The organism is Streptomyces sp. NPDC048825, assembly GCF_043198355.1.
GTDB lineage: Bacteria > Actinomycetota > Actinomycetes > Streptomycetales > Streptomycetaceae > Streptomyces > Streptomyces xiangluensis.
On sequence record NZ_JBICUR010000008.1, the window covers coordinates 1 to 57,671 of the forward strand.

At 69.4% G+C, this 57,671-nt stretch carries 47 protein-coding genes and 1 pseudogene (1 of these 48 running past the window's edge); 31 read left to right on the forward strand and 17 right to left on the reverse strand.

The window, feature by feature from the left end:
• Nucleotides 1-436: 436 nt before the first annotated feature.
• Nucleotides 437-1,300, forward strand: a complete 864-nt coding sequence (locus ACGFNK_RS20315) for a class I SAM-dependent methyltransferase (protein WP_393417709.1) — start codon at nucleotides 437-439, stop codon at nucleotides 1,298-1,300.
• 11 nt (nucleotides 1,301-1,311) lie between these two features.
• Here the strand turns inward: ACGFNK_RS20315 and ACGFNK_RS20320 are convergent, their stop codons facing one another.
• Nucleotides 1,312-2,670 carry a glycosyltransferase family 39 protein gene (locus tag ACGFNK_RS20320; RefSeq protein ID WP_393417710.1) on the reverse strand — a complete coding sequence of 453 codons (1,359 nt, stop codon included), beginning with the start codon at nucleotides 2,668-2,670 and terminating at the stop codon, nucleotides 1,312-1,314.
• A gap of 312 nt (nucleotides 2,671-2,982) precedes the next feature.
• Between ACGFNK_RS20320 and ACGFNK_RS20325 the strand changes: the two genes are divergently transcribed.
• The gene (locus tag ACGFNK_RS20325; protein ID WP_393417712.1) at nucleotides 2,983-6,435 is read left to right on the forward strand and encodes a hypothetical protein; all 3,453 of its coding nucleotides are present in this window, start codon (nucleotides 2,983-2,985) and stop codon (nucleotides 6,433-6,435) included.
• Between the two features lie 37 nt (nucleotides 6,436-6,472).
• Here the strand turns inward: ACGFNK_RS20325 and ACGFNK_RS20330 are convergent, their stop codons facing one another.
• From ACGFNK_RS20330 to ACGFNK_RS20340, 3 genes are all read right to left on the reverse strand, one after another.
• Nucleotides 6,473-7,252 (reverse strand): glycoside hydrolase family 75 protein, encoded by a 780-nt coding sequence (locus tag ACGFNK_RS20330; RefSeq protein WP_393417714.1) that lies wholly within the window; start codon nucleotides 7,250-7,252, stop codon nucleotides 6,473-6,475.
• A 104-nt stretch (nucleotides 7,253-7,356) separates the two neighbouring features.
• Nucleotides 7,357-8,457, reverse strand: a complete 1,101-nt coding sequence (locus ACGFNK_RS20335; protein WP_393417716.1) for an endonuclease NucS domain-containing protein — start codon at nucleotides 8,455-8,457, stop codon at nucleotides 7,357-7,359.
• A gap of 147 nt (nucleotides 8,458-8,604) precedes the next feature.
• Entirely contained in the window at nucleotides 8,605-9,396 is a 792-nt protein-coding gene (locus tag ACGFNK_RS20340) for an aldo/keto reductase (protein ID WP_393418242.1), read from the reverse strand.
• Between the two features lie 274 nt (nucleotides 9,397-9,670).
• Here ACGFNK_RS20340 and ACGFNK_RS20345 point away from each other — a divergent pair, with 274 nt between their 5' ends.
• Nucleotides 9,671-10,474, forward strand: coding sequence for a Tat pathway signal sequence domain protein (locus ACGFNK_RS20345; protein ID WP_393417718.1), 804 nt, complete (start codon nucleotides 9,671-9,673; stop codon nucleotides 10,472-10,474).
• Between the two features lie 38 nt (nucleotides 10,475-10,512).
• Here ACGFNK_RS20345 and ACGFNK_RS20350 read toward each other — a convergent pair whose 3' ends face one another.
• Both ACGFNK_RS20350 and ACGFNK_RS20355 read right to left on the reverse strand, forming a co-directional pair.
• Nucleotides 10,513-12,339 carry an AMP-dependent synthetase/ligase gene (locus ACGFNK_RS20350; RefSeq protein WP_393417720.1) on the reverse strand — a complete coding sequence of 609 codons (1,827 nt, stop codon included), beginning with the start codon at nucleotides 12,337-12,339 and terminating at the stop codon, nucleotides 10,513-10,515.
• A gap of 389 nt (nucleotides 12,340-12,728) precedes the next feature.
• Nucleotides 12,729-13,595 (reverse strand): LysR substrate-binding domain-containing protein, encoded by an 867-nt coding sequence (locus ACGFNK_RS20355; RefSeq protein ID WP_393417722.1) that lies wholly within the window; start codon nucleotides 13,593-13,595, stop codon nucleotides 12,729-12,731.
• 140 nt (nucleotides 13,596-13,735) lie between these two features.
• On the opposite strand from ACGFNK_RS20355, the gene ACGFNK_RS20360 reads away from it, so the two are divergent.
• Nucleotides 13,736-14,773 (forward strand): bile acid:sodium symporter family protein, encoded by a 1,038-nt coding sequence (locus ACGFNK_RS20360; protein WP_393417724.1) that lies wholly within the window; start codon nucleotides 13,736-13,738, stop codon nucleotides 14,771-14,773.
• Here ACGFNK_RS20360 and ACGFNK_RS20365 read toward each other — a convergent pair.
• From ACGFNK_RS20365 to ACGFNK_RS20395, 7 genes are all read right to left on the reverse strand, one after another.
• Nucleotides 14,712-15,944, reverse strand: a complete 1,233-nt coding sequence (locus ACGFNK_RS20365) for a DUF4185 domain-containing protein (protein ID WP_393417726.1) — start codon at nucleotides 15,942-15,944, stop codon at nucleotides 14,712-14,714. The genes ACGFNK_RS20360 and ACGFNK_RS20365 overlap by 62 nt on opposite strands.
• An 11-nt stretch (nucleotides 15,945-15,955) precedes the next feature.
• Entirely contained in the window at nucleotides 15,956-17,857 is a 1,902-nt protein-coding gene (locus ACGFNK_RS20370; RefSeq protein WP_393417728.1) for an exo-alpha-sialidase, read from the reverse strand.
• A gap of 457 nt (nucleotides 17,858-18,314) precedes the next feature.
• Nucleotides 18,315-19,169 (reverse strand): formate dehydrogenase accessory sulfurtransferase FdhD, encoded by an 855-nt coding sequence (gene fdhD, locus ACGFNK_RS20375; RefSeq protein ID WP_393417730.1) that lies wholly within the window; start codon nucleotides 19,167-19,169, stop codon nucleotides 18,315-18,317.
• A 7-nt stretch (nucleotides 19,170-19,176) separates the two neighbouring features.
• Nucleotides 19,177-20,037: a 2Fe-2S iron-sulfur cluster-binding protein gene (locus tag ACGFNK_RS20380; protein WP_386341421.1), complete on the reverse strand. Its 861-nt coding sequence runs from the start codon at nucleotides 20,035-20,037 to the stop codon at nucleotides 19,177-19,179.
• A gap of 31 nt (nucleotides 20,038-20,068) precedes the next feature.
• Entirely contained in the window at nucleotides 20,069-22,036 is a 1,968-nt protein-coding gene (locus ACGFNK_RS20385; protein WP_393417732.1) for an NAD(P)H-dependent oxidoreductase subunit E, read from the reverse strand.
• Between the two features lie 4 nt (nucleotides 22,037-22,040).
• On the reverse strand, nucleotides 22,041-23,984 hold the full coding sequence (locus tag ACGFNK_RS20390; protein ID WP_393417734.1) for a molybdopterin oxidoreductase family protein: 1,944 nt from the start codon (nucleotides 23,982-23,984) through the stop codon (nucleotides 22,041-22,043).
• Nucleotides 23,981-24,952 (reverse strand): 2-dehydropantoate 2-reductase, encoded by a 972-nt coding sequence (locus tag ACGFNK_RS20395; RefSeq protein ID WP_386341424.1) that lies wholly within the window; start codon nucleotides 24,950-24,952, stop codon nucleotides 23,981-23,983. The genes ACGFNK_RS20390 and ACGFNK_RS20395 overlap by 4 nt, the downstream gene beginning before the upstream one ends.
• A 340-nt stretch (nucleotides 24,953-25,292) precedes the next feature.
• On the opposite strand from ACGFNK_RS20395, the gene ACGFNK_RS20400 reads away from it, so the two are divergent.
• The 5 genes from ACGFNK_RS20400 to ACGFNK_RS20420 all read left to right on the forward strand — a co-directional run bounded on the left by ACGFNK_RS20400 (nucleotide 25,293) and on the right by ACGFNK_RS20420 (nucleotide 29,202).
• Nucleotides 25,293-25,928, forward strand: coding sequence for a hypothetical protein (locus ACGFNK_RS20400; RefSeq protein WP_393417736.1), 636 nt, complete (start codon nucleotides 25,293-25,295; stop codon nucleotides 25,926-25,928).
• A gap of 65 nt (nucleotides 25,929-25,993) precedes the next feature.
• On the forward strand, nucleotides 25,994-26,389 hold the full coding sequence (locus tag ACGFNK_RS20405; protein WP_393417738.1) for a hypothetical protein: 396 nt from the start codon (nucleotides 25,994-25,996) through the stop codon (nucleotides 26,387-26,389).
• Between the two features lie 91 nt (nucleotides 26,390-26,480).
• Nucleotides 26,481-26,669 (forward strand): hypothetical protein, encoded by a 189-nt coding sequence (locus tag ACGFNK_RS20410; protein WP_393417740.1) that lies wholly within the window; start codon nucleotides 26,481-26,483, stop codon nucleotides 26,667-26,669.
• Between the two features lie 449 nt (nucleotides 26,670-27,118).
• Nucleotides 27,119-28,831 carry a cytochrome c oxidase subunit I gene (gene ctaD / locus ACGFNK_RS20415; protein ID WP_393417742.1) on the forward strand — a complete coding sequence of 571 codons (1,713 nt, stop codon included), beginning with the start codon at nucleotides 27,119-27,121 and terminating at the stop codon, nucleotides 28,829-28,831.
• The gene (locus tag ACGFNK_RS20420; protein WP_393417744.1) at nucleotides 28,828-29,202 is read left to right on the forward strand and encodes a hypothetical protein; all 375 of its coding nucleotides are present in this window, start codon (nucleotides 28,828-28,830) and stop codon (nucleotides 29,200-29,202) included. Before ctaD ends, ACGFNK_RS20420 begins: the two co-directional genes overlap by 4 nt.
• Before the next feature lie 198 nt (nucleotides 29,203-29,400).
• On the opposite strand, the gene ACGFNK_RS20425 is transcribed toward ACGFNK_RS20420, so the two are convergent.
• Both ACGFNK_RS20425 and ACGFNK_RS20430 read right to left on the reverse strand, forming a co-directional pair.
• The gene (locus ACGFNK_RS20425) at nucleotides 29,401-29,856 is read right to left on the reverse strand and encodes an SPW repeat protein (protein ID WP_393417746.1); all 456 of its coding nucleotides are present in this window, start codon (nucleotides 29,854-29,856) and stop codon (nucleotides 29,401-29,403) included.
• A gap of 170 nt (nucleotides 29,857-30,026) precedes the next feature.
• The gene (locus tag ACGFNK_RS20430; RefSeq protein ID WP_393417748.1) at nucleotides 30,027-30,572 is read right to left on the reverse strand and encodes a DUF1360 domain-containing protein; all 546 of its coding nucleotides are present in this window, start codon (nucleotides 30,570-30,572) and stop codon (nucleotides 30,027-30,029) included.
• Nucleotides 30,573-30,728: 156 nt separating this feature from the next.
• On the opposite strand from ACGFNK_RS20430, the gene ACGFNK_RS20435 reads away from it, so the two are divergent.
• From ACGFNK_RS20435 to ACGFNK_RS20540, 22 genes and pseudogenes are all read left to right on the forward strand, one after another.
• Entirely contained in the window at nucleotides 30,729-31,307 is a 579-nt protein-coding gene (locus tag ACGFNK_RS20435) for a cytochrome c oxidase assembly protein (protein ID WP_393417750.1), read from the forward strand.
• 57 nt (nucleotides 31,308-31,364) lie between these two features.
• Nucleotides 31,365-31,937, forward strand: a complete 573-nt coding sequence (locus tag ACGFNK_RS20440) for a hypothetical protein (RefSeq protein ID WP_393417752.1) — start codon at nucleotides 31,365-31,367, stop codon at nucleotides 31,935-31,937.
• Between the two features lie 185 nt (nucleotides 31,938-32,122).
• Nucleotides 32,123-33,451 (forward strand): OFA family MFS transporter, encoded by a 1,329-nt coding sequence (locus tag ACGFNK_RS20445; RefSeq protein ID WP_393417754.1) that lies wholly within the window; start codon nucleotides 32,123-32,125, stop codon nucleotides 33,449-33,451.
• Nucleotides 33,423-33,578, forward strand: a complete 156-nt coding sequence (locus ACGFNK_RS20450; protein WP_393417756.1) for a hypothetical protein — start codon at nucleotides 33,423-33,425, stop codon at nucleotides 33,576-33,578. The genes ACGFNK_RS20445 and ACGFNK_RS20450 overlap by 29 nt, the downstream gene beginning before the upstream one ends.
• Nucleotides 33,579-33,713: 135 nt before the next feature.
• Complete coding sequence (locus ACGFNK_RS20455) at nucleotides 33,714-34,652, forward strand: beta-ketoacyl-ACP synthase III (RefSeq protein WP_393417758.1); 939 nt, start codon at nucleotides 33,714-33,716, stop codon at nucleotides 34,650-34,652.
• Nucleotides 34,653-34,796: 144 nt separating this feature from the next.
• Nucleotides 34,797-35,474 (forward strand): GntR family transcriptional regulator, encoded by a 678-nt coding sequence (locus ACGFNK_RS20460; RefSeq protein ID WP_388680462.1) that lies wholly within the window; start codon nucleotides 34,797-34,799, stop codon nucleotides 35,472-35,474.
• A 164-nt stretch (nucleotides 35,475-35,638) separates the two neighbouring features.
• Nucleotides 35,639-36,361 carry a VOC family protein gene (locus ACGFNK_RS20465; protein WP_393417760.1) on the forward strand — a complete coding sequence of 241 codons (723 nt, stop codon included), beginning with the start codon at nucleotides 35,639-35,641 and terminating at the stop codon, nucleotides 36,359-36,361.
• 199 nt (nucleotides 36,362-36,560) lie between these two features.
• Complete coding sequence (locus tag ACGFNK_RS20470) at nucleotides 36,561-37,742, forward strand: ROK family transcriptional regulator (RefSeq protein ID WP_189326998.1); 1,182 nt, start codon at nucleotides 36,561-36,563, stop codon at nucleotides 37,740-37,742.
• Between the two features lie 171 nt (nucleotides 37,743-37,913).
• Nucleotides 37,914-39,431, forward strand: coding sequence for a sugar ABC transporter ATP-binding protein (locus ACGFNK_RS20475; protein WP_393417762.1), 1,518 nt, complete (start codon nucleotides 37,914-37,916; stop codon nucleotides 39,429-39,431).
• Nucleotides 39,428-40,447, forward strand: coding sequence for an ABC transporter permease (locus ACGFNK_RS20480; RefSeq protein ID WP_393417764.1), 1,020 nt, complete (start codon nucleotides 39,428-39,430; stop codon nucleotides 40,445-40,447). The genes ACGFNK_RS20475 and ACGFNK_RS20480 overlap by 4 nt, the downstream gene beginning before the upstream one ends.
• 109 nt (nucleotides 40,448-40,556) lie before the next feature.
• Entirely contained in the window at nucleotides 40,557-41,594 is a 1,038-nt protein-coding gene (locus ACGFNK_RS20485) for a substrate-binding domain-containing protein (protein WP_393417766.1), read from the forward strand.
• A 163-nt stretch (nucleotides 41,595-41,757) separates the two neighbouring features.
• Complete coding sequence (locus ACGFNK_RS20490) at nucleotides 41,758-42,981, forward strand: Gfo/Idh/MocA family protein (protein WP_393417768.1); 1,224 nt, start codon at nucleotides 41,758-41,760, stop codon at nucleotides 42,979-42,981.
• A gap of 13 nt (nucleotides 42,982-42,994) precedes the next feature.
• On the forward strand, nucleotides 42,995-43,999 hold the full coding sequence (locus ACGFNK_RS20495; protein ID WP_393417770.1) for a sugar phosphate isomerase/epimerase family protein: 1,005 nt from the start codon (nucleotides 42,995-42,997) through the stop codon (nucleotides 43,997-43,999).
• An 83-nt stretch (nucleotides 44,000-44,082) separates the two neighbouring features.
• Nucleotides 44,083-46,593 carry a PQQ-dependent sugar dehydrogenase gene (locus ACGFNK_RS20500; RefSeq protein WP_393417772.1) on the forward strand — a complete coding sequence of 837 codons (2,511 nt, stop codon included), beginning with the start codon at nucleotides 44,083-44,085 and terminating at the stop codon, nucleotides 46,591-46,593.
• Between the two features lie 15 nt (nucleotides 46,594-46,608).
• Nucleotides 46,609-48,003: a ThuA domain-containing protein gene (locus ACGFNK_RS20505; RefSeq protein ID WP_393417774.1), complete on the forward strand. Its 1,395-nt coding sequence runs from the start codon at nucleotides 46,609-46,611 to the stop codon at nucleotides 48,001-48,003.
• 144 nt (nucleotides 48,004-48,147) lie between these two features.
• Nucleotides 48,148-49,383 carry an inositol-3-phosphate synthase gene (locus ACGFNK_RS20510; RefSeq protein WP_393417776.1) on the forward strand — a complete coding sequence of 412 codons (1,236 nt, stop codon included), beginning with the start codon at nucleotides 48,148-48,150 and terminating at the stop codon, nucleotides 49,381-49,383.
• Complete coding sequence (locus ACGFNK_RS20515) at nucleotides 49,380-50,441, forward strand: sugar phosphate isomerase/epimerase family protein (protein ID WP_393417778.1); 1,062 nt, start codon at nucleotides 49,380-49,382, stop codon at nucleotides 50,439-50,441. The genes ACGFNK_RS20510 and ACGFNK_RS20515 overlap by 4 nt, the downstream gene beginning before the upstream one ends.
• The gene (locus tag ACGFNK_RS20520; protein WP_393417780.1) at nucleotides 50,438-51,163 is read left to right on the forward strand and encodes an EboA domain-containing protein; all 726 of its coding nucleotides are present in this window, start codon (nucleotides 50,438-50,440) and stop codon (nucleotides 51,161-51,163) included. Before ACGFNK_RS20515 ends, ACGFNK_RS20520 begins: the two co-directional genes overlap by 4 nt.
• On the forward strand, nucleotides 51,163-52,038 hold the full coding sequence (locus tag ACGFNK_RS20525) for a TatD family hydrolase (RefSeq protein WP_393417782.1): 876 nt from the start codon (nucleotides 51,163-51,165) through the stop codon (nucleotides 52,036-52,038). Before ACGFNK_RS20520 ends, ACGFNK_RS20525 begins: the two co-directional genes overlap by 1 nt.
• A gap of 3 nt (nucleotides 52,039-52,041) precedes the next feature.
• The gene (eboE, locus tag ACGFNK_RS20530) at nucleotides 52,042-53,214 is read left to right on the forward strand and encodes a metabolite traffic protein EboE (RefSeq protein ID WP_393417784.1); all 1,173 of its coding nucleotides are present in this window, start codon (nucleotides 52,042-52,044) and stop codon (nucleotides 53,212-53,214) included.
• Between the two features lie 36 nt (nucleotides 53,215-53,250).
• Nucleotides 53,251-53,428, forward strand: a pseudogene (locus ACGFNK_RS20535) (alkaline phosphatase family protein); the annotation flags it as partial.
• A gap of 115 nt (nucleotides 53,429-53,543) precedes the next feature.
• Complete coding sequence (locus ACGFNK_RS20540; RefSeq protein ID WP_393417786.1) at nucleotides 53,544-54,596, forward strand: sugar phosphate isomerase/epimerase family protein; 1,053 nt, start codon at nucleotides 53,544-53,546, stop codon at nucleotides 54,594-54,596.
• 81 nt (nucleotides 54,597-54,677) lie between these two features.
• Here the strand turns inward: ACGFNK_RS20540 and ACGFNK_RS20545 are convergent, their stop codons facing one another.
• Both ACGFNK_RS20545 and ACGFNK_RS20550 read right to left on the reverse strand, forming a co-directional pair.
• A complete protein-coding gene (locus ACGFNK_RS20545; protein ID WP_393417788.1) occupies nucleotides 54,678-56,066 on the reverse strand; it encodes an OFA family MFS transporter in 1,389 nt (462 codons plus the stop codon).
• A gap of 112 nt (nucleotides 56,067-56,178) precedes the next feature.
• Nucleotides 56,179-57,671, reverse strand: the 3' portion of a protein-coding gene (locus tag ACGFNK_RS20550) for an acetate--CoA ligase family protein (protein WP_393417790.1). It continues 709 nt past the right edge of the window; 1,493 of the gene's 2,202 nt are visible here — the last part of the coding sequence; its start codon lies off the right edge, out of view; the stop codon is at nucleotides 56,179-56,181.

The following is a 57,671-nucleotide window of genomic DNA, read 5'->3' on the forward strand; positions in this document are numbered from 1 at the left end:
GGGCCGGTGCGTCAGCCCGTCGCAGGGTGGGCATACGGCCCTCCGTCTTCCACAGGGCGCAGGTGGCCTGAGACAGAACCTACGCGACGGGCATACGACGCACCGGCCCACGTCCCCTCCCGCCGGCGGGAAGCTGCGGGTAGTTGGGGGTGCGGGCTTTCCCGGGGCGCGGCGCTCCACCGGGGCCCGGCGCTCATCCGGGACGCGGGAAGGCGCAGGCCTTTGCTTTTCAGGGGCGCGGGGAACTGCGCGACCAGCCACGACGCACCCGCAGCCGCGACACGCCGTGTCAGCCCCCACCCCCCTGCGGGGGTCCGGGGCGCAGCCCCGGGGCCAGTTCATGTACAGGTTCGGCTTGCTGTTTCGGCAAGGTGAGTGGCCGTTTCGGGGATTCGCGTCGCACTCTGGACGCAAGCCGAATGAGAGGTCACGAATCATGGCGCATCAGCACGATCACACACAGATCGACTTCGCCGAATGGCTGCCCATGCTGGAGCAGGAGGCCGAGCTGTTCGCTCCGGTGTACCGGCAGGCGGCGGGCTGGTTGCGGGAGTGGAAGCCCGAGCCGGAGCTGATCGCGGACGTGGGCAGCGGGCCCGGTGTCATCTCCTGCCTCCTCGCGGACGCGTTCCCGCAGGCGCGGGTCGTCGCCGTGGACGGGGCTCCGCCCCTCCTGGAGGCCGCCCGCTCCCGCGCCGCCGAGCACGGCATCGCCGACCGGTTCAGCACCCTCGAGGCCGAACTGGCCGATGGAATCGGCGAGTTGGAGTACCCGGCCGACCTCCTCTGGTCCAGCAGGGCCCTGCATCACGTCGGCGACCAGCGCGCCGCCCTCACCGAATTCGCTCGCCATCTCGCGCCCGGCGGCGCCCTCGCCCTTCTGGAGGGCGGCCTGCCCTCGCGCTACCTCCCGCGCGACATCGGCATCGGCCGCCCCGGCCTGCAGTCCCGCATGGACGCGGTGCAGGAGGACTGGTTCAGCAAGATGCGGGCCGAACTGCCCGGCTCGGTGGAGGAGACGGAGGACTGGCCGGCCCTGCTGACCGCCGCCGGGCTCCGCCACACCGCGACCCGCACCTTCCTCCTCGACCTGCCCGCCCCCATCTCCGATGCGGCCCGCGCCTTCGTCACCACCGCCCTCTCCCACCGCCGGGAGGGCCTGGCAGAGGGTCTCGACGCCGACGACCTGGCCACCCTCGACCGGCTCCTCGACCCGGACGACAAGGCGAGCGTCCACCACCGCCCGGACGTGTTCCTCCTGACGGCCCTGACGGTGTACGTCGGGGTGAAGCCCACGTGACCCGTGCCCGGTCAGCAGGCGCCCGGCCGCGCGTACACGGTGACCCGGGCGCCCCGCACCTCGCGCGTGTGGCACTCCTCGAAGTACGCGGCCAGGACGTCCCGTTTCATCGATTCCTGCGCGATCGCGTCCACCGGCTGTCCGGCGGGGTCTCGCACGGTGACGATCCGCGTCATGTCCAGCATCCGCGCGCGGATGACCGATGCCGAGACTTCCGTGCCGTACAAGGTGCGTGAGGCGACTGGGCTCCGGTCCAGGGCGAGGTCCCGCAGCCCGCTGACGGCGTGCGGGAACGGCAGCGACCAGACACGGCGGCGCAACGGCATAAAGAGCACACCGTTGCCCGGCTCGCCCAGCTGCTCGATGGTCCGGGCGATGGAGGTGACGTCGTCGACGCGGCTGGCGGTGTCCCGCAGATGAAGGGTCGAGGGGATCAGCGCGAGGACGAGCGCCGCCGCCGCGACCCGTATCCACCGGGTGCGGCCGAGACGGTGCAGCGCGGCGCCGATCAGCAGGGCGAGGCCCGCGTTGCCGTACAGGACGTAGCGGTCGACGTACAGCGGCTGGAGCACAGAGAGCAGCATGAGCACCGCGGTGGGTGTGATGAGGAGGGCGAGGGCGAGGGTTCTGAGGTCCACGGTCCGGGGCCCGCCACGGTGGGGCAGGGCACGTGCGCAGACCAGGGCGACGGCGGCCGTGGCCACGAACGACACGTACGCGACGATGTCGTAGCCGATCCAGGCCACCTGCTGCGACTGGCGTGTGCTCAGCACGGCGACCGGGACGAGCATGACCACAGCGGGCAGCGTGGCCAGGCTCCACCGGCGCCGCGCTGCGAGCGGGACGGCGAGCGCGTGCGCGGCCAGTGCCAGCACGGCGAACTCGTGCAGCAGGCAGGCCATGAGGACCAGCGCGCCGTAGCCGCACCAGAGGCCCGCGCTGTCCCGCTCGGCCACCGCCCGCACCAGTAGATACGTGGCCCAGACGACCAGCGCACAGACCAGCGCGTACGAGCGGCCCTCCTGCGCGTGCTGCTGGACGGGCGGCAGCAGAGCGAAGACGAAGCCGGCCAGGAGGCCCGCGCCCGGGCCTGCGAGACGGCGGCCGAGGAGCATCACGCCCGCCGTGGCCGCCGCCGTCGCGAGGACCGACGGCAGCCGCATCACCAGCAGTGGGTCGGTGTCGTCGAAGACGGCGTACAGGGTGTGCATGAGGAGGTAGTACGCCCCGTGCACCGCGTCCGCCGTACCGAGGGTGCCCCACAGATCTGGCAGGCTCCGGTGTGCCATGTCGAACGTGACCGCCTCGTCCCGCCACAGCGAACCGCCCCTGCGGATCCCCCACAGCCCCAGGATCAGGGACAGGAGCACGGGCAGCAGGAGGAGCGGGCCGGGTCGCGGGGGAGCGGCGGCCGGGCGCGCGGTCGTGGTGAGGGGCGGGCGGAGGGTCTGTGCGGTGGCGATGACGGGCTCCCGGGCGTGGGGCGTCGTCGGCGGGGCGATGACGCAGAGGACTCGGAAGCCCCGAGTTCAGCCGCCCGGGGATTGATGCGCAGGCCTGATCCGGGCGCTTATCAATCGCGGGTCACGTTGATCGGTCCAGTTCTGACGCTTATCAACGGGCGCCGGCCGCTTGTTAGTTTGGGGAGTCGGCTGTGACCGGCGGGACGGGGGGAGACACCGATGGGGCGCCGAGAGAAACCGCTGGACCCGGCCGCGGGGCCCGTGCAGCGGTTCGCGTACGAACTGCGCAAACTCCGTGGCGAGGCGGGCGGGCCCACCTACCGGGACATGGCCAGAGGCGTCCCCTATTCGGCGCCCACACTCTCCGCCGCGGCGGCCGGCGAACGGCTGCCCTCGCTGCCCGTGGTCCTCGCCTTCGCCGCCGCATGCGGAGGCGACCCCGAGGAATGGGAGCGCCGCTGGGGCGAGGCGCTCGCCGAGGAGGCCGACAGTCGTGCGCCACAGGACGGGCAGGCACCGTATCCGGGTCTCGCCCGCTTCGAGACGGACGAGCGGTATCCGTTCCACGGCCGCGACGAGCTGATCGCCGAACTGCTCGAACTCATCGGCAGGCGAAGTGTCCTGGCCGTCGTCGGCGCCTCCGGCAGCGGCAAGTCCTCCTTGCTGCGAGCCGGGCTGATACCCGCCCTGCGGGAAGGCAAGGGCCCCGCTCTCGCTGCCATCCGCGTCCTCACCCCTGGCGACCGGCCCGCGCGTACCCACCGCACGCTCCTCGCGCCGCATGGTGGCGACGGCGAGCGGAGGGCCGGGGACACGCTGCTCGTGGTCGACCAGTTCGAGGAGGTGTTCTCGCTCTGCCATGATCCGGCCGAACGGTCCGCGTTCCTCGACCGCTTGCTCACCGCCCGCGACCCGGACAGCAGGCTCCGCGTGATTCTGGCAGTCCGCGCCGACTTCTACGGCCGCTGCGCCGAACACGGCCCCCTGGCCGAGGCCCTGTCCGACGCGAATCTCCTCGTCGGACCCATGCCCCCGGACCGTCTGCGCGAGGCGATCGTCCGGCCCGCCGCCACCGCCCGGCTCGTCGTCGAACGTGCCTTGACCGCCCGGATGGTGGCCGACGTGGCAGGGGAGCCGGGTGGGCTGCCGCTGATGGCGCACGCCTTGCGGGAGGTGTGGCGGCGCCGCGCCGGCAAGACGCTCACCGAGGCGGCGTACGACGCGATCGGCGGCGTACGCGGCGCCGTCGCGCACACCGCCGAGGAGGTCCACGGCTCCTTCACGCCGACCGAAGCCACCGCCGCCCGGGCGCTGTTGCTGCGCATGGTGTCACCGGGCGACGGCACCTCCGACACCCGCCGCCCGGTAGACCGCGCCGAACTCGCCGACGACCCCGCCACCGAGCACGTCCTCGAACGCCTCGTCCGCGCCCGCCTGTTGACGGTCGACGGCTCGGTTGTCGACCTCGCCCACGAGGCGCTGATCGACGGTTGGCCACGCCTGAAGGGCTGGATCGACGAGGACCGGGAGCGGCTGCGGCTGCACCGACGACTGACCGAATCCGCCCAGGCCTGGGCCGAACTCGTCCGAGATCCAGGCGCGTTGTACCGCGGCACCCGGCTCACGGCAGCCCGCGAGACCTTCACCGACCTCTCGTGCCTGAGCCCGCTGGAACGCGACTTCCTGACCGCGAGCATCGAGGCGTACGAGCGCGGGGTGCGAGCGAGGGCCCGTACCACTCGGCGGCTGCGCACCCTCACCGTGGCGCTGGCCGTGCTGCTGTGCCTCGCCGTCGTGGCCGGCCTGACCGCCTGGCGCCAGAGCGGCATGAACGCCCGGCAGCGCGACGAGGCCGAGGCCCGCCGGATCGCCGACGTGGCGGGGGAGTTGCGGACGACCGACCCGCGTACCGCGATGCGTCTGGCCGTGGCGGGTTGGCGGCTCGCGGATCTGCCGGAGACGCGGGCGGCAGTGCGGGCGACGGCGGGCCAGCGCGAACAAGCGGCGTACACCCCGCCCGAGGACCTGACGCCGAACGCTCCCTCGTGGCTCAGCGGGGACGGCCGCGTCCTCACCACGGTCTCGCGCGACCGGGTGGTTCAGTGGGACATACGCAAGGAGCGCAAGACCCGGTCGACGAAGGTGCCCGGGCTGTCGCGAGGTGTCGTGGACGTGACCGGGGACGCACGCTTGATCGCGTACCGGAACGAACAGGGCGTCGTGGTCAGGGATTTGAGAGGAGACAGCGCTCCACGTCGGCTCTCGACCGGGGACTCGGCCGATGCCGACGGAGGGTTCTCGCCCAGCGGCCGACTGTTCCTCGACAAGCGGCGCTCGGGCGAGGACCGCGCACGGATCCAGGTCTGGGACGTGCGGCGGCAGAAAGTCCTCTTCACGTACGGGCGGGTGGAGGACAGCGGTCCGGCGCCGGTGGTGAGTCCGGACGACCGGCTCGTCGCCTGGTGCATCCGTGAGGACTCCCGACTGGAGATCCACGACATCGCCACCGGCCGCCGCGTCAAGCCCAACTGGCCGAGCCGAATCGAGCAACGCCTTTGCGCGGCCGACGAGTTCAACTTCGCTCCCGACAGCAGGGCCGTGGCTTTCGGGAGTCAGGACGGCATCCACATCTGGGACTTCCATGAGGGACGCGAGCGCAAGCCGCTGCCGCTGGACGCCGAATGGGCGGCGAGTGTCCGCTCCGACCCGAGCGGCGAGTACGCCGCGACGTGGGACGGCGGGGCCTTCGCCGTCTGGCGCACCGACCGTCCGGACGAACCGCTCATCACCTTCCCCGTGTCCAACCGCACTGTGAGTGAATACCGGCTGGACACGGAGGACGCCGTGCTGCGCTACCGCGAGGGCGGCCAGACCAACAGCGTTCGTACGTTCTCACTCGACGGTCTCGTCAATGACGTGGCGTGGCGTCAGAGACCCATCATCCACGCGACGTTCGACCCGAACGGGAAGCTGACGTCCTCGGGGTCGCTGCAGGAGGCCCGGGTGGTGGCCGGGGACGGCACGGTCTTCACCGCCCTCTCCACGAAACGCGGTATCGAAGTCCGGCGCAGGGGAGACCGGCCGCGGAGCTGGACGGTGGGGACGCCACAGATGGGGGCGGCTGCCATCTCACCCACCGGACGCCGGATCCTCACCGTGGATGGTGAGTTGATCGATGTACCGACGGACCGGAGGAGCAAGGCGGTTCGGGGCGAGGACCTGGTGACCACGGCGGCCTTCAGCCCCGATGGACGCTACCTGGCCGTCGCGGCCGGCAACGGGCGAGTCTCCCTGTGGGACGCCCGCGGCCGGCACCGGATCGCCGTGCTCGTGGACACCGACGATGATCTGGAGCCGCCCGTGCTCGCCTTCTCGGCCGACGGCTCGCTGCTCGCGGCAGGAGATGAGGGCGGCTCCGTACGCGTATGGGAGACCGCCTCACCCCGACTGTCGCCCGCTTCCGTCCCAGTGGGGGACGGGCCGGTCCTCGCGGTCGGGTTCGCCCCGGAGAACCGGGAGTTGAGGGTGGCCACACCGCATCTGCCCTTGCGGGGGTATCCGTTGGAACCGGAGCGGGCCGCAGCGTCAGCGTGCACTCGGGCCGACGGTGGCGCGACCGAGGACGAGTGGCGTACGTACCTGCCCGGCGTGCCCTACCGGCGGACGTGCTGAGGAAGAAGCCGCCGGCATCTGTTGACCTTTGGAGTCATCAGTTGTCCCGCAGGAACCGTTTCGCCAGCGACTCGCCGAGGGAAACCGCCGCGCTGCGGCTCTCGATGGGGGAGACGCGGGAGTTCCTGAACAGGATGTAGGTGACTTTCGAGGCGGTGCCGCCGGTCGCCGGGTCCGGGTTGATGCCCAGGGCTTCGGCAGTGGCGTACGAGGCCTCGCCGATGATGTCCGTGGGGCCTGCGTCGCCGACTACGGCGTACTGGACCTGGTCGTTGTGGATGACGGCTACCACGCCGCCGCCCTTGATGCCGGAGTTCGCGTAGTCCCAGATGCCGCTGGGGCCGGGTACGACGACGTACGGCAGTGTCTGGGAGTTCAGCGGTCTGCCGTCGGACTGGGGGAAGGCCGTTGCGGGATGGAACCACGGGTCGGTGTCCCTGTTGCAACGTGCGGTGACCTGGCCGTCGCAGGCGATGTCCATGTCGGCCTTCCAGTACACCGCGCCCTTCTTGCCGCAGACGGGGACGGAGGGCGAGGTCCCCTCATCGGTGCTGTACCGGCCGTCCGAGATCCGCGAGCAGGACTCCACCTTGGCCAGCAGCTCGGCCGCACCGACCGTGCCCTCCCGGGTCTCGGTGACCGTGCTCTCCTGTGCCTCGATGGGGCTGGCGGACACGGCGACCGTGCCCTCCCGGGCCTCGGTGACCGTGCCCTCCTGCGCCTCGATGGGGCTGTCGGACACGTCGGCCGGGAGTGCCCCGGCGGCGAGGACTGCGGCTGGAGCGGCAACGGCGAGGGTCATAGTTCGCATACGCACTGTGGAGCCCTTCTGTCCGGGACGTCGGCCTTTGGACGACCCTGACTGACCCTGATCCCTGTGGCGTGGAGGCAGCGCCCGGTCTTAGGCCGCTCGGCGGAGCGCTACTTGTCGATGCCGAACCGGCGTGAGACCTCGTCGATGGTGAAGCGTGCGCGGAGTTTGCAGGCGGAGTTCTGGTTGGCGAACAGGCCCGGAACCCAGAACGCCTGTTCTTGGGGAACGGTCGCCTCCCAGTCGACCGGCACGATCCACTCGCGGGAGTCCCCGTCCCCGGTGGCCGCCGCGGGGCGCAGGTAACTCCCCCTCAAATCAAGCGACTTCATCTCCCGCTGGTCCCCGTCCGCGGCCAGGCGCGCCTCCTCGAAAGGCTGCGCCTCGCCGATGACGGTTCCGATGCCCACGTAACCCCTGGACGGGATGTGCGTGAAGATCCGGGCGCCCTGGGGGAGTCCGCGCAGGGTGCGGGAGTACCACTCGCCGCCGCCGGCGGAGATGAAGCCGTACTTCCTGGCGTCGTCCCAGTTGCGGCCGCCCGTGTCCTGGTGGCCGAACGCCACGTACCAGTCCTGCCCGTTCCACGGCTCTTGTTTCCCGCGGGAGGTCGCGACGCGTGCCGGTGTGGCGGTCGTGTCGTCGACCAGGGCGGTCCGGGCGAGGTAGGAGCGGCCGTCGTCCTCGAAGTAGCGGAAGAACAGCACGTTCAGCGGCACGCCGTAGCCCGTGGACAGATACGTGACGATCCGCTCCGTCGCCGGATCGACCTCACTCGCCACCACGGTGAGCGAGTGCGCGCTGTTGAGCTCCTCCGGCGGGCTGGCCCCGAACCGGGCGGCGAACGCCTGGTCGAAGGCCTCCTCGTCGTGGCGGCGGGCTGCGTACTCCGCGTGGATGTCGCGGACTTCGTCGTTCGTGAGCCCTTGGACCCATGACCCGTAGTCGAGGATCTGCGCCACCACGTCCCGGGGCGTACGGTCGCGCTTGAGCTCCAGCACGTGAAGATTGCCGTCCGCGTCGATCCCCAGCAGATCCAGGAACTTCCCGTACGGCGTCGGCACCTGCCTGCCGATCAGAAGCAACGGCGTACCGAGAATGGCCGGATCCGCCTCGATCAGCTCTTCGAGCCGCGACTCCAGCGCCATCCGCCGAGTCGTCACCCGCACAGGTGCCCCGTCCACGCGCCACAGCCCGACCTCGAGCGGCATCCAGACCTCCACGGCCGGCTCAATCGACCGGCTCCATCGATACGACGACCCCAGTCAAGCACGTGGGGTACGGCCGGGCGGAGGCAGCGAAGCCGCCGCCCAAGTGGTCAGCGGGCGGCGGCTTCCAGTGGGGCAAGGAGTGTGCGGTCAGGTCGCGTGGAGGGTTGCCGGGTCCGGGCCGATGCGGCGGTCCTCGTTGAGGGCGCTGATCGCGGCGATGTCCTCGGTGTCCAGGGAGAAGTCGAAGACCTCGATGTTCTCCTTGATCCGGGACGGAGTCACGGACTTGGGAATCACCACGTTGCCGAGCTGGATGTGCCAGCGCAGGACGATCTGCGCGGGCGTACGGCCGTGCTTCTGGGCGATGGCCACGATCGCCGGGACCTCCAGGAGGCCCTTGCCCTGGCCGAGCGGCGACCAGGCCTCGGTGGCGATGCCCTGCTCCGCGTGGTATTCACGCAAGGCGAGCTGCTGCAAGTGCGGGTGCAGCTCGATCTGGTTGACGCCCGGGATGACGGACGTCGCCTCGATCAGCCGGTCCAGGTGCTCCGGAAGGAAGTTGGAGACGCCGATCGTCTTGACGCGACCGTCGGCCAGCAGCTTCTCGAACGCCTTGTACGTGTCCACGTACGTGCCGTTGTCGGGCATCGGCCAGTGGATCAGATACAGATCCACGTAGTCGAGGCCGAGCTTGGCCAGGGACGTGTCGAAGGCGCGCAGCGTCGAGTCGTAGCCGTGGTCGGCGTTCCAGAGCTTGGTGGTGACGAAGAGGTCCTCGCGGGCGATGCCGGAGGCGCCCAGAGCCTTGCCCGTGCCCTCTTCGTTGCCGTAGGCGGCGGCGGTGTCGATGCTGCGGTACCCGGCCTCCAGAGCGGTGGTGACCGCCTGCTCCGCCTCGTCGTCCGGGATCTGCCAGACACCGAAACCCAGCTGCGGCATCTCGACGCCGTTGTTCAGGATGATCGGGGGGACCTTGCTCACGAGCTCTCGATCCTTCAGTCGTCGTTGGTAATCCCATCGTCAACGATCACAGGCCGTCATTCATTCCTGGCCGTCATCGCCGACGAAATCAGGGATTGGCCAGATGTCGATCGTCTCTTCGATCCTATCGGTACAGACCATTGACCGTGGCCTGTCATGACGCGACTCTGTTCCAGGTCACTGAACTTGGTGCATGTATATGACCTCCTGTCGAGGACGAGGTGAGAGACCAGTGAGCACCACACGAAGAAACCTGCTCGGGGCGGCGCTCGGCGGCGCGGCCTCCGCTGCCGTCGGTCTGCCCGCCACCGGCGCGCACGCCACCGGCCGGGACGCCGCCGCGTCCTGGCAGTTGAAGTGGTCCCCGTCGGCGAGCGACGACGGGCTCGGCGCCTTCGAGACCCTGGAGGACGACCGCGCCGACTCGCACCCCGCCGCCTCCCCGCACATCTACGCCACCGGCAACAACTGGCGCTTCAACATGCACACCGTCGACCGGGACACCTCGACCGACCGCCAGCGCCACGAGGTCACCGGCCTGCGGACGGGCAGCAACAGCTACCTCAGGTGGACCGAGGGGCAGACCTGGCGGCTCACGTACTCGATGTACATTCCGAGCTCACTCAAGGCGACCACCTCTTTCACGCACATCATGCAGATGAAGCAGCCCGGCAGCGGTAGTTCGCCGATCGTCGTGCAGTCGCTGCGCCGGGTGGACGGCGTGCAGACCATCGAACTGAAGCTCTTCACCGACGACATCCTCGTCGGCCGTACGAACCTCGAGCCGCTGCACAACAAATGGACCGACGTCGACTTCCAGATCAAGGTCGGCAACGGCTCGGCGGGCTCGGTCCGCTGGATCCTCAAGAGCGGCTCCACGACGGTCATCGACAAGTCGAGGACGGGCGTCGACACCTTCCTCGCCGACCGCGTGCGCCCCAAATGGGGCATCTACCGCTCCCTGGGCGACACTTCCGGCTCCCTCCAGGACTGCCATCTCCTGTTGACGAACCTGCGGGGCTACCAACTGGTGTAGAGCGAACTCGCAGGCCTCCCGGCGGCTCCCGCGGGGCGCTACGCCTGGTACAGCGCCTCGACCTCCGACACGTACGCCTTCTCGATCGCCTTCCGCTTCAGCTTCAGCGACGGCGTCAACAGCCCGTGCTCCTCGGTGAACTGGTGGGCGAGTATCCGGAACGTACGGATCGATTCGGCCTGCGACACCAGTGTGTTCGCCGCCACCACCGCCCGGCGCACCTCGGTCTCCAGATCCGGGTCGCGCACCAACTCGGCCGGGGTCAGCTTCGACTTGCCGCGCATCTGGAGCCAGTGCTCGACGGCCTCCCCGTCCAGCGTGACGAGCGCCGCGATGTACGGCCGGTCATTGCCGACGACGATGCACTGCGCGACCAGCGGATGGTCGCGCACCCGCTCCTCCAACTGCCCGGGCGAGACGCTCTTGCCGCCGGACGTCACCAGGATCTCCTTCTTGCGCCCGGTGATCGTGAGATAGCCGTCCTCGTCGAGTGAGCCCAGGTCACCGGTGGCCAGCCAGCCGTCGTGCAGGGTCGCGTCGGTGGCTTTGGGGTCGTTGAGGTAGCCCTGGAAGATGTTGGGGCCGTGCAGCCAGATCTCGCCGTCGTCCGCGATGTGCACGGTGGTGCCAGGAAACGGCTGCCCCACGGTGCCGTACCGGGTGCGCTCGGGCGGGTTGGCGGTCGCCGCGGCGGTGGACTCGGTGAGGCCGTACCCCTCGTAGATCTGGACGCCCGCGCCGGCGAAGAACAGCCCGAGCCGCCGGTCCATCGCCGAGCCGCCGGACATGGCGTGCTTCATCCGCCCGCCCATCGCCTCGCGGATCTTGGAGTAGACAAGCTTGTCGAAGAGCTGGTGCTGCACCCGCAGGGCCGCCGAGGGGCCGGGCCCGATGCCCCAGGCCTTCGCCTCCACAGCGTCCGCGTACCGCACGGCGACCTCGACGGCCTTCTCGAACGGGCCCGCCTTGCCCTCCCGCTCGGCCTTCCTGCGGGCCGAGTTGAAGACCTTCTCGAAGATGTACGGCACCGCCAGGAAGAACGTCGGCCGGAAGGCTGCCAGATCGGGCAGCAGGGCTGCCGCGTTGAGCTGCGGCTGGTGTCCGAACTTGACCTTCCCCCGGATCGCGGCGACCTGCACCATCCGCCCGAAGACATGCGCCAGCGGCAGGAACAGCAGGGTGGCCGCCTCATCGCCCTTCTTCGAGTGGAACAGCGGCTCCCAGCGCTCGATGGCCGTGTCCGCCTCGAACATGAAGTTGCCGTGCGTGATGACACAGCCCTTGGGGCGGCCGGTGGTTCCGGAGGTGTAGATGATCGTCGCGATCGACTCGGGCGTGACCGCGCGCCGGTGCCGGTGCACCACCTCGTCGTCGAGGTGCGCGCCCGCCTCGTACAGCTCGTGCACCGCGCCCACGTCCAGCTGCCAGAGCCGGCGCAGTGCCGGCAGCCGGTCGATGACCGTGGCGATCGTCATCGCGTGGTCCTCGTGCTCCACCATCGCGGCCGACACCTGCGAGTCGTGCAGCGTCCAGAAGACCTGCTCGGCCGAGCTCGTGGGGTAGATCGGCACGACCTGGGCGCCGATCGACCACAGGGCGTAGTCGAAGAGGGTCCACTCGTAGCGCGTACGGGACATGATCGCGACCCGGTCGCCGAACCGGATGCCCTGGGCAAGCAAACCCTTGGCAAGAGCCAGCACTTCGTCGCGGAACTCCGCCGACGTCACATCGCGCCACTCGCCGTGCTCGTCCTTGCGGCCGAGCGCGGGATAGAGCGGGTCCTCCAGGGCATAGTCGTAGACGGCATCGGCCAGGCCGCCCACCGGCGGCGCCGACGCCAACGGAGGGTTGGTGAACTCGCGCAATCCCCGCTCCTTGTGGCGCTCCGCACAGCGCCGTGAAAGCTACCCCACGTGGCGCTGCCGCGGGAGTAGCGGTGGCTTGTGCGGTCGTTGTGTTATACGTGCTGGTCAGGGCCTTATTTGCGACTTCAACGGGGTGGGTCGGGACATAATTCTTACGGGTGCGTAGGTTTCCGGCTCTTAATCTCCACGGAATCTGTACGAATGCGCTCCGCTTGGTGCGCTGTGGGGTGGGTGCCCCTTGGGGCGGTGGGTTCCCTGCGGGTTGTCTGTGGCTGGTCGCGCCCACGCGGCGGAGCCGCAGATTGACACAGCCCCGCGCCCCTGAAGGGGCGCTTGCCTGAGCGTCCCCTGTCCAGGGTGAACCCGCCTCAGGGCTTGCCGAACCCGCCTCAGTGGCCGGTGTGTGGGCTGACGCCGCCTTGGAGGATGCGAGTCGCCAGGGCGTCGGCTGAGCCCTGTGCCGGTGTGTGGCGGTGGGCTTGGGTCAGGACGAAGTCGACTCTGCCCAGTTCGGGGAGGTCTGCCCGGGATGGGACTCGGACCAGGCCCGGGGGGATCAGTCCTCGGGAATGGGCCATCACGCCGAGCCCCGCCCGTGCGGCCGCGATGAGGCCGTTGAGACTGCCGCTCGTGCAGGCGATGCGCCAGGGGCGGCCCTGGCGTTCCAGAGCTTCCAGGGCCAGGGCTCGGGTGATCCCCGGCGGCGGATAGACGATCAACGGCACCGGACGCCCGGCATCCAGCCGGAGGCGTTCCGCGCCGATCCAGACCAGGCGGTCGTGCCAGACGAGTTCGCCGTGGGGGTCCTCGGGGCGGCGTTTGGCCAGGACCAAGTCGAGCTTTCCGTCGGCTAGTTGCTCGTGCAACGTGCCTGAGAGCTCGACCGTCAGCTCCAGGTCGACCTCGGGGTGGTCGTGCCGGAAGCCCTCCAGGATCTCGGGGAGGCGGGTCAGTACGAAGTCCTCGGAGGCTCCGAAGCGCAGCCGGCCACGCAGCCGCGTCCCCGTGAAGAACGCCGCCGCCTGCTCGTGCGCCTCAAGGATGCGGCGCGCGAAACCGAGCATGGCCTCGCCGTCCTCCGTCAGCTCCACGGAGTGGGTGTCCCGCGAGAACAGCTGCCGCCCCGCCGTGCTCTCCAGCCGGCGCACATGCTGGCTGACCGTCGACTGACGCAGCCCGAGGCGCCGGGCGGCCTGGGTGAAGCTCAGCGTCTGGGCCACGGCCAGGAACGTACGCAGGTGTGAAGGGTCGTACACGCTCCTCAGGCTATCGCGATCCGTGATGACAGTCAGAGCCGTATGCCGGATTCCCGATCACGCTCGGAAGGAGGACCATGGAGAGGGCACGATCCTGCGTCCAGACCGACGAACAAGAACCGACTCAGCAACGGAGCACCGTGAAACGCCTGACGTGGCCGTCCTGGCTGCCGATCGACCCGTACATCCTGCTCCTGCTCGGGACGGTGGGCCTCGCGGCGCTGCTGCCCGCCCGGGGGACGGCGGCCGATGTCGCGTCCGGGGTGTCGACGGGCGCGATCGCTCTCCTCTTCTTCCTGTACGGGGCACGCCTGTCGACCCGCGAAGCCCTGGACGGGTTGCGCCACTGGCGGCTCCATGTCACCGTCCTGGCCTGCACGTTCGTGGTGTTCCCGCTGCTCGGTCTGGCGGCCCGCGGCCTTGAACCGGTGTTCCTGACGCACTCGCTCTACATCGGACTGCTCTTCCTGACGCTGGTGCCCTCGACGGTCCAGTCGTCGATCGCGTTCACGTCCATCGCGCGCGGCAACGTGCCCGCCGCGATCTGCGCGGGCTCCTTCTCCTCCCTCGCGGGCATCGTGATCACCCCGCTGCTCGCGGCGACGCTCCTCGGCAGCACCGGCGGCGGCTTCTCCGCGGACTCGATCCTCAAGATCGTGATGCAACTGCTCCTGCCGTTCGTGGCGGGGCAGGTGCTGCGACGCTGGATCGGGGACTTCATCGCACGCCACAAGCGGATCACCGGCCTGGTCGACCGCGGCTCGATCCTCCTGGTCGTCTACGCCGCGTTCAGTGAAGGCATGGTCCAGGGCATCTGGCACCAGGTCAGCCCGCTGAGGCTGGCCGGGCTGCTCGCGGTCGAGGCGGTGCTGCTCGCCGTGATGCTCACCCTCACCTGGTACGGCTCGAAGGCGCTGCGCTTCAGCCGCGAGGACCGGATCGCCATCCAGTTCGCCGGGTCGAAGAAGTCCCTCGCGGCCGGACTGCCCATGGCAAGCGTGCTGTTCGGTGCGCAGGCCTCGCTGGCCGTACTGCCGCTCATGCTCTTCCACCAGATGCAGCTCATGGTCTGCGCGGTGATCGCCAAGCGCCGCTCCCGCGACCCCGAGCCGGACCTCAGCCCGAGCCCAGCTTCAGGGTCACGAATCGCGGTCGGTACAGGGACACGTTCCGACTGAGATTCGACTGCGCCGTGGTCCCCGTCGCGTCCAGCCAGTTGACGTCGTAACTGAGCACGAGCCGCCCGCCGAGCGCCGGGTGCACCTGCGGGTTGTACGCCGCGACTTCCCCCTTCTGCTCGGGCAGCGGCGGGCTGAAGCCCTTGGTGGGCCCGCGCCAGGGGCCGGTGGGCGAGCACGCCCAGTACGAGGTGACGGTCGTCAGCCCCTCGGCGCCCGCCGCCATCGTGAACAGCACCCAGGTGCCGCCGTCCCGCACGACCGTGAACGCGCTGCCCACGCCCTTGCGCTGCCCGTCACCGAGCACGGGCCTCATCCGCGAGGAGATGGCGGACCACCGTCCGCCGTCCCAGTACTCCCACGCGTCCGGCTCCGCCAGCCGGTTGCGGGGCACCCGCGCCACGTACGCCTTCGAGGCCGGCCGGGAGGCGGCCTGCGCGTCGTCCCCGCCGAACACATACGTCCAGTCCTCGTCCCCGGTCACCGCCGTCGTGCCGAACAGCACCCGCCGCTCCGGATCCTGCACCTGCTGCTGGTCGAGGACCTTGACGATGCCCTCGACCCGCAGATCGGGCAGCGAGAGCGTGGCCACCTCCGTGGCGGTGGGGACGCCGTAGATCCAGGGGTACGTGCCGTTCGTACGGGTCCACAGCAGGACGCGTACGACCTTGTCCGAGGACCCGGGGGAGCGGGCCTCGACCTTGGCGGCGACCGGCCAGCGCCACTGACCGGGGGCCGGGTCCGGGAACAGCGGCGCGGGCAGGGTGCTCTGGAGGCGGCCGTCCGACATGACCACGGCCGAGTTGCGCACCAGGGGCGCGTTCTGGTCCCGCCAGGCGAACGACTCGCCCACCGGGTTCGGCGGGCCGTACACCTGGCCGAGATACGTGTCCGAGAACAGCCACAGCACCCGGCCGTCCGGCAGCCGCACGGAGTGGGTGCCGTCGCCGCCGGTCCAGTCGTCGGCACGGGAGGCGTCATCGCCGTACCGCGCGAACTCGCCGGTGAGGTCCGGCTCCGCCGCCCAGGACGAGGCCGTACGAGGCGTGCAGCCGCCCTCCCGGTCGTCTTCCTCCGGGAGGGCGGTGAGCAGCACCGCCCCGAGGACCAGGGCAAGGAACAGTCCCAGCCCGGCCCCCGTACGGTGTCGTACTCGTGAGTCGTCGGGCACGGCACGGGACGTTAGTTGCTGCCGCGCACCCGGTCCATGGGCAGCCACAGGACGGTGTCCCGCGTCACAGAGCTCGTACTGCCCGTACTGCCCGTGCTGCCGACTCCGGTCAACTCCGTGTCGCTGAGCGCCCGGTCGTAGACGCGCACATCATCGATCGCGCCCGCGAAGTGCGCCCGGCTGTCCAGCTTCTGGCCGATGTGCACGCCGAACGGTGAGTTACGGCTCACGGAACCCGGCACGTCCGCCGTGCTGATCGGCGTGCCGTCGATGAACAGCGTGAGCTCCCCTCCGCCGCGCCGCAGCGCCAGATGGTGCCACTGCCCGTCGTTGTACGCGCCACTCGTGCGGACAGAGGCGGACTGCGGGGCACTCGCGCCGTCCCGGACCGTGATCAGCCCCTGAATGCGGTTCGAAGCGGGTTCGCCGCGCAGCCACACCTGCGGCTGTGTGGTGCCGACCCCGCCCATCCAGAGCAGCGGCTGCTCACCGGTGGTGGCCGTGTAGCGGAACCACAGTGACGCCGTGAAGTCCTTTGTCCCCAACGGCAGTTCACTGTCATACGGCAGCCTTACGGCGTCGTCGGCGCCGTCGAACTCCATCGCCCGGCCCAACACACCGTCCGTCGGGCGCGCGCCACCGAGGACCGCCGCGGGACGCTTGGGAGAGGCCAGATCGGTGGTCTTGGGGTCGGGGCCGCGACGCGGTTGCAGCCAGTCCTCCGTGAACCGTGCGAAACGGATCTCGTCGCGCGCGTCTACTGCCCCGCCCTCGTACATCAGGCCGACTGTGTCACGGCTGATGTCCACCATGTCCGAGTAGCCGGACCAGTCCGTCGTGACGACCGTGCCACGGTCCACGCTGTCCCAGGTGCGCCCGCCGTCGTACGAGGAGCGGACCATCATCGTCCGGCGCCGGTCCGGATCGGCGGGGCAGGCGAGCAGGAGCCGCTCGCCCAACCGCACGGTGGAACCCTGGACCTGGGGCGTGTAGAGGTCCGGCTGGGTACGGAAGGGCGAGGTGAAACTGTCGCCGCCGTCACGGCTGAACGTCTGCGTGCGGTGGCCGAGTTCGGTGCCGTCCTGCTCACGGCCGCTGATGAGGATCACCCCGTCGGCCCGCTCGGTCATGGTGATCTCGGACGGCTTCTGGCGGAACGTACCGCCTGCCGGTATCGAATAGGAGTCCGTCGCCCCGATCCGCCAGCTGTCGCCGCCGTCGTCGCTGACGATCAGCGCGGCATGATTGGCGGAGACCCGACTGCCGTTCCACGTCTCGGTGTTGACACCGAAGACGAGCCGCCCCGCGTGCCGGCCACGGCTCAGCTGGATGCCGTGCACGGGCCCGGTCGCGTACCAGGAGTTCCAGTGGTCGGGCAGGATCTCGTCGCTGAGGTCGCGCGGTTCGGACCAGGTGAGCCCGTCGTCGTCGCTGTGCTGCATATGGGGAGTGCGGTCGCACGGCACGTCGCAGTTGCGACCGTCCGTACGGCCCGTGTTGTACGTCTCCGCCAGCACGATGCGCCCGGTCTCGCGGTCCACGATCGGGGCGGGGTTGCCGTGGGTGTCGCCGCCGCCCTCGTTGACGACCTGGAGGGGACTCCAGGTGCGCCCGCCGTCCGTGGAGCGCTTGAGCACGATGTCTATGTCGCCGGCGTCACTGCAGTCGTTCACCCGGCCTTCGGCGAACGCCAGCAGCGTGCCTTGCGTCGTTTTCACGACGGCGGGGATCCGAAAGCACGCGTATCCGGGATCCTGAGAGGCCTTGAAGAGGATCTGCTGCTCGAACCCGGTGGTTCCTGCGGCCGGTTGGAGCCGGTCTGGAGCTGGTTGTGGCGATAGCGCGAGTAACGCGGCGGTGGTGACGCTTGCGACGGCGGTGGTTCTGAGACGTGCGCGAACACTTGACGGCATGGTGCGACCTGCCCTTCATCCGTCCGGACATCTGGACATCCCACGTCCAACGTGCGCGCCACAGACGCTACTTGGGCTCTCAGTGGGCTCACAAGAAGCGTGCAGCGGTCGTTCCGTCCGTTCCGTGATCACGAATGCCCGTGCGGCGACTGTGAATCGTCCGGGGCCACGGATGGGGGAGGTCAGGTGCTGTGGGTGGAGGAGTTCATTCTGACGGAGCAACAGATGATCGCTCAGCCTTCTTGCGGCCCTTGAGGACGCATAAATCAGCCCGTCGTGGGGGTCCCCCCGCTCGAGCGAAGCCGAGAGTGGGGGAGTTTGAGGACGAGGCCGAAGGCCGATACGGGGGTCTGGGGGCGGAGCCCCCAGGAGCGGCGCGACTGAGGCGGAGCCCCATCGCGGCGCAGGGGGCGCTCCCCGCCGGTCGGGGCCCCGCCGCCGTGTCGCGGGGAGCCGGTCAGCCGTGGGCGGCCGCGGTCCGCAGGGCGATCCGGTGTTCGCCCGCGTACACGTTCATGGAGGCGCCCCTGAGGAAGCCGACGAGGGTCAGATCCGACTCCGCCGCCAGGTCCACCGCGAGGGACGAGGGCGCCGAGACCGCGGCCAGGACGGGTATGCCCGCCATCACCGCCTTCTGGGCGAGCTCGAAGGAGGCCCGGCCCGAGACGAGCAGGATCGTGCGGGAGAGCGGAAGCATGCCGTTCTGGAGGGCGCGGCCGACCAGCTTGTCGACCGCGTTGTGACGGCCCACGTCCTCGCGGATGTCGAGCAGCTCTCCGTCCTCCGTGAACAGGGCCGCCGCGTGCAGACCCCCGGTCCGGTCGAAGACCCGCTGGGATGCGCGCAGCCGGTCGGGGAGACTCGCGAGCAGCTCGGGTTCGAGCCGGACCGGGGCGGCTTCGCCGTCGTCGATGGCCCACCGTGCCGTCGTACGGACGGCGTCGAGGCTCGCCTTGCCGCACAGGCCGCAGGAGGACGTCGTGTAGACGTTGCGTTCAAGGGTGATGTCGGGGATGACGACGCCGGAGGCGGTCTTCACGTCGACGATGTTGTACGTGTTCGAGCCGTCCACCGTCGCGCCCGCGCAGTAAACGATGTTCTGCAGCTCTTGCTGATCGCCCAGCACGCCCTCGCTGACCAGGAACCCCGCCGCCAGCGCGAAGTCATCCCCCGGAGTACGCATCGTGATCGCCAGCGGCTTGCCGTTCAGCCGGATCTCCAGGGGTTCCTCGGCGACGAGCGTGTCCGGGCGGGACGAGACCACCCCGTCCCGGATACGGATCACCTTGCGTCGTTCCGTGACTCGTCCCATGTTCTGATCAGCCCCGGTTCTGTACGTGCTGGTAGCCGAAACGGCCCTTGATGCAGAGATTGCCGTGGGTCACCGGGTTGTCGTGCGGCGAGGTGACCTTCACGATTTCATTGTCCTGCACGTGCAGGGTCAGATTGCAGCCGACTCCGCAGTACGCGCACACCGTGGTCGTCTCGCTCTGTGCCGACTCGTCCCACGTACCCGCCGCCCGCATGTCGAACTCCGATTTGAAGCTGAGCGCTCCCGTCGGGCACACCTCGATGCAGTTGCCGCAGTACACGCAGGCGGAGTCGGTGAGCGGGGCGTCGTGCTCGACCGCGATACGGGCGTCGAAGCCGCGCCCGGCGACGGAGATCGCGAAGGTGTTCTGCCACTGGTCGCCGCAGGCGTCGACGCACTTGTAGCAGAGGATGCACTTGTCGTAGTCGCGGACGTAGAGGTCATTGTCGATCTTTGGTTGTTCATTCAGCCGGGCCGCGTCCGGGCCGAAACGGTCCGGCTTGGCCTCGTACTCCTTGAGCCACTCGGCGACCTGGGGTGTGGTCGACAAGTCGACCGAGGAGGCGAGGAGTTCGAGGACGATCTTGCGGCTGTGGCGGGCGCGTTCGGTGTCGGTCCGCACCTCCATACCGGGCTCGGCCCTGCGGGAACAGGCCGGGACCAGGGTGCGGGAGCCCGCCACCTCCACGACGCAGACGCGGCAGGCATTCTTGGGGGTGAGGGTGTCGCCCTGGCAGAGAGTCGGGATGTCCTTCCCGGCGGCCCGGCAGGCGTCGAGGATGGTGGAGCCCTCCGGGACCCTGGCCTCCTCGCCGTCGATGGTGAACTCCAGCAGACGACGGGGGATCCCCAGCGGCGTCACGGTCATACGGCGGCTCCTGTGCTGCGGCAGGTCGCGGTCATTCGTACGCCCCCAAGCGGTCGATGGCGGATTCCACGGCGTTCCACGCGGTCTGTCCGAGACCGCAGATCGAGGCGTCCCGCATGGCGCGGCCGACCTCCCGGAGCAGGGCGATGTCGCCGGCCGCGTCCGTGCCGGTGCGCTCGACGATGCGGTGCAGGGCCTCCTCCTGGCGCACGGTCCCGACCCGGCATGGCACGCACTGACCGCACGACTCGTCGCGGAAGAACTCTGCGATACGGAGCAGGAGGCGGGGGAGGGGAACGGTGTCGTCGAAAGCCATCACGACTCCCGAGCCGAGCGTCGTTCCCGCCTCCCTCGTGCCCTCGAAGGTGAGAGGGATGTCCAGCTCGTCAGGGCGTACGAAGCCGCCGGCAGCGCCGCCGAGGAGGACGGCGCGCAGTCGTTCACGTACGCCTGCCAAGTCCAGCAGTTCGCCCAGTGTCGCGCCGAACGGGAGCTCGTAGATACCGGGGCGGTCCACGCTTCCCGATACGCAGAACAGCTTGGGGCCGGTGGATTTCCCGGTGCCGATCGCCGCGTACGCCTCGGCCCCCATCGTGAGGATCGGCAGCACGTTGACCAGTGTCTCGACGTTGTTCTCGGCAGTGGGTTTGCCGAACAAACCCTTCTCTACGGGGAAGGGCGGTTTCGAGCGGGGCTCTCCTCTGTAGCCCTCGATGGAGTTGAAAAGGGCGGTCTCCTCACCGCAGATGTATGCCCCCGCGCCGCGGCGGATCTCGATGTCGAAGGCGTAGCCCTGGCCGAGGATGTCGTCGCCGAGCAGGCCACGCGCGCGTGCCTGACCGATGGCGTGCTCCATGCGCTCGAGGGCGCGTGGGTACTCGCCACGCAGGTACAGGTAGCCCTTGTGCGCGCCGATCGCGTACGCCGCGATCGTCATCGCCTCCACGAGGGAGTAGGGGTCGCCCTCCATGATCACGCGGTCCTTGAAGGTGCCCGGTTCGGATTCGTCGGCGTTGCAGACGAGGTAGTGAGGGTGGTCGGGCTGGGAGGCCGTGGCCTGCCATTTGCGGCCGGTGGGGAAGGCGGCGCCGCCTCGGCCGACGAGGCCCGCGTCGGTGACTTCGCGGATGACGCCGGCGGGGCCGAGGGTGAAGGCCCTTCGGAGGGCGGTGTAGCCGTTGTGGGCGCGGTAGTCGTCCAGGGAGGTGGGGTCGGCCGCTCCGATGCGGTGGAGGAGGCGCAGTGACGGGTCGCCGGACTGGGGGACGGCTGTTGACGCGGGGGGCTCGTCAGGTGCGGCGCCGGGGGAGGTGGCTGCGAGGACGGTGGACTCGACGGTGGCGGGGGCGGCTACGGCGGTGGCCCGCAGGCCTGCGGCGGTCGCCGGACGGGCTGAAAAATCAGCCCCTCCGGCGATTGGGGAGCGGGGGTCCGGGGGCAGCGCCCCCGGCGGGGTCTGGCGCGGAGCCCCAGTTTCGGGAAGGGGCGGGGTAGGGAAAAAGCCCGCCGCAGGCGCCCCCGCCCGCACCACCAACGCCGCCGGCGCCCGCTCACACAACCCCAGACACGGACTCCGCTCCACGGAAACCCCGCTCCCGAGCCCCAGCCGCGCCTCGACCCCCGCGCACAACTCCGCCGCCCCCGCCCCCACGCACGCGAGGTCGGTGCACACGTGCAGCACCGTCGCGGGCCGCGGCTTCACCGAGAACATGGCGTAGAACGTGGCCACCCCGTACGCCTCCGCCGGCGGCACAGTCAACCGGCGGCACAGGTAATCCAGCGCACCCTCGCTGATCCACCCCACGCGATCATTGATCGCGTGCAACCCCGGCAACAGCAGGTCACGACGATCCCGCGCCGCACGGCCCCCACGTGCCCACCTCAGGTCGGCGTCGGACCGGTCCGCGCCCTCCCACGACGACTCCGGAGGCCCGAGCAGCGCATCGACCGCCGCCCGTTCCTCGTCCGTGGGCTTGCTGTCACCGAAGTGCAGATCCACCAGATCACCTCACTTGAGTCGCAACCGGAAGCTTCTCGATCCGGATCGCCGACGCCTTGAACTCCGCGGTCCCCGCGATCGGGCAGTTGGCCTCGATCGTCAGCTGGTTGGTGTCCACCTCGTCGGGAAAATGCATGGTCATGAATGCCAGCCCGGGCCGCAGTGCCGGATCGACCCACACCGGCGCCACCACCGCACCGCGCCGGGACGACACCTGGACCTCTTCGCCCACCACGACCCCGTAGCGCTCCGCGTCCTCCGGACACAGCTCGACGTACTCCCCGCGCCGCAGCGGCGACGCGAAACCGCCGCTCTGCACACCGGTGTTGTACGAGTCGAGCCGCCGCCCGGTGGTCAGACGGATCGGGTACTCCTCGTCCGTCAGATCGACGGGCGGATCGTGCTGGACGAGCCCGAAGGGCGCGAGACGGCCGCGGCGGGCCGGATCCGCATCCCACAACCGCCCGTGCAGGTACGTCGGTTCGAGCCGGTCCGTGTCCGGGCACGGCCACTGGATGCCCTGGTGTTCCTCCAGGCGCTCGTACGTCATCCCGTAGTGGTCCGGCGAAACCGACCGCAGCTCGTTCCATACGGTTTCGGAGTCCGCGTACTTCCACTCGTGGCCGAGCCGGGCGGCCAGCCCGCAGATGATGTCGATGTCCTCGCGGGCCTCGCCGGGTGGAGTGACGGCTGCCCGTACGCGCTGAACTCGCCGCTCGCTGTTGGTCGTTGTGCCGTCCGTCTCGGCCCACCCGGCGGTCGCGGGCAGCACCACGTCCGCCAGCTCGGCGGTCTTCGTGAGGAAGATGTCCTGCACGACGAGGAAGTCCAGGGCCTTGAGGCGCCGTATGGCCTGCTCGGTGTCTGCCTCGGACTGGGCGGGGTTCTCGCCGATGCAGTAGACGGCCTTGAGCGCGCCCTCCTCCATCGCCTCGAACATCTCCGTCAGGTTCAGCCCGTAGTGCGGCTGGATGACCGTGTCCCAGGCGGACTCGAACTTCAGCCGGATGTCCGGATTCAGGATGTCCTGGAAGCCGGGCAGCCGATTCGGAATCGCCCCCATGTCACCCCCGCCCTGCACGTTGTTCTGGCCGCGCAAGGGCTGCAACCCCGAGCCGTAACGCCCCACATGACCCGTCAGCAGGGACAGGTTGATGAGCGCGCGTACGTTGTCCGTGCCGTTGTGGTGCTCGGTGATGCCGAGGGTCCAGCACAGCTGGGCGCGCTCGGCGCGGGCGTACGCGTGCGCCAACTCCCGTATCGCGGCGGCCGGTACGCCCGTCACCTTCTCGGCGAGCGAGAGCGTCCAGGGCTCGACGAGTTGCTTGTACTCCTCGAAACCGGTGGTCGCCCGCTCGATGAAGGCCTCGTTCGCCAGCCCCGCGTGGATGATCTCGCGGCCGATCGCGTGGGCCATCGGGATGTCCGTACCGACGTTCAGTCCGAGCCAGCTCTCGGCCCACTCGGCGGTCGACGTCCGGCGCGGGTCGACGGCGTACATCCGGGCGCCGTTCCTGATCCCCTTCAGGACATGCTGGAAGAAGATCGGGTGTGCGAAACGGGCGTTGGAGCCCCACATCACGATGAGGTCGGTGTGCTCGACCTCCTCGTACGACGACGTCCCGCCGCCCGAGCCGAATGCGGCCGAGAGGCCGGCGACGCTCGGAGCGTGGCAGGTGCGGTTGCAGGAGTCGACGTTGTTGGTGCCCATGACGACGCGCGCGAACTTCTGTGCCACGTAGTTCATTTCGTTGGTCGCGCGGGCGCAGGAGAACATTCCGAACGCACCACGGGCGGCGGAGAGCCCGCGGGCGGCGCGGTCCAGCGCCTCGTCCCAACTGGCGCGCCGAAAGGGCTCGTCGCGGGAGTCACGGACGAGGGGGTGCGTAAGTCGGGTGTACGTCTTGGGAGTTCGGTCGCGTTTGTTGGTACGGCTCATGCGGCTCATGCGGCGGTCCTCAATGCGAGCAGATCCGAGATGGCGTGGACGGTGCGGAGCGTCGGCACCTCGACCCCGGTGATCTCCGCCAACTCGACGACGGCGGCGAGGAGTACGTCGAGCTCGAGCGGTTTGCCGCGCTCCAGGTCCTGAAGGGTCGAGGTGCGGTGATCGCCGACGCGCTCGGCGCCGGCCAGCCGCCGTTCGATGGAGACCCCGACCTCGCAGCCCAGCGCCCGGGCGACCGCGAGCGTCTCGGTCATCATGATCTCGATGACCTTGCGAGTGCCGCCGTGCAGGCACATCTGCCGCATGGTCGCGCGCGCGAGGGCGCTGATCGGGTTGAAGGAGATGTTGCCGAGCAGCTTGAGCCAGACGTCGTTGCGCAGGTCCGGCTCGATCGGGCACTTGAGCCCGCCCGCCCGCATGGCCTCGCTGAACGCGGTGCACCGCGCCGACACCGAGCGGTCGGGTTCGCCGATGGAGAATCGGGTGCCTTCGAGATGGCGTACAACTCCCGGTCCTGCCAGCTCCGTTGCGGCATACACCACGCACCCGACGGCCCGTTCGGGCGCGAGCACCGCACTGACCGCGCCGTCCGGGTCCACGCTCTCCACACGATGGCCGTCGTACGGGCCGCCATGCCGGTGGAAGTACCACCAGGGAATGCCGTTCTGGGCGGCGACCACCGCCGTCGTGCCATGAAGGAGCGGCTCGATCAGCGGCCCGCACGCCGCGTACGAGTTGGCCTTCAGACCCAGGAAGACGAAGTCGGCGGGGCCGACCTCGGCCGGGTCGTCGGTGACGTGCGCCCGAGCGGTGAAGTCCCCGCGCGGGCTGAGCACTTGCACTCCGTGCTGCCTCATGGCCGCCAGATGCGGTCCACGGGCGATGAGATGCACATCGGCGCCCGCGCGATGCAGCGCGGCACCGACGTAGGCGCCGATCGCACCGGCGCCGAGAACTGCCACTTTCACTTGAGGGTCTCCGTTCGGTCGAGGGATACCGCGGAGGTGACTGTGGTGTCGAAATCTGTCGACGGAATATTGTCTACAGTATGGGAGTTGGCCCAGCAAGGGTTCGCGCACTACCTGGGACAGCCTTGAGAGAGGGCCCCGGCTGCTTCGGCGATACCACCACCTGCGTACGCGGGGGCTCGGCCTCGCCCGCTGGCCCTCCGCGTTTCCGGCGGCCACAGCGGGAGACTCGCCGTGTGTGGTCGCGTACGGAGCGGAGCAGAGAGGGAGTCCGGCATGTGCGGCTCGGGGCCTCCAAGCCGTGTGTCCCGACGCCGGCCCGGTGCGGGGGAGTAGGACCGTGAGCCGCACGCGCGGCACACCCGGACGGCGCCCGCGGCTGCGCTTCGACGGCTGGATCGCAGGCATCGGTACCTCCTCTGGAACGCGCCTCGTGCTGGGGCACTGGCAGCGGTCGCCGTTCGGGCCGTTCAGCGACGTGATGATCGAGCGGGCCGACGGGGAACGGCTGCTGCTGGCCCCCTCCCACCGGACGGCGGACTTCGTCGGCGGCACCTACACCTTCGACACGGTGCGCGTCGTGCCGGTCGACGTGAGCGTCGCGGACGACACCTGGACCGTCACCGCAGGCCCACTCGACGTGCGCTTCACCACCGGCCGCCGAGGCGTCCCCGGGCTCATGCTGCGGGCCGTACCCGAGGCACTCGCCGCCCGCCCCGCATGGGCCGCGCTGAGCAACTGGCCCGCCCACTTGATGCCCACCCATGTGCGCACCCGCGGCCGTGCCGGCGTGGGCCGCCGCGAGTGGTACGGCGTGCGGGACATGCGGCCGGTCGGCGTGGTGTCGGCGGTCTTCGAGGGCCACGACCTCGGTGTCATGGCGCCTGTCGAACCGCCCGTGCGCTTCGGGTTCGGTTCGGTGCCCAGGAAACCCACCCTCACGCGGGTCACGACGACGGTGGAGCTGGGCCCGTGACCTTCGTTTCCTGGCGGGTCGCGGGGGTACCCGGCCGGCCTGCGAAGGGAGCGGAAGGGTGGCCCATGGGCAAGTCGAAAGCTCCGGCTCCCGCGGAGACGGTCGGGGTGGCGCAGGGCGCGTTCAACGTCGTGGGCGGTCTGTGGCCGTTACTGCATCTGCGTAGCTTCGAGTGGGTCTTCGGGCCGAAGACCGACGTGTGGCTGCAGATGACGACGGGCGGCCTGCTGGTCTCGGCCGGCGTCGCCCAGCTCGCGGCGGCTCGGTCGCCGCAGAGCGCGTCCCATGCCCGCCGCATCGGTCTCGGCACCGCCTCGACCTTGCTGGCCATCGACCTGATCTACGTACCCAAAGGCCGGATCCGGCCCACCTACCTCCTCGACGCCGCGATGCAGACCGGATGGATCGCCGCCTGGCTGCGCTCCGCCCCCGGCACGAAACACGGGGAACGTCAGGAGTGACGAACGCGGGCCCCACCGTCACCCAAAGGACGGCAAGGTGCGCCGAGCACACCCGAAACATGACACGGCGTTCGCGCCGGGAAGGCCGATGATGAGTGAGCAGACCCCGTCCCGGGCAGAGGGCGACCGGCAGGACGACACCGCGACGGACCTCGAGCCGGAGGAGGCCGGTCGTCGCGAGGTGCCGCGGACGACACCTTCGCAGGCGGCGGGGGACCGCGAGGGCGAGGAAGCCGGGGAGCGGGACGCGGAGTGGGAGAGCGGCTGGTCAGGACCGTGATGCGGCAGTGCGGGATTGTCCGGTCACCACGGTGGAAGCGGGTTTCCGGCCGTGCACGTCAGTCTGTGCGGAGGGCGGCCCCTCCCTGCATCGGCACGGGCTGACGTACACGGCCGACCTGGATGTCGTGGACGACGGCGGCAGATCGTGGGGCGCGTTGCGGTGAAGCATCGTCGCCGGTGGAAACGGCTGCCCCTCGTAATCGAGCAGCCTGTACGGATCGCCTGGTCCTCAAATAGGCGGAACCAGCCAGCCCGCTAGGTTGAATGGACGAATCAGTCAGCCATTCGGCCCTGAAACGGCCGCTGCAAGGCGCGGTGACGAACCGGCAGGACTAGTTTCCGCTGGGCTTGTTACGCCCTGCCCAGCGACATGTCCGAACCGGTGGGCAAGGCTCCGCTGTCCCAGCTGCGCCCGTCTACCACCGATTGCTGCCGACTGAGGGATCCATGGCGACACATACTGAACCGGTTGCTCCGGTACCGGCGGCGGAGCGCCGCGGCGCAGGGCAGGTGATCGTCACCTGGATCACCACGACCGACCACAAGAAGATCGGGCACCTGTACCTGATCACGTCGTTCGCGTTCTTCCTGATCGGCGGGGTGCTGGCGATGGCGATCAGGGCGGAGCTGGCCCGGCCGGGGCTGCAGCTCATCTCCAACGAGCAGTACAACCAGGCGTTCACCATGCACGGCACGATCATGCTGTTGCTGTTCGCCACCCCCACGTTCGCCGGATTCGCCAACGCGATCATGCCCTTGCAGATCGGCTCACCGGACGTCGCCTTCCCGCGGCTGAACATGCTCTCGTACTGGCTGTTCCTGTTCGGCGGGCTGTCGGTGCTCAGCAGCTTCCTGACGCCCGAGGGTGCCGCCGACTTCGGCTGGACCGCCTACACCCCGCTCAGCAGGGAGGAACGCACCCCTCAAGTGGGCGGTGACCTGTGGATCATGGGGCTGGCATTCGCCGGATTCGGCACGATCCTCGGCGCGGTCAACTTCATCACCACCATCATCTGCATGCGCGCCCCCGGCATGACCATGTTCCGCATGCCGATCTTCACCTGGAACGTGCTGCTCACGTCGGTCCTGGTCCTGTTCGCCTTCCCCGTCCTGGCCGCCGCGCTGCTCGCACTGGAGGCGGACCGGAAATTCGGCGCACACATCTTCGACCCGGCGAACGGCGGTTCGATCCTGTGGCAGCACCTGTTCTGGTTCTTCGGCCACCCCGAGGTCTACATCCTCGCCCTGCCGTTCTTCGGCGTGGTCACCGAGATCCTTCCGGTCTTCTCCCGTAAGCCGATCTTCGGCTACATGGGCCTGGTCGGCGCCACCATCGCCATCACCGGCCTGTCCGTGACCGTGTGGGCCCACCACATGTTCGCCACCGGTGCCGTGCTGTTGCCGTTCTTCTCCTTCATGAGCTTTCTCATCGCCGTACCGACCGGCGTGAAGTTCTTCAACTGGATCGGCACGATGTGGAAGGGCTCGATCTCGTTCGAACCCCCGATGCTGTGGGCGGTCGGCTTCCTCGTCACGTTCCTCTTCGGCGGCCTGTCCGGAGTGATCCTGGCCTCCCCGCCGATGGACTTCCACGTCACCGACAGCTACTTCGTGATCGCGCACTTCCACTACGTGCTGTTCGGCACGATCGTCTTCGCGATGTTCGGCGGATTCAGCTTCTGGTGGCCGAAGATGACCGGCACCATGCTCGACCAGCGCCTCGAGAAGGTCCACTTCTGGACGCTGTTCGTCGGCTTCCACACCACTTTCCTCGTCCAGCACTGGCTCGGTGCTGAGGGCATGCCCCGGCGCTACGTCGACTACCTCGCCGCCGACGGGTTCACCGCACTCAACACCGTCTCCTCCATCGGCTCCTTCCTCCTCGGCCTGTCCACCCTGCCCTTCCTCTACAACGTCTGGAAGACCGCCCAACGCGGCAAACGGGTCGAGGTCGACGACCCCTGGGGATACGGCCGCTCCCTGGAGTGGGCCACGTCCTGCCCGCCGCCCCGCCACAACTTCGTCACCCTGCCGCGCATTCGCTCCGAATCCCCCGCCTTCGACCTGCACCATCCGGACCTGGCACAGCTCGACGAGCGAGAGCTCACCGGCAAGCGCGACGTCCTGGACGCCGGCGGTGACAACGGCGAACGGCCATGAGCCACGAAGCGCACGGCGGACCCCACGGCGACCGGGACAGCGTTCTGGCCGACGAGGCCGAGGGCTACCTGCTCGCCCACGTCCATCACGACCGGGCACGCCGCGAGGCCGAATCCCTCTGCGCCCGCATGCCGTGGCTGACCGCCGCCCAAGCCGAGGATCTCACCCGCCACTACGTCCACCAGCGCATCGGCCTCAGCCGTCAGATGCTGCTCGACGTAGTCGAGCGAGCCGGCCGGCTGCGGCAGGAGTACGAGGACCGGTACGCCGACCTCCGGCGCGACCTGCTCAAACGCCACGCCGCCTGTGCCTGCGCCGTCCTCGCCTGCGCCGGAGGCGTGAGCACACTGGCGTGCCTGCTCTCCCGCTGACAGTTGAGTCCGTACACGCGGAAACCCGCCGATGGTCCCTGGCTCCCGCCCATCCGTATGGACCGCCGAGGCCGGCGGTCCATAGGAAGCGTCAGTCGTCGGACGCGTGTCGCCGGAGCCGCGCTCGGTTCCCCGCCCGTTGCCGGTGAGCGGGGCGCAGGGGTCGCCTGATAAAGCCAAGCCGGCTCCGGCAGGCCTCTAGGCAGCCGGCATGCCGCGGTTTCGGCCGGTTGACCGACGTGAGTCGGTTTGGCGGGCGGCGGCGCTGGCTGCCAGCCCCAGCAGCAGAGCCACGGTACCCACGATGACGTTGCTGACGATGGACCTCGTAGAGGTGACGTCACCTGCCACGACCCAGGGGGCGATGATGGTCCACACGCCCAGGGCGCAGGCCGCCCACGCCATGCTGTGCGTGCGCTCGTAAGCACGCCCGAAGCCTCCGCTCATCAGGACCGCATAGGCGATGCCGACGATCAGGTTGTTGACGGCCAGTGTCGTGAAGCCGTTGAACCCCGCGATCCACGGCGACGCCGCCAGATACAGGCCCGTGAGGAGAGCCATCGTCTCCACGGCTTGCGCCTGGGGGGTGGTCGCCGCGCGCTCGGCCATCTCGTGGCGCGTGCGCATGTCGAGGATGTCGGGATGGGTTTCCATGGATGATCCGGGAGAGGTTGTCATTCCTGCCACCTCCGAGGTTGCGTGATTTCCGGATGCGAATCAGCGAGTACCCACATTTCAGCTCTGTCCGTCCGAGGGCCGCAAGGCGCTGCCGTGCCAGGAGCGCTGGACGCGACCGTTCCAACCGTGAGCAGGTTCCGCTCCCGTCACTCGCCGCCGGTGGTCTTGTCCACCAGTGCGCTGTACGCCAGTTGCAGCGCGTCAGCCCCCGCCAGGGCGGTGAGAGCGCCCATGGCGGCGCGTGTAGCGCGTGGCCAGAGCAGCTGGCCGGCGGTCAAAGTGGAGGTCACCCAGACGCTCGTGCAGAAGGGACAGGTCACCAGCTCGCCGACGGTCTCCTTGCCGCCGTGGGGTTGCGGCTCTTCGTGCAGTTCCGCCGGGCCCTGCGGACTGACGTACCTGGTGAAGGGGGACCGCAGCGGACTGGTCACCGATCCCTTGCTCAGTAGTCTGCTGAGCCGGAACGTGGCCACCGAGGTCAGGACCACGTCCCAGGGCTCGGGCCGGTCGGGCAGCGGGCGCCCCCGGATCCGGACCGCCGTGGCCCAGGCCGCCGTATACGCGCCGAATCCCGCCATGGCGGCGAGATAGCCACCCAACGGCCGCTCGTGCTCTGCCGAGTAGTCCCGTGCAGCGCGGCGGAGCAGCCCGCGCGCCTTCCGTCTGAAGCGGCTGTCAGCTTGCCTGTCCATGCGCTGTCCCCATTCCGGTTCCGGCGGCCGATCGGCCCCTGCACCGTGAGCGGATGCACCGGGTGCCCCAGCCACCTGCCGTGCAGCACGTCCAAACGGTTCAGCAGTCAAAAGGACCCGGCTCTGCTTCCCCGGCGACGAGGAGGCATTGCAGCCATGAGCAGCCGGGTCACCACCAGCGCGAACGTCAAACGAAGCCGTGAGGGCGGCACGTGCCGCGACGTGGATGTGGGCGGCCTGTGGCTGCTCTACCGCACAGAGCTGTTCGAGGCCACGCGACAACAGCCGGTGCTGCACGGCGTGGTGCACGCGCACATGCTCGCGGCCGGGCTGCTGTTCGCCTTCGCCGTGTGTCAGCTCGATCCGGTGGGCCGCCGCTGGAGTATCACCGTCCGCGGTGCCACCTTGCTGGCCGCCGGCGCCGCGCACGGCGTGCTGGCCAAGACCCTGTACGCGCTCCCGCCACCCGGCACCGACTTCACCACTGCCGACCTGCACAGCGGGGCCCAGTGGATGTACTACGGCGGCGACGTGGTGGAGGCGGCCTTGGCCGTGGTGCTGGGGTTGGGCTGGTACACGGCCGGTGGACGTGCCCGGGCCCGTCGCACGCGTCGAACTCGATACCCGTCGCGGCACGAACGTACGGCCGACACGATGGCGTGGACTGGTCATGCCAGTCCACGGTGGTGCGGGCAGGACAAACCGGACCAGACGCAGCTTCGAGGCAGAGGTTGACTGACTCAGCGGGGGCACTCGGTGAACATCGACAGCTTCGAGACCCTGAGGGAAATCATGAACGTGACAGCACGAGGTACCGGCGACGGTCAGACACGGCAGAGAAGGCTGGAGATCTATCTCAATGATCACCTGGCCGGGGCGACGGCCGGTGTGGAGCTCGCCCGGCGCATGGTCCAGGAGCACGGAGATTCGCCATACGGCGACGACCTGAAGAACCTGGCGGCGGAGATCTCGCGGGACCGGCAGGCACTGCTGCGACTCCTGGCAGACCTCGACGTTCCCGTGAAGCACTACAAGGTCTACGGGGCATGGCTGGGCGAGAAGATCGGGCGTGTGAAGCCCAACGGGCGCCTGCTGCGTCGCTCCGGCCTCACCGTGATGGTCGAACTCGAAGCACTGCGGCTGGGGGTACAGGGCAAGGCGTTGCTCTGGCGCGCCCTGCTCTCCGTAGCGGCACAGGACTCACGCCTGGACTCCGACCGGCTGGAGCAACTGCTGCAAAGGGCGGGGCAGCAGAGCGAGACGTTGGATTCCCTGCACGGCAGGGCCGCAACGGCGCTGCTGTCCCCCACCCCACTGCTGGCAGCGACATCACAAGCCACCACCGGGAAGGACACACCCGCGTGATCACTCCCGAGCAGATCGAGGCCCTGCTCGAATCCGGCGCCCGCTGACTCGACACCGAGGGGGATGCCTCCCGTCAGCCCCCGACGACCGTTCGTCGCGTCCGGCATACCGTTCATCGCATACCGTCGACGAGTTAGGGTGAGCCGACTTCCCAACTGGGCGCCGGATTCCTATCGTTCGGGATCATGAGTCCACCCATAGCCCCGCCCGGCTGGAGCCGCTGGCTGGTTCCACCGGCTGCCCTTTCGGTCCATCTCTCCATCGGTCAGGCCTATGCCTGGTCCGTGTTCAAGCCGCCCCTGGAGTCCGCGCTCGACCTCAGCGGTACGCAGAGCGCGCTGCCGTTCCAACTGGGCATCGTGATGCTCGGGTTGTCCGCAGCGTTCGGTGGCACGCTCGTCGAGCGGAACGGGCCGCGCTGGGCGATGACCGTGGCCCTGTGCTGCTTTTCGTCCGGCTTCCTGCTGTCGGCGCTGGGGGCCGCCACCGAGCAGTACTGGCTGATCGTCTTCGGCTATGGCTTCGTCGGCGGGATCGGTCTCGGCATCGGGTACATCTCGCCCGTCTCGACGCTCATCAAGTGGTTCCCGGACAGGCCCGGCATGGCCACCGGCATCGCCATCATGGGCTTCGGCGGCGGCGCGCTGATCGCCTCGCCGTGGTCCGCGCAGATGCTGGAGTCGTTCGGCTCCGACAGTTCCGGTATCGCGCTCGCCTTCCTCGTGCACGGGCTGACGTACGCCGTCTTCATGCTGCTCGGTGTCCTCCTGGTGCGCGTGCCGCGCACAGAAAAGCCGGTGGCCTCCGGGCCGAGTGCCTACGAGGGCGTGCAGGTGTCGGCGCGCAACGCCGTGCGCACCCCGCAGTTCTGGTGTCTGTGGATCATCCTCTGCATGAACGTCACCGCGGGCATCGGCATCCTGGAGAAGGCCGCCCCGATGATCACGGACTTCTTCGCGGACACCTCGACGCCGGTCTCGGTTTCGGCGGCGGCCGGCTTCGTCGCGCTGCTCTCGGCGGCCAACATGGCGGGCCGTATCGTCTGGTCGTCGACGTCCGACCTGGTCGGACGCAAGAACATCTACCGCCTGTACCTGGGCGCGGGCGCCCTGATGTACGCGCTGATCGCGTGGGTGGGGGACTCTTCGAAGCCGCTGTTCATCATCTGCGCGCTGGTGATCCTCTCCTTCTACGGAGGCGGCTTCGCGACCATCCCCGCCTATCTGAAGGACCTCTTCGGTACCTACCAGGTCGGCGCGATCCACGGCCGGCTGCTCACCGCCTGGTCGACCGCCGGAGTCCTCGGACCGCTGATCGTCAACTGGATCGCGGACCGGCAGGAAGAAGCAGGCAAATCCGGTGAGGCCCTGTACGGACTGTCGCTGATCATCATGATCGGGCTGCTGGCCATCGGTTTCGTCGCCAACGAACTCGTACGCCCCGTCCATGCCCGCCACCACGTCCCCGCCCCGAAGGAGGCCGCCGATGTCCACGAGCGACAGCAGTCCGCCTAGCACACCGGCCGACACTCCGCCCGGCCGTCGGGGGCTGATCGCCTTCTCCTGGGTGTGGGTGGGTGGGCCGCTCGCCTACGGTCTGTACGAACTGGTGCGGAAGGCGACGCAACTGTTCACCGGGTAAGTGCTCGGGTGTCCAAGCGTTCAACAAAAGCCGACAAGGCTGACGCCGCTTTCCTGTGGCTTCACCTGCCCTCGTACCCGTGAGTACCCGAACAGACTGGTGGGTCATACACCCAGGCAACGAGGGGGACCGCCCATGAGGGGCTCACGCATCGCCGCCGTCGGCCACTACCAGCCCGCCAAGGTACTCACCAACGAGGACCTGGCGGGTCTGGTCGACACCAGCGACGAGTGGATCAGGAGCCGGGTGGGCATCCGCACACGGCATATCGCCGGACCCGACGAACCGGTCGACGAGCTGGCCGCGCACGCCGCCGCCAAGGCCCTCGCGGCGGCCGGACTCGCACCCGACGACATCGACCTGGTCCTGGTGGCGACCTCCACCGCGGTCGACCGCTCGCCGAACATGGCCGCCCGGGTCGCCGCCCGGCTCGGCATCCCGTCCCCGGCCGTGATGGACCTCAACGTCGTCTGCGCGGGCTTCACGCATGCGCTGGCCACCGCCGACCACGCCGTACGCGCCGGGGGCGCGAGCCGGGTGCTCGTCATCGGCGCCGACAAGATGTCCGACGTCGCGGACTGGACGGACCGTACGACCTGCGTACTCGTCGGGGACGGGGCGGGGGCCGCGGTCGTCGAGGCCTCGGAGGAGGCCGGTATCGGGCCGGTTCTGTGGGGTTCCGTGCCCGAGATGGGGCACGCGGTACGGATCGAGGGCACGCCTTCGCGGTTCGCGCAGGAGGGGCAGAGCGTCTACCGGTGGGCCACCACCCAGCTCCCGCCCATCGCGCGCAAGGCCTGCGAGCGGGCGGGCCTGGCCCCGGAGGACCTCGCCGCGGTCGTCCTGCACCAGGCGAACCTGCGCATCATCGAGCCGCTCGCCGAGAAGATCGGCGCCGTGAACGCCGTCGTCGCGCGCGATGTCGCCGAGTCCGGCAACACGTCCGCGGCGAGCATCCCGCTCGCCTTCTCGAAGCTCGTCGAACACGGCGAGATCTCCACCGGCGACCCGGTGCTGCTCTTCGGCTTCGGCGGCAATCTGTCGTACGCGGGACAGGTGGTCCGCTGCCCATGACGTGCGGGTTCGTGGTGGTGTGACGAGCCCAACTCCCCCTCGCCCTGGCTGTTGTGCGCCGTAGACTGTAGACGAAAGACAATTGATACTGGCTGCACTGGCTTTCCGGCTACCGCGCTGCCGTTGCCCAGGAGGGGGACCGCGATGTTGTCGACAGGACTGCCGCAGGGGGCGGTACCCAAGCTCGAACGGCCGGGGCCGCTGAGGGATCGTGTTTACGAGGCGCTCCTTGAACTCATCACGACGCGCGCCCTGCAGCCCGGCCAGCACCTGGTCGAGAGCGAGCTCGCCGGGCATCTCGGGGTCTCCCGGCAGCCCGTGCGCGAGGCCTTGCAGCGGCTGAACACCGAGGGCTGGGTCGATCTGCGGCCCGCGCAGGGCGCGTTCGTGCACGAGCCGACGGAGCAGGAGGCGGACCAGCTCCTCACGGTCCGTACGCTCCTCGAGGCCGAGGCGGCCCGGCTCGCCGCGGCTGCCGCGGGCAGTGCCGGCATCAGCGCCCTTGAGGAGCTGTGCGCAGAGGGTGAGCGGGCGGTGGACGCCGACGACGTGGACGGCGCGGTCGCGATGAACGCCCGCTTCCACGCGAAGGTCATGGAGCTGGCGGGCAACGCGGTCCTCGCGGAGCTGGCGGCGCAGGTCGACCGCCGGGTCCGCTGGTACTACACGCCGGTCGCCCGCCAGCGAGGCCACCAGTCCTGGATCGAACACCGCGAACTCATCGCGGCGATCTCGGCCCGCGACGAGCAGCGCGCGACGGAGGTCATGCGCGCTCACACGGAGCACACGCGCAGGACGTATCACGCGCGCGAGAAAGCCTGACCGGCTCCGGTTCGGACGACAGCCTTTTCTCCAACCCGCGGGTGCGCTGCGGTAGTTGAGGCCGAGGATCACCTTGAGGGCCGTACCCGGCCAGGGATGCCTGAGTGTGTCGCCGCGTCCGAAATCGCGTTGCGTGGCAGTTCCCGGGCGCCTTAGCTTTGCGGATGACTTCTCACCTCCACGCGCTCTGCTTCGATGCGAACGACCCGCTTCGTCTCGCGCGCTTCTGGGCCGGCTTCCTCGGCTGGGAGATGTCCGACGACCTTTCCGAGGGCATTGTGCTCCTGCCGAGCGATGACACCGGGTTCCGGATGCGGTTCCTTCCGAGCCAGGAGCAGAAGACCGGCCAGAACCAGATGCACTTCGATCTGACGAGCACGTCCCTCCAGGACCAGCAGCAGACGGTGGCGAGGGCGCTCGGACTCGGTGCCCGTCACATCGACATCGGCCAGCGTCCCGAGGAGGGGCATGTGGTGCTCGCCGACCCCGAGGGCAATGAGTTCTGCGTCATTCCGCCGGGCAACGCCTTCCTCGCCGACTGCGGCTTCATCGGAGCGCTCGCATGCGACGGTTCGCAGGAGGTCGGGTACTTCTGGAGCCAGGCTCTGGGCTGGCCGTTGGTCTGGGACCAGGACCAGGAGACCGCGATCCGCTCGCCGCACGGCGGTCCGAAGGTCACGTGGGGCGGTCCGCCCCTGATGCCGAAGACCGGAAAGTACCGGCTGCATTTCGACCTCGCTCCCCCTGCCGACGGCGATCAGCAGGCTGAGGTCGACCGCCTCGTCTCCCTGGGGGCGACTCGCATCGACATCGGCCAGGGCGAGGTCCCCTGGGTGGTGATGGCGGATCCCGATGGCCATGAGTTCTGTGTGCTGAGGCCCCGATAACGCGAGCGATCCGGGTGGGTGGCCCTGCCTTCCTCAGGGTGGGCTCGGAGCCACCGTCGGCCACTCTTTGTCCTGTGAGTGGAAAAAGTCGGCACGAATTCCTGCTCAACTTCTTCCCACCCCCGGCAACCGCTGCTACGTTCCCCTCGAAAGCACGACGAAGCTGTGCCGATGAGGCGGGGAGGGGCTCGTGAGACGTATGACGGCGCGACCCGCGAACGCCCACCAGGCGCGGCTGCTCAGGCTGTTGCGTGACGACGGGCCCAACTCCCGTGCCCAGCTGGGCGACCGGGTCGATCTCTCGCGGTCCAAGCTGGCCGTGGAGGTCGAGCGGCTCCTGGAGACGGGGCTCGTGGTGGCCGACGGACTCGCCGCCTCGCGCGGTGGCCGCCGGTCCCACAACATCCGGCTCGCGCCCGCTCTGCGCTTCCTCGGCGTGGACATCGGCGCGACGTCGATCGATGTGGCCGTCACCAACGCCGAGCTGGAAGTGCTGGGACACATCAACCAGCCCATGGACGTACGCGAGGGCCCGGTCGCGGTCTTCGAGCAAGTCCTGTCCATGGCAGCGAAGTTGAGGGCCTCGGGGCTCGCGGAAGGTTTCGACGGCGCCGGCATCGGCGTACCAGGACCGGTCCGTTTCCCCGAGGGTGTCCCGGTCGCCCCGCCGATCATGCCGGGCTGGGACGGGTTCCCGGTGCGCGAGGCGCTGAGCCAGGACCTCGGCTGCCCCGTCATGGTCGACAACGACGTGAACCTGATGGCCATGGGGGAGCAGCACGCGGGCGTCGCACGCTCCGTGGGCGACTTCCTCTGCGTCAAGATCGGCACCGGTATCGGCTGTGGCATCGTCGTCGGCGGTGAGGTCTACCGCGGTACGACGGGCAGTGCCGGCGACATCGGCCACATCCTCGCGGTACCGGACGGCCGCCAGTGCGCCTGCGGCAACCGGGGCTGCCTGGAAGCCCACTTCAGCGGCGCCGCACTTGCCCGCGACGCCACGGAAGCCGCCCAGCAGGGGCTGTCGCCGGAACTGTCGAGCCGCCTGGAGACGAACGGCAGCCTAAGCGCCGTCGACGTCGCCGCCGCGGCCGTCGCGGGCGATACCACCGCGCTCGATCTGATCCGCGAGGGCGGCTTCCGCACCGGCCAGGTCATCGCCGGACTCGTCAGCTTCTTCAACCCCGGCCTGGTGGTGATCGGCGGCGGGGTGACCGGCCTCGGCCACACCCTTCTCGCCGCTATCCGCACCCAGGTCTACCGCCAGTCGCTGCCCCTCGCGACCGGCAACCTCCCGATCGTCCTAGGGGAGTTGGGCCCCACCGCCGGAGTCATCGGCGCAGCCCGGCTCATCAGCGACCACCTGTTCTCACCCGCTTGACGCAGCACGTCACGCTCCACCAGGGCCGCACGTAAAGCCACCAGCACAGCACCCGCGCCGCTCCGACACAGCACCCTGGCATCACCCCAGCACAGCACCCCGCACCGCACCGCCCCTGCCCTACCCCGCCCTGCCCTGAACCGGCCCGCACGCCCGCCAAGGGGAACCGTCATGGCATCCGAACCACCGCTGCTCACCATGTCCGGGATCACCAAGTCGTTCCCCGGCGTCCGCGCGCTCGACGGCGTCGACCTCGACGTCCAGCCCGGCGAGGTGCACTGTCTGCTCGGCCAGAACGGTGCCGGGAAGTCCACCCTCATCAAGGTCCTGGCCGGCGCACACCAGCCCGACGACGGCACCATCAGCTGGCGCGGCGACCCCGTCACCCTCCGCTCGCCGATCGCGGCCATGCGCCTCGGTATCGCCACCATCTACCAGGAACTCGACCTGGTGGAGGGCCTGTCGGTGGCCGAGAACGTCTACCTGGGTCATGAGCCGACGGCCGCCGGTTTCGTCGTACGACGCAAAGGTGCGCGCTCCTCGACTACCGCCCTGCTCAAGCGACTTGGTCACCCCGAGATCGACCCGGCCCGGCTCGTCGGTGACTTGTCCGCCGCCCAGCAGCAGATCGTCTCCATGGCACGGGCTCTCTCCCACGACGTACGCCTCATCGTCATGGACGAGCCGTCCGCCGCACTCGACCCCGACGAGGTCGACAACCTCTTCCGCATCGTCGGCGACCTCACCGACGACGGCGTCGCCGTCGTCTACATCTCGCACCGCCTGGAGGAGATCCGCCGCATCGGCGACCGCGTCACGGTCCTCAAGGACGGGCGCGCGGTGGCCGGCGGGCTGCCCGCGAAGTCGACGCCGACGAGCGAGGTCGTGGCGCTGATGACGGGGCGGAACGTGGAGTACGTCTTTCCCGAGCGGCCTGTGCACGACGCGCTCCCGGAACCGGTACTCGAGGTCAAGGGCCTTGCTCGAGAAGGGGAGTTCGCACCCCTCGACCTCAGCCTCCGGCCGGGCGAGATCGTCGGCCTCGCCGGACTCGTCGGCTCCGGACGCTCCGAGATCCTGGAGACCATCTACGGCGCGCGCAAGCCGACCGCAGGACAAGTCCTCGTCGAGGGAAGGCGGTTGAAGCCGGGCAGCGTACGGGACGCCGTCCGCGCCGGACTCGGACTCGCCCCCGAGGAGCGCAAGGCGCAGGCCCTGCTGATGCTGGAGTCCGTCACGCGGAACGTGTCCGTGTCCTCCATGTCCCGCTTCTCGTACGGGGGTTGGCTGGACCGGAGCGGCGAGCGAGAAGCGGCCCTGAAGGCCACGCGCGAGCTGTCGCTGCGCCCCGACAACCCCTCCGTGCCCGTGCGCACCCTCTCCGGCGGCAACCAGCAGAAGGCCGTCCTGGCCCGCTGGCTGCTGCGCGGCTGCCGGGTGCTGCTGCTCGACGAGCCCACCCGTGGCGTCGACGTCGGCGCCCGCGCCGAGCTGTACGCCGTCATCCGCCGCCTCGCCGACGAAGGCCTGGCCGTGCTCCTGGTCTCCAGCGAAGTCCCCGAAGTCCTCGGGCTCGCCGACCGCGTCCTGGTGCTCCGCGAGGGCCACGTCGTGCACACGGCGCCCGCCCGGGAGCTCGACGAACCCCGTGTACTCGACCTCGTCATGGAAGGAACTCCGGCGTCATGACGCAGCACGCATCACCGCCCCGGGATGACACCCCGAAAATGTCGCCGGTGGAGGGACCCAGCCCCTGGCGGGCACTCACGGCCCGCGCCGACGTCCGCACCCTCTCGCTGCTCGGCGTACTCGCCGCCCTGATCGTCATCGGCGGCATCACCAAGCCCGACCAGTTCCTCGACACCCGCAACCTCCAACTCGTCCTCACCCAGGCCTCGGTCATCGGTGTCGTCACCGTCGGCATGACCTTCGTCATCGTTTCCGGCGGCATCGACCTGTCCGTCGGCGCGATCGTCGCGCTCGCCTCCGTATGGGCCACGACGGTGGCCACCCAGGAGTACGGCTTCGTCGGCATCCTCTTCACCTCGGTGATCGTCGGCGTGGGCTGCGGCCTGGTGAACGGCATGCTGATCGCGTACGGAGCCATGGTCCCGTTCATCGCGACGCTTGCCATGCTCGCCTCGGCCCGCGGGCTCGCCCTGCAGATCACCGACGGAAACACCCAGGTCGTCACGGTCCAGAGCGTGCTGGACCTCGGCGGGCGCGACGCCTACATCCTGGGCATCCCGCCGCTGGTCATGGTCTTCGCGGTGGTCACCGTCATCGGCTGGCTGCTGCTCAACCGCACCACCTTCGGGCGGCGCACGGTGGCCGTCGGCGGCAACGCGGAGGCGGCCCGGCTCGCGGGCATCGACGTACGCCGGCAGCGGCTGTACCTGTATCTGCTCTCCGGGCTGTGCTGCGGCATCGCGGCCTTCCTGCTGGTCGTGCTGGCCGGTTCGGGCCAGAACACCAACGGCAACCTGTACGAACTCGACGCCATCGCCGCCGCGATCATTGGCGGCACGCTGCTCAGCGGCGGGCGCGGCACCATCACCGGCTCGGTGCTCGGCGTCCTGATCTTCACCACGATCACCAACATCTTCGCCTTGAACAACCTGCAGAGCGATGTCCAGCAGATCGCCAAGGGCGCGATCATCGTCGCCGCAGTGCTCGTCCAGCGCCGTACCGCGCACACGACTTGACGCCGTATCACAAGCGCGATCTGACGCCGTATCAGAAGCACGACCTGAGGTCGTAGCACCAGCACGACTTGAGCCGTTTCGCACGTCCTTCACGGAAGGGTCCACCGCCATGCCAGAGTTCACCAGCCGCAGAGGACTGCTCTTCGGCACCGCCGCCGTCGGGGCCGGTGCGCTCCTCACCGGTTGCACGAGCAACGAGTCCAGCGACGAGCCGGCCTCCAACGACCAGCCCGCCGCCGACGACAAGCCCGGCAAGCCCGTCACCATCGGCTTCGCGGGCCCGCAGGCCGACCACGGCTGGCTGAACGCCATCAACGACAACGCCAAGAACCGGGCCAAGAAGTACAAGGACGTCACGCTGGAGATCACCGAGGGCTCCAACGACACCGCCCAGCAGATCGGCCAGATCGAGACCCTGATCAACAAGAAGGTCGACGTCCTGGTGGTCCTGCCCGCCGACGGCAAGGCCCTCACCCAGGTGGGGCTCCAGGCCATGCGCGCCGGCATCCCTGTCGTCAACCTCGACCGGATCTTCAACTCCCCGCAGGCGTACCGCTGTTGGATCGGAGGCGACAACTACGGCATGGGCCTGAACGCCGGTCACTACATCGGCGAGAAGCTCAAGGGCAAGAAGAACGCCCGCGTCATCGAACTCGCGGGGCTCGACAACCTGGAGCTGACCAAGCAGCGCACGCAGGGCTTCGACGCGGCCCTCAAGAACTACCCGAACATCAAGAAGGTCGCCCGGCAGGCCGCCGACTTCACCGTCGAGTCGGGGCAGGCCAAGATGTCCCAACTCCTGCAGGCCCAGTCGAACTTCGACGCCCTGTGGAACCACGACGACGACCAGGGCGTGGGCGCCCTGCGCGCCATCGACCAGGCCGGGCGCGACGACTTCCTGATGGTCGGCGGCGCGGGCGCGCTGTCCGCCTTCCAGGCCATCAAGGCGGACGACGGCGTCCTCAAGGCCACCGTCCTCTACCCGCCCACCATGGCGGCCTCCGCGATCGACCTCGCCCGCGCCCTCGGCCAGGGCAAGGGCGTAGGCGGCCTCGCCGAGTTCGAGATCCCGGCGTCCCTGACGCTCTACTCGGCAGTCGTCGACAAGGAGAACGTCGACCAGTACATGCCCACCGGCTTCAAGTGACAGGGCCCGTCAGGGGCGCGGGACCGTGAAGCATGCGGCTCGACAAGCGCCCCTTTAGGGGCGCGGGGAACTGCGCGTCCAGCCACGACGGACCCGCAGTTCCCCGACCACACATGCGCCCCGCTCACCCCCCACCGCGCCACGACACGAGGAGGACTCCCGCATGGGACAGCCGCACCAGCCCGACGAGGCAGCGGTCGAGAAGCCCGACGGTGCAAGGCCGCCGCTAGGCATCGGCATGGTCGGATACGCGTTCATGGGCGCCGCCCACTCCCAGGGCTGGCGCACCGTGGGCCGCGTCTTCGACCTGCCACGCCGCCCCGTCCTCGCCGCCGTCTGCGGCCGCGACGGACAGGCCGTACGCGCGGCGGCGGACCGGCTCGGCTGGGCGGCGGCCGAGACCGACTGGCGCTCGCTGATCACCCGGGACGACGTCGACCTCGTCGACATCTGCACACCCGGCGACAGCCACGCCGAGATCGCGCTTGCCGCACTGGCCGCCGGCAAGCACGTGCTGTGCGAGAAGCCCCTCGCCAACACGGTGGAGGAGGCCGAGGCGATGACCGAGGCCGCCGAAGCCGCCGCCCGACGCGGCCAGGTGGCGATGGTCGGCTTCAACTACCGCCGGGTGCCCGCCACTTCCCTCGCCCGGAAGATGGTCGCCGAGGGACGGTTGGGCGCCCTGCGCCACGTACGGGTGACATACCTTCAGGACTGGCTGGTGGACCCGCAGTTCCCGCTGACCTGGCGGCTGCGCAAGGAGACGGCGGGCTCGGGCGCGCTCGGCGACCTGGGCGCGCACATCGTCGACCTCGCGCAGTACCTCGTGGGCGAGCCGGTCGTGGGAGTGTCCGCGCTCACCGAGACCTTCGTACGGGAAAGGCCGCTGCCCGGCGGCCCGACCAGCGGCCTGTCCGCCGTCTCCTCCAACGGCGTCGGCCAGGTCACCGTGGACGACGCCGCCGTCTTCACCGGCCGTTTCGCCTCGGGCGCCCTCGCCTCCTTCGAAGCCACCCGGTACGCCACCGGCCGCAAGAACGCCCTGCGCATCGAACTCAACGGTGAGCACGGCTCGTTGGTTTTCGACCTGGAACGGCTCAACGAGCTCGAATACCACGACCATCGGGAGCCCGGCACCCACGCGGGCTTCCGCCGCATCCTGGTCACCGAGCCCGATCACCCCTACCTGGAGGCCTGGTGGCCGCCCGGTCACGGCCTCGGCTACGAGCACACCTTCGTCCACCAGGCCCGCGACCTGGTGACCGCCATCGCCGAGGGCAGCGCGCCGGTCCCGTCCTTCGCCGACGGACTGCAGGTGCAGCGCGTACTCGCGGCCGTCGAGGAGAGTGCCGCGAAGAATTCCGTATACACCCCCATCGCGAGTTGAGGAGGGCCCTTCCATGCCGCGCAACTTCACGCTCTTCACCGGCCAGTGGGCCGACCTGCCGCTCGAGGAGGTCTGCCGGCTCGCCCGCGACTTCGGCTACGACGGACTCGAACTCGCCTGCTGGGGCGACCACTTCGAGGTCGACAAGGCACTCGCCGACTCCTCGTACCTCGACTCCCGGCACCAACTGCTCGACAAGTACGGCCTGAAGTGCTGGGCCATCTCCAACCATCTGGTCGGCCAGGCGGTCTGCGACGCCATCATCGACGAACGCCACCAGGCGATCCTCCCGGCCCGCATCTGGGGCGACGGCGAGGCGGAAGGCGTACGGCAGCGGGCGGCGTCCGAGATCGCCGACACCGCACGCGCGGCGGCGGCCTTCGGCGTCGACACCGTCATCGGCTTCACGGGGTCCGCGATCTGGCATCTGGTCGCGATGTTCCCGCCCGCCCCCGAGTCGATGATCGAGCGCGGCTACGAGGACTTCGCCCTGCGCTGGAACCCGATCCTCGACGTCTTCGACCACGAGGGCGTGCGGTTCGCCCACGAGGTCCACCCCAGCGAGATCGCCTACGACTACTGGACAACCCAGCGCGCGCTGGAGGCAGTTGACCACCGTCCGGCCTTCGGGCTGAACTTCGACCCCTCGCACTTCGTCTGGCAGGACCTCGACCCGGTCGGCTTCCTGTGGGACTTCCGGGACCGGATCTACCACGTCGACTGCAAGGAGGCGCGCAAGCGCCTCGACGGACGCAACGGCCGTCTGGGCTCGCATCTGCCGTGGGGCGACCCGCGCCGCGGCTGGGACTTCGTGTCCGCGGGACACGGCGATGTGCCCTGGGAGGACGTGTTCCGGATGCTGCGCTCCATCGACTACGAGGGACCCATCTCGGTCGAGTGGGAGGACGCGGGCATGGACCGCCTCCAGGGCGCCCCCGAGGCACTCACCCGCCTCAAGGCGTACGACTTCGAGCCGCCGACGGCGTCCTTCGACGCGGCCTTCGGCGGCAACGACTGAGGGTTCCGGCATACCTCCGGGGTGACGGCGCACCCCGGCGCTCCGCACACGCCCGTACGACCAGCCCCATCGTGGAGGCATTCGTGCACTCGTACGTCAAAAAAAGGAACACCACAAGCCACACCAGACGCCCGAGACTTCGTGGGGCCTTCGCGTTGCTGAGCGGTCTGCTGCTCGCGGGCGCCTCACTCGGCCTCACCGCCCCCGCGGCCGGCGCAGCCGTTGCCGACCCGGGTGGCGCCCCGGCGGCGGCTGCCGAGCCCGCGGCCGAGGACTTCCAGCAGGTCACCCTCGCCAAGGGTGAGCCCGAGGTCGGCGAGCCCATGTCGCTCGCCGTCCTCCCGGACGGCTCGGTCCTGCACACCTCGCGCGACGGGGAGCTGCGGATCACCGACGCCGCGGGCAACACGAAAATCGCGGGCAAGCTCGACGTGTACGCGCACGACGAGGAAGGTCTGCAGGGCATCGGCGTCGACCCCGGCTTCGCCGACAACCGCTTCATCTACCTCTACTACGCCCCGCCGATGAACACCCCGGCGGGCGACGCCCCGGAGACGGGCACCGCGGCCGACTTCGCGCCCTTCGACGGCGTCAACCGGCTCTCGCGCTTCGTCCTGAAGGCCGACGGCACCCTCGACAACGCCAGCGAGAAGAAGATCCTCGACGTCCCGGCGTCCCGTGGCATCTGCTGCCACGTCGGTGGCGACATCGACTTCGACGCGGCGGGGAACCTGTACCTGTCGACCGGTGACGACTCCAACCCGTTCCAGTCGGACGGCTTCACGCCCATCGACGAGCGCGCGAACCGCAACCCGGCCTTCGACGCCCAGCGCACGGCCGGCAACACCAACGACCTGCGCGGCAAGATCCTCCGCATCAAGGTGAACGCCGACGGCTCGTACGCCGTCCCCGACGGCAACCTCTTCGCGCCCGGCACGGACAAGACGCGCCCCGAGATCTACGCGATGGGCCTGCGCAACCCGTTCCGCTTCAGCGTCGACAAGAAGACGGGGATTCTGTACGTGGGTGAGTACGGCCCCGACGCAGGAGCCGCCGACCCGGCCCGTGGTCCCGCAGGCCAGGTCGAGTTCGCCCGCATCACCAAGCCCGGCAACTTCGGCTGGCCGTACTGCACCGGCAACAACGACGCCTACGTCGACTACGACTTCGCAACCGGCGCTTCCGGTGCGGCATTTGACTGCGCCGCCCCCAAGAACACCTCGCCGAACAACACCGGCCTGACCGACCTGCCGCCTGCGCAGCCCGCCTGGATCCCGTACGACGGCCCGTCCGTCCCCGAGTTCGGCGACGGCTCCGAGTCCCCGATGGGCGGCCCGGTCTACCAGTACGACCCGAACCTCGACTCGCCGGTCAAGTTCCCCGAGGCCTACGACGGGGACTTCTTCGCCGGGGAGTTCGGCCGCCGCTGGATCAAGCGCATCACCTCGGACGCCGACGGCACGGTGCAGTCGATCAACGACATACCGTGGACCGGCACCCAGGTGATGGACATGACATTCGGCCCGGACGGCGCGCTGTACGTCCTCGACTACGGCATCTCGTGGTTCGGCGGTGACGAGAACTCGGCCCTCTACCGGATCGAGAACGCCAGCGACGGTCACTCGCCCGTGGCGCAGGCCGCCGCCGACCGGACGTCGGGCCAGGCGCCGCTGAGGGTGAAGTTCTCGTCCGCCGGCACCAGTGACGCCGACGGCGACTCCCTCACCTACAGCTGGGACTTCGGCGACGGCGGTAAGTCGGCGTCGGCGAACCCCACGCACAGGTACACGAAGAACGGGACGTACACGGCGACGCTGACGGCCAAGGACGCCGGCGGCCGGACAGGCAGCGCGAGCGTGCAGATCGTCGTGGGCAACACTGCGCCCAAGGTGACCCTGGAACTGCCGGGTGACGGGCAGCTGTTCAGCTTCGGCGACGCGGTGCCCTTCAAGGTCAAGGTCACCGACCCCGAGGACGGGACCGTCGACTGCGCCAAGGTGAAGGTCAGCTTCGTCCTCGGCCACGACAGCCACGGACACCCGCTCACCTCCGCCAACGGCTGCTCCGGCACCCTCCAGACCAGCGCCGACGGCGGCCATGACGAGAACGCCAACATCTTCGGCGTCATCGACGCGGAGTACACCGACGGCGGTGGCGGCGGCCAGGAGGCGCTCACCAGCCACGACCAGGCGGTCGCGCAGCCCAAGCACCGGCAGGCCGAGCACTTCGGGAAGACCTCGGGCACCACGGTGCAGTCGCGTACCACCGCGCACGGCGCAAAGACCGTCGGCGACATCAACAGCGGCGACTGGATCTCCTTCGAGCCCTACGTCCTGAGCAACGCCACGAAGATCACGGCACGGGTCGCCTCCGGCGGCGCGGGCGGAAAGCTCGAGGTCCGCGCGGGCTCACCCACGGGGACTCTCCTCGGCACCGGCACGGTCCCGGTGACCGGCGGCTGGGAGAACTACCAGGACGTCAGTGCGTCCCTCACGAAGGCACCGCGCGGTACGACCAAGCTCTACCTGGTCTTCAAGGGACGCGGTGCCGGAGCCCTGTACGAGGTGGACGACTTCACCTTCACGACTCGCTGAAAGGGGTGGGCTGTCATGCGCGCAAAAGGCAGAACGGTGACCGCCGTGCTGGGCGCCGCCCTGCTCATCGGGTGTGTGTCGGGACCGGCCGCGTCGAAAGGGCCGGAGTCCGAGTCGAAGGAGGCTGACGTCAAGGGCCGTGCGGACGGCCGGGTGCTGGTGTTCTCCAAGACCGCCGGGTTCCGGCACGACTCCATCCCGGAGGGGATCGCCGCGGTGAAGGACCTCGGCGCCGAGGGCGGATTCACGGTGGACGCGACAGAGGACGGGGCGGCTTTCACCTCCCGCAACCTCGCCAAGTACGACGCCGTCGTGTTCCTGTCCACCACCGGCGATGTGCTCAACGAGGCCCAACAGCGCGCCTTCGAGGGCTACATCCAGCGCGGCGGCGGTTACGTGGGCGTCCATGCCGCCGCCGACACCGAGTACGACTGGGCCTTCTACGGCGGCCTCGCGGGCGCCTACTTCCAGTCGCACCCGGCGATCCAGCCCGCACGGATCGACGTCGAGGACCGGGCGCATCCGGCCACCTCGCACCTGGGGGAGGCCTGGGACCGTACGGACGAGTGGTACAACTACCGCTCCAATCCCCGGGACCGGGCCCATGTCCTGGCCTCGCTCGACGAGTCGTCGTACACCGGCGGCACGATGAACGGCGATCATCCGATCGCCTGGTGCCAGAACTACCAGGGCGGCCGCGCCTTCTACACCGGGGTCGGTCACACCAAGGAGTCGTATGCCGATCCCGCCGTCCGGCAGCACCTGCTGGGCGGAGTCCGCTGGGCGATCGGGGCCGCGGAGGCCGACTGCCGCCCGGAGAACGGATACCAGCCGCTCTTCGACGGCACGGAGGCGTCACTGTCCGCCTGGAAGCAGGCGGGGCCGGGCTCGTTCACCCTCGGCGACGACGGCACGCTGACGTCGTCGGGTGGCCTGGGCATGCTCTGGTACGGCGACTCGGGGTTCGGCTCGTACTCGCTGAAGCTCGACTGGAAGGTGGCCGGGGACGACAACTCCGGTGTCTTCGTGGGCTTCCCGGTCTCCGACGATCCCTGGTCGGCGGTCAACAACGGGTACGAGATCCAGATCGACGCCACGGACACGCCCGACCGCACCACCGGGTCCGTCTACAGCTTCCAGTCCGCCGACATCAAGAAGCGCGACCGTGTGCTGAACCCGCCGGGGGAGTGGAACACGTACGAGATCCGCGTGGAGGGCGAACGGCTCCGCGTGTATCTCAACGGCGTGAAGATCAACGATTTCACCAACACCGATCCCGCGCGAAGCCTGCGCGACGGTCATATCGGCATCCAGAACCACGGGGCCGACGACCAGGTGTCCTTCCGTGACATCCGGATCAAGGAACTGCCCGAGAAGGCGTCGACACGGTCGGCTCCACCGGGTGACTGAGCGACGGCGGGCGGGGGACGCCGGACTCCCGCCCGCCGTCTTACCTCCGCTTACTGCTGTGTTTGTGCACGGCTCTCTGGCTTTCTGTACGGCCGTCGGTTTTCGTACGGCCCTTTTGGTTCGCGTACGACAAGGAGGCTGACCATGTCCGCCGAACCGTTCCCTTCCGAGTCCCGGATGTCCGAGTCGCGGGTGCCCGAGCCACGGGTGCCCGAGCCACGCGTGGGCGTGTGGCTGATCGGAGCGTGCGGTTCCGTCGCCACCACCGTTGTCGCGGGCTGCGCGGCCATGACCGCCGGCCTGCACCCTCCGACGGGCATGGTCACCGAGAGCGACCTCTTCTCCGGCTCCGGACTGCCGACGTTGTCGTCCCTCGTCTTCGGCGGCCACGACACGGAGGACTGCCCCCTGCCCAAGCGCGCGGAAGTCCTGGCCGCCGGGGGAGTCATGCCGCACGGCCTCCCGACGGCCGTGGGCGCGGAACTCGCCGCTGCGGACCGGGAGATCAGGCCGGGCGGCCCCCTCCCCGGGGACACCCGGGACCCGGAGGAACTGGTGGCCGCCTTCGCCACGGACATACGGGACTTCGTACGCCGTCACGGTCTCGCCCGGGCGGTGGTCGTGAACGTCGCGTCCACGGAACCCGCTCCGGCCGGGGCCGAACTGCCCCCGAGCTCCCTCTACGCGGCGGCGGCGTTGCGGGCCGGCTGCCCATACGTCAACTTCACGCCGTCCACGGGTCTGCACCACCCTGCGCTGGCATCAGCCGCCGTCTCCTCCGGGCTGCCGTACGCAGGCCGTGACGGCAAGACCGGCCAGACCCTGCTGCGGTCGGTCCTCGGCCCGATGTTCGCGCAGCGGGCGCTGGCGGTCCGCGCCTGGTCCGGCACGAACCTGCTGGGCGGTGGCGACGGCGCGGCCCTGTCCGACCCGGCTGCCGCGGCGGCGAAGAACGCGGGCAAGGAACGCGTCCTCGCCGACACCCTCGCCGCGGTCCCCGAGGGCGAGGTCCACATCGACGACGTACCGGCGCTCGGCGACTGGAAGACCGCCTGGGACCACATCGCCTTCGACGGCTTCCTCGGCACACGCATGATCCTCCAGACCACCTGGCAGGGCTGCGACTCCGCCCTCGCCGCACCCCTGGTCCTGGACCTGGCCCGCTTGGTGGCACGGGCCCACGAGATGGGTCTGTCGGGCCCGTTGCGCGAACTCGGCTTCTACTTCAAGGACCCGGTGGGCGACGGGCCTTCGGCGCTCGGGGAGCAGTACGCGGAACTGGCGCGGCTCGCGGGGCGGTTGGGGGCTTCGGGGGCGTCACACGTGTCGGGAGCGCAGGGGCCGCGGGAGCCGCGAGGGCTGTCGGAGGAGGGGCGATGACGGGGCCGCGCGAGGTGACGCAGGGCGCTTCGGCGGATGAGTCCGCGCGGCACCGGTCGGGGCTGCCGAGTGGCGGTGAGTCCCCGTTGAACCGAAGCACCGGCCCGGCCGCGACCGGTGTCGATCACCCTCTCCGCTACGGCTACGGCACCAACGGCCTCACCGACCTCCGCCTGAACGATGCCCTCTCCTTGCTCGCCGATCTCGGCTACGACGGCGTAGGTCTGACGCTCGACCACATGCACTTGGACCCCCTCGCCCCTGACCTCGCGACCCGCACCCGTCGAGTCGCCCGAAGGCTGGACGAACTCGGACTGGGCGTCACCATCGAGACCGGCGCCCGCTATGTCCTCGACCCGTGGCGCAAGCACGGTCCGTCGCTGCTCGACCCGGATCCGGATCAACGGGCCCGACGCGTCGACCTGTTGATCCGGGCGGTCCAGATAGCCGGCGACCTGGGCGCCCACGCGGTGCACTGCTTCAGCGGCATCGCCCCCGAGGACACGGACGAGGACACCGCCTGGAAACGCCTCGCCGAAACACTCGCCCCCGTCCTGGACGCCGCCACCACCGCCGGCATCCCACTCGCCATCGAACCCGAACCTGGTCACCTCCTCGCCACCCTCACCGACTTCCACCGTCTCCGCCGGACCCTCGGCAGCCCGGACGCCCTCGGCCTCACCCTCGACATCGGCCACTGCCAGTGCCTCGAACCCCTCTCACCCGCGGAGTGCATACGCGCCGCCGCCCCCTGGCTCCGCCACGTCCAGATAGAGGACATGCGCCGCGGCCTCCATGAGCATCTCCCCTTCGGTGACGGAGAGATCGACTTTCCGCCCGTACTCGAAGCCCTGGCCACCACCTCCTATCAGGGCCTGATGGTCGTAGAACTGCCACGCCACTCCCACGCCGGCCCTCAACTCGCCGAGCAATCCCTCCAGTTCCTCCAACGCGCAGCCGCCGGTCTCAAGTCCAAGGATCTCGACGGCTCCCAAGTCCCCGACAAGACCCCGATCCCCGGCGAGGGCCCCGCCGCCTCCGAAGGGAGAACCCCGTGAACCACCTCCACAACGCCGCCGCTCCTTCTCCCACCGCCGCTTCTCCCGCCACGCAGTCGGAAACCGTCGCCGCCCTGCACGCCCGCCTGAACTCCCAGCTGGACGCCACCGCCCGCGCCTGGCTGGACCGGGCACTTGACGAAGCGGAGGCCCACCCGGGCGCTCACGGGCCCATATCCGTCTGGGAGTTGCGCATAGCCGAGGCGGGTCGCCGTTGCGGTCCCGAGCATGCTGACGCCGCCCGCGTCCTCCTTCTGCACAGGGCCCGGGCCGACGCCGACACCCTGGCCCGCGTCTACCGCCAGGGCACCGCCGCCGAACGCCGCGCCGTCCTGCACGCCTTGCCCCACCTCGTACCCGGCCCCGACGCCCTGCCGATCGTCGAGGACGCCCTGCGCACCAACGACACCCGGCTCGTGGCCGCCGCTGTCGGCCCGTACGCCGCCCGGCATCTGGACGCCCACAACTGGCGGCACGCGGTCCTGAAGTGCCTGTTCACCGGCGTCCCCATCGACGCGGTGGCCGAACTGCCCCGCCGCGCCCATGCCGATTTCGAACTGGCCCGCATGCTCGGCGACTACGCCGACGAACGCTCCGCCGCGGGCCGTCCCGTGCCCGAGGACCTGTACCGCGTCCTGGCCCTGACCGAGCCCGGGAGCGACGTGCCGACCGCTTCGGCACCGTCGGACCACCCCGGCACCCCGTCCGGCAAGGAGTCCTGATGCGCATCTTCGACCCCCACATCCACATGACGTCACGGACCACCGACGACTACGAGGCCATGTACACGGCCGGTGTCCGAGCCGTCGTCGAGCCCTCCTTCTGGCTCGGCCAGCCCCGCACCTCACCCACCTCGTTCCTCGACTACTTCGACTCGCTACTGGGCTGGGAACCCTTCCGCGCCGCCCAGTACGGCATCGCCCACCACTGCACGCTCGCCCTCAACCCCAAGGAGGCGAACGACCCCCGCTGCGTGCCCGTCCTGGACGAACTGCCCCGGTATCTCGTCAAGGACCAGGTCGTGGCCGTCGGCGAGATCGGCTATGACTCGATGACTCCCGCCGAGGACTCCGCCCTGGCTTTCCAGCTTCAGCTCGCCGCCGACCATGGGCTGCCCGCCCTCGTCCACACCCCGCACCGGGACAAGCTGGCGGGCCTGCGCCGCACCCTCGACGTCGTCCGGGAGTCCGCGCTGCCCCCTGACCGGGTGTTGGTCGACCACCTCAACGAGACCACGGTCAAGGAAGCCAAGGACGGCGGCTGCTGGCTCGGATTCTCCGTCTATCCGGACACCAAGATGGACGAGGAGCGGATGGTCGCGGTGCTGCGGGAGTACGGGCCCGAGCAGGTCCTGGTCAACTCCGCCGCCGACTGGGGCAGAAGCGACCCGCTCAAGACCCGTAAGGTCGGCGACGCCATGCTCGAGGCAGGTTTCACCGAGGACGACATCGACCGGGTGCTGTGGCGCAACCCCGTGGCCTTCTACGGACTCAGCGGCCGGCTCACCCTCGACGTCGCCGCCACGGACGCCACCCATGAGGGCAACTCCATCCTCCGCGGCGCCCCGGTCACCGACGCGGCCACCCCGGAGGCGTAACCCATGCGCTTCCGACACCCCGACGGATCGACCGTCCACCTCGCCTATTGCACGAACGTCCACCCGGCCGAGACGTTCGACGGCGTCCTCGCTCAACTCCGCGACCACTGCGAACCCGTACGCCGCCGCCTCGGCCGCGACCGCCTCGGTATCGGCCTGTGGCTGGCCAAGGACGCCGCCCACTCCCTTGTGAGCGACCCGTCCGCTCTGCGCCGGCTGCGCACCGAGCTCGATGCCCGAGGCCTTGAGGTCGTCACCCTCAACGGCTTCCCGTACGAAGGCTTCGGCGCCGAAGAAGTCAAGTACCGCGTGTACAAGCCGGACTGGGCCGACGTCGAACGCCTCGACCACACCACCGCCCTGGCCCGTGTCCTCGCCGGACTCCTGCCCGACGACGTCACCGAAGGCACCATCTCCACCCTGCCGCTCGCCTGGCGCACCGCTTATGACGACGCGCGTGCCGCCCAGGCCCACACGGCCCTCGCCACCTTGGCCGAACGCCTCGACGTCCTTGAGGAGTTGACGGGACGCTCCATCCGTATCGGTCTGGAGCCGGAGCCCGGCTGCATCGTCGAAACCACCGCCGATGCCATCGCCCCGCTCACCGCGATCGAGCACAACCGCATCGGCCTCTGCGTCGACACCTGTCACCTCGCCACCTCCTTCGAAGATCCGCACATCGCCCTGGACGCGCTGAACACGGCCCGCGTCCCCATCGTCAAGTCCCAGCTCTCAGCCGCCCTGCACGCCGAACACCCCCACCTTCCCGGAGTACGCGAGGCCCTGGCCGCCTTCGACGAGCCCCGTTTCCTGCACCAGACCCGCACCAGCGCCACCGCAGCCGGCCTGGCCGGCACCGACGACCTCGGCGAAGCCCTCAAGGGCGACGCCCTGCCGGACACGTCCCCGTGGCGCGCCCACTTCCACGTCCCGCTGCACGCGGCCCCGGCCGCGCCCCTCACTTCCACGCTGCCCGTACTCAAGGACGCACTGACCCGGCTTGTGGGCGGCCCGCACCCGCTCACCCGGCATCTGGAGGTCGAGACCTACACCTGGCAGGCCCTCCCGACCGAGCTGCGCCCACGCGGCCGCGCCCAGCTCGCGGACGGAATCGCCGCCGAACTCACCCTCGCCCGCGACCTGTTGACGGACCTCGGCCTGAAGGAACTGCCGTGACCCAGGCCCGTGCACCGACCGGTGACCCAGTCCCGGCGCTATCGCGGGACGGTCGCGCCCAGCGACCCGTCACCTATTCGCGGCAGCCACGGCCGCATCCCCACGAGCGACGGTGAACGTCCGCTCCCCATCTGCTCCACCACCCGCTGTCGACGGCCGCCACGCGGTCACCGACGTGAAATCGCTCCTGCTTCATCTGGCCGGTCTCGACTGATCGGCGCCGACGGGCACGCCATGGCCCGCGGTCCCACCCGACCTGTCTCTTCCAACTGGTCACAAGTGAAGCACTCAGCACTGACAACGCCCTTCGACACCGAGGAGTTCCAGGCATGAGCCGCTCCAGCCGCACCGCCTTCACGGCCGTCACCAGCAAGAACGACGACCCCGAACTCACCCACCGCCTCAGCAGAAGAGGCATGCTCGGCGTGGCCGCGGGCGCCACCGCCGCCGCCCTGCTCGGCACCGCCGCCACCCCCGCAACGGCCGCCGAGGCGGGCCGTACCCGCCCCGTCCTGCCGCCCGGCCGGCTGGGCATCCAGCTCTACAGCCTCCGCGACAAGGTCTCCACGCTCGGCTTCGCCCCCGTCTTCGCCGAGTTGGCGAAGTACGGGTACGACGAGGTCGAGTTCGCCGGATACACCCAGGGCTCGGCGGGACCCATCACACTCGCCCAGCTCAAGCGACTGGCCCGCGACCACGGCCTGAACCCCATCGGCAGCCACGTCGGCTACTACTCCAGCGACCCGAACGCGTACACCTTCGCCCAGAACCTCAACAAGGTCCTCGACGACGCCCAGGCCCTGGGTCTCAAGCACATCGGCACCGCGTCGAACCCGTTCCGCTACGGCTCGACCGTCGACGCGTGGAAGCGCGCCGCCGAGGAGTTCAACACGTACGGCGCGGCGGCGAGGGCGCGCGGCATGAAGTTCTACCAGCACAACCACTCGGAGGAGTTCTCCTTCGCCACCGACAAGCCGAAGGTCCGCCTCTACGACGTGCTGCTCGCCGAGACCGACCCGAAGCTCGTCTACCTGGAGATGGACATCTACTGGGCCTACGTCGGCCAGTTCCGCTTCTCCAAGCGGGTCGACGGCACACCGGCGCCCTTCGAGCCCCTCGACTACGTACTCAAGCGGCCCAACCGCTACCCGCTCTTCCACGTGAAGGACGGCGTCAGCGACCCGTCGAACCCCTTCGGCTACCAGATGACCGACGTCGGCGACGGCGACATCGACTACCAGCGCTTCATCTCCGGCGTCACGCGCCTGAAGGGCCACCGCCTCGCCCACCACTGGCAGGCCGAACATGACAACCCCACCGAGTCGTTCACCTTCGCGCGCCGCTCCAGCGAGCACCTGCACTCCCTGCGCGAGAAGTGCTGACGGCTCCCAGAACGCGCGCCCTCCCTTCGGCACACCAGGCTGCCGAAGGGAGGGCGCGCGCTGTGGGCCCCGCCCGTCATCTCAGGCCATCTCCTCACCGATCGGGTGCGGGTTGGGCTCGATGCGCTGCTTGCGGGGCCGCCCGGGTGGGTGCAGGAACAGGGCCATGAAGCCGGCGAACAACGAGATGGAACCGGCGAGGATGAAGGCGCCCGCGTAGTCCCAGGCGCCCACGACCACGGCGCCCATGCCGGATCCCAGCAGGCCGGACACCAGCTTGGAGCTGTAGACGAGGCCGTAGTTGGAGGCGTTGTTGTTCTCGCCGAAATAGTCCGCGGTCATCGCCGCGAACATCGGGAAGATCGCGCCGCCACCGAATCCGGAGATGCTGGAGAACACCAGGAACAGCGGAAGGTTGCCGATGTTTCCGGACCAGAGGATGCCGTACTGCGACAGGCCCAGCACGATGCAGACGAAGATCAGGCACTGCTTACGGCCGTACCGGTCGGACAGCCAGCCGATGACGCCGCGCCCGGTGCCGTTCACGATCGCCTTCATGGACATGGCGGTCGCCACGATCCCGCCCGCGAAGCCGACGTCATTGCCGAACGGCACCTGGAAGGCGATACCGAAGATGTTGACGCCCGAGGTGCACAGCAGGCAGAACCACATGAGACCCACTCGGCCCGTCCGCCATGCCTCGATCGGTGTGTACTGCTTCACGGCGGGCGGGTTCTTCTCCAGTGCGCGCCGCGCGCGCGGGTCGTCCGGTTTCCGCAGGGGGTCGACCTCGGCGGGCCACCAGTTCTTCGGCGGATCCTGGAAGAAGTAACCGGCCACGGCGACGACCGCCGCCAGGAAGACGCCGACGGAGACGAGGACCCAGCGGAAGTTCGAGAGATCCATGAAGCCGGTGAAGATGAACACGAAGGGCACCGAGCCGTAGGCGAAGCCGCCGTTGACGAAGCCGGTCTTGCCGCCCTTGCGCTCCGGATACCACTTGCCGACCATGTTCACGCAGGTCGCGTACACCATGCCGGCGCCCATACCGCTGAACATGCCGAAGCCCACGTACGCGACGATCACATGCGGTGCGTAAGCGAGTGACACATAACCCAAGAGCGTGCCGACCGCGCCCAGCATCATCGCCCAGCGAGCGGGCAGCTTCCCGCTCTCACGGAGCTTTCCGGCGGGGAAGGCCACAGCCGCCTGGAAGAACACCCACACGCCGAGCATCCAGAAGATGTGCCCGTTGCTCCAGTTGTGTGCCGTGTGCAGAGTCTCCTCGGCGGAGGCGAACGCGTACTCCGCCGAGCTGATGCCCATCATGCCCACCCAGGGCAGGATGACCATCCACTTGCGTTTGCGGCCCATGATGTCGATATCGGATTCACCGATCCGGTACATCCGGCCGTTGGCGTCCGTCACCTCCCTGTAGGGGACGGATGTGGAGATGTCAGTTGTCGCCATGTCGATCGAACCCTTCGCGTGGAAGAAGTCTGGCCAGCGCCCCCTGTCCGTTCTCTTCGCGCCGGGGCCCGCGGCGAGCGGTCACCGCAGGCCCCGTGGTTCGGGCCGTCGCTCAGTTCATCGACCGCCCCCCAACAGTCCCGCCCGTCTCCCGCCACCGCCCTACCGGAGGGCCTTCGGCCCGCAGCCTTTCTGCGGCCCGCGCCCACCGGTACTTCGCGCCCAGCACCGCCACCGGCTTCTCGGTCGTGTACGGGTACGCCACGACGCCCCGCTCGAAGAGGTACTGGCACGCCTCCTCGACCTCGACGTCTCCCGCGAGCGACGCCACCACCGGCTTCTCGATGCCGCGCTCCCGGAATTCGGCCACCACGCGCGCGGTGAGCTCGGCGAAGACCATGGGAGGGGTCACGATGGTGTGCCAGTAGCCGAGGACGAGCGAGTGGATCCGCGGGTCCTCAAGGCCCAGCCTGATCGTCGCCTCGTACGTCGACGGGGGCTCGCCGCCGGTGATGTCCACCGGGTTGCCGGCGGCTCCGAAGGGCGGGATGAACTTCCTGAAGGCCTCGTCCAGGTCCGGCGGAATCTCCATCAAGGAGAGGCCGTTGTCGGTCACCGCGTCGGACAGCAGTACGCCACTGCCGCCGGCGCCCGTGATGATCACGACGTTGTCGCCCTGTGGGGCCGGAAGCACCGGCAACGCGCGCGCGTACTCCAGCATGTCGTTCAGGCCGGGGGCCCGGATGACACCGGCCTGCTTCAGGATGTCGTCGTACACGGCGTCGTCGCCCGCGAGAGCGCCCGTGTGGGAGCCCGCGGCCTTGGCACCGGCCGCCGTACGGCCCGCCTTCAGGACGACCACCGGCTTCTTGGGTACGGTCGCCTGCGCCGCCTCCACGAAGGCGCGCCCGTCCTTGAGGTCCTCCAAGTGCATGGCGATGCACTGGGTGTTGGGGTCCTCGCCGAACCATGTCAGCAGGTCGTCCTCGTCCAGGTCCGACTTGTTGCCGAGCCCCACGATCGCCGAAACACCCGTCTTCGTAGTGCGCGCGAAGCCCAGAATGGCCATTCCTATGCCACCGGACTGCGAGGTGAGCGCGACGCCGCCCTTGACGTCGTACGGCGTGCAGAACGTGGCGCACAGGTCCTGCCACGTCGAGTAGTAGCCGTAGATGTTCGGCCCGAGCAGCCGCACGCCATAGCGCTCGCCGATGGCCACGATCTCGTCCTGGAGTTGCTGCTCACCTGTTTCCGCGAACCCGGAGGGGATCAGTACGGCGTTGGGGATCCCCTTGCGTCCCACCTCCTCAAGGGCCGAGGCCACGAACTTGGCGGGGATCGCGAAGACCGCCACATCCACCTCGCCGGGAACGTCGGTGACACTCTTGTACGCCTTGCGGCCCAGAATGTCATCGGCCTTGGGGTTCACCGGATGAATCTCTCCGGAGAAGCCGCCGTCGACGAGGTTGCGCATCACCGAGTTGCCGATCTTGCCCTGCTCGTTGGAGGCACCGATCACGGCGACCGAGGACGGCTGCATCAGACGGCGCATGGAGGTGAGGATCTCCTCGCGCGTGTACGTACGACGCGCCTTCGGGACCGACT

Bases quoted from the DNA above. Each gene is read 5' to 3' on its own strand.
- ACGFNK_RS20315 (WP_393417709.1), top strand. From the start codon at position 437: ATGGCGCATCAGCACGATCACACACAGATCGACTTCGCCGAATGGCTG.
- ACGFNK_RS20325 (WP_393417712.1), top strand. From the start codon at position 2,983: ATGGGGCGCCGAGAGAAACCGCTGGACCCGGCCGCGGGGCCCGTGCAG.
- ACGFNK_RS20335 (WP_393417716.1), bottom strand. From the start codon at position 8,457: ATGCCGCTCGAGGTCGGGCTGTGGCGCGTGGACGGGGCACCTGTGCGG.
- ACGFNK_RS20340 (WP_393418242.1), bottom strand. From the start codon at position 9,396: ATGCCGCAGCTGGGTTTCGGTGTCTGGCAGATCCCGGACGACGAGGCG.
- ACGFNK_RS20370 (WP_393417728.1), bottom strand. From the start codon at position 17,857: ATGCCGTCAAGTGTTCGCGCACGTCTCAGAACCACCGCCGTCGCAAGC.
- fdhD (WP_393417730.1), bottom strand. From the start codon at position 19,169: ATGGGACGAGTCACGGAACGACGCAAGGTGATCCGTATCCGGGACGGG.
- ACGFNK_RS20380 (WP_386341421.1), bottom strand. From the start codon at position 20,037: ATGACCGTGACGCCGCTGGGGATCCCCCGTCGTCTGCTGGAGTTCACC.
- ACGFNK_RS20390 (WP_393417734.1), bottom strand. From the start codon at position 23,984: ATGAGCCGCATGAGCCGTACCAACAAACGCGACCGAACTCCCAAGACG.
- ACGFNK_RS20405 (WP_393417738.1), top strand. From the start codon at position 25,994: ATGGGCAAGTCGAAAGCTCCGGCTCCCGCGGAGACGGTCGGGGTGGCG.
- ACGFNK_RS20410 (WP_393417740.1), top strand. From the start codon at position 26,481: ATGAGTGAGCAGACCCCGTCCCGGGCAGAGGGCGACCGGCAGGACGAC.
- ctaD (WP_393417742.1), top strand. From the start codon at position 27,119: ATGGCGACACATACTGAACCGGTTGCTCCGGTACCGGCGGCGGAGCGC.
- ACGFNK_RS20420 (WP_393417744.1), top strand. From the start codon at position 28,828: ATGAGCCACGAAGCGCACGGCGGACCCCACGGCGACCGGGACAGCGTT.
- ACGFNK_RS20425 (WP_393417746.1), bottom strand. From the start codon at position 29,856: ATGGAAACCCATCCCGACATCCTCGACATGCGCACGCGCCACGAGATG.
- ACGFNK_RS20430 (WP_393417748.1), bottom strand. From the start codon at position 30,572: ATGGACAGGCAAGCTGACAGCCGCTTCAGACGGAAGGCGCGCGGGCTG.
- ACGFNK_RS20435 (WP_393417750.1), top strand. From the start codon at position 30,729: ATGAGCAGCCGGGTCACCACCAGCGCGAACGTCAAACGAAGCCGTGAG.
- ACGFNK_RS20440 (WP_393417752.1), top strand. From the start codon at position 31,365: ATGAACGTGACAGCACGAGGTACCGGCGACGGTCAGACACGGCAGAGA.
- ACGFNK_RS20445 (WP_393417754.1), top strand. From the start codon at position 32,123: ATGAGTCCACCCATAGCCCCGCCCGGCTGGAGCCGCTGGCTGGTTCCA.
- ACGFNK_RS20450 (WP_393417756.1), top strand. From the start codon at position 33,423: ATGTCCACGAGCGACAGCAGTCCGCCTAGCACACCGGCCGACACTCCG.
- ACGFNK_RS20455 (WP_393417758.1), top strand. From the start codon at position 33,714: ATGAGGGGCTCACGCATCGCCGCCGTCGGCCACTACCAGCCCGCCAAG.
- ACGFNK_RS20460 (WP_388680462.1), top strand. From the start codon at position 34,797: ATGTTGTCGACAGGACTGCCGCAGGGGGCGGTACCCAAGCTCGAACGG.
- ACGFNK_RS20465 (WP_393417760.1), top strand. From the start codon at position 35,639: ATGACTTCTCACCTCCACGCGCTCTGCTTCGATGCGAACGACCCGCTT.
- ACGFNK_RS20470 (WP_189326998.1), top strand. From the start codon at position 36,561: ATGACGGCGCGACCCGCGAACGCCCACCAGGCGCGGCTGCTCAGGCTG.
- ACGFNK_RS20475 (WP_393417762.1), top strand. From the start codon at position 37,914: ATGGCATCCGAACCACCGCTGCTCACCATGTCCGGGATCACCAAGTCG.
- ACGFNK_RS20480 (WP_393417764.1), top strand. From the start codon at position 39,428: ATGACGCAGCACGCATCACCGCCCCGGGATGACACCCCGAAAATGTCG.
- ACGFNK_RS20485 (WP_393417766.1), top strand. From the start codon at position 40,557: ATGCCAGAGTTCACCAGCCGCAGAGGACTGCTCTTCGGCACCGCCGCC.
- ACGFNK_RS20490 (WP_393417768.1), top strand. From the start codon at position 41,758: ATGGGACAGCCGCACCAGCCCGACGAGGCAGCGGTCGAGAAGCCCGAC.
- ACGFNK_RS20495 (WP_393417770.1), top strand. From the start codon at position 42,995: ATGCCGCGCAACTTCACGCTCTTCACCGGCCAGTGGGCCGACCTGCCG.
- ACGFNK_RS20505 (WP_393417774.1), top strand. From the start codon at position 46,609: ATGCGCGCAAAAGGCAGAACGGTGACCGCCGTGCTGGGCGCCGCCCTG.
- ACGFNK_RS20510 (WP_393417776.1), top strand. From the start codon at position 48,148: ATGTCCGCCGAACCGTTCCCTTCCGAGTCCCGGATGTCCGAGTCGCGG.
- ACGFNK_RS20515 (WP_393417778.1), top strand. From the start codon at position 49,380: ATGACGGGGCCGCGCGAGGTGACGCAGGGCGCTTCGGCGGATGAGTCC.
- ACGFNK_RS20525 (WP_393417782.1), top strand. From the start codon at position 51,163: ATGCGCATCTTCGACCCCCACATCCACATGACGTCACGGACCACCGAC.
- eboE (WP_393417784.1), top strand. From the start codon at position 52,042: ATGCGCTTCCGACACCCCGACGGATCGACCGTCCACCTCGCCTATTGC.
- ACGFNK_RS20540 (WP_393417786.1), top strand. From the start codon at position 53,544: ATGAGCCGCTCCAGCCGCACCGCCTTCACGGCCGTCACCAGCAAGAAC.
- ACGFNK_RS20545 (WP_393417788.1), bottom strand. From the start codon at position 56,066: ATGGCGACAACTGACATCTCCACATCCGTCCCCTACAGGGAGGTGACG.